General features: G+C 58.1%; 53 protein-coding genes (1 of these 53 only partly in view). 36 read left to right on the top strand and 17 right to left on the bottom strand.

Features of this window, described 5'->3' with window-relative positions:
* Window positions 1-955, top strand: the 3' portion of a protein-coding gene (locus ACESMK_RS15080) for a hypothetical protein (protein ID WP_373000476.1). It extends 398 nt beyond the left edge of the window; 955 of the gene's 1353 nt are visible here — the last part of the coding sequence; its start codon lies beyond the left edge, outside the window; the stop codon is at window positions 953-955.
* Window positions 956-977: 22 nt separating this feature from the next.
* Here ACESMK_RS15080 and ACESMK_RS15075 read toward each other — a convergent pair whose 3' ends face one another.
* Window positions 978-1433, bottom strand: coding sequence for an EVE domain-containing protein (locus ACESMK_RS15075; protein ID WP_373000473.1), 456 nt, complete (start codon window positions 1431-1433; stop codon window positions 978-980).
* A gap of 52 nt (window positions 1434-1485) precedes the next feature.
* Complete coding sequence (locus ACESMK_RS15070; protein ID WP_373000470.1) at window positions 1486-2838, bottom strand: MFS transporter; 1353 nt, start codon at window positions 2836-2838, stop codon at window positions 1486-1488.
* Between the two features lie 313 nt (window positions 2839-3151).
* Between ACESMK_RS15070 and ACESMK_RS15065 the strand changes: the two genes are divergently transcribed.
* The 3 genes from ACESMK_RS15065 (at window position 3152) to ACESMK_RS15055 (ending at window position 6012) form a co-directional block, all read left to right on the top strand.
* Entirely contained in the window at window positions 3152-3613 is a 462-nt protein-coding gene (locus ACESMK_RS15065; RefSeq protein ID WP_373000467.1) for a universal stress protein, read from the top strand.
* 47 nt (window positions 3614-3660) lie between these two features.
* Window positions 3661-5163 (top strand): MFS transporter, encoded by a 1503-nt coding sequence (locus tag ACESMK_RS15060; protein WP_373000465.1) that lies wholly within the window; start codon window positions 3661-3663, stop codon window positions 5161-5163.
* 144 nt (window positions 5164-5307) lie between these two features.
* On the top strand, window positions 5308-6012 hold the full coding sequence (locus ACESMK_RS15055) for a PEP-CTERM sorting domain-containing protein (RefSeq protein WP_373000462.1): 705 nt from the start codon (window positions 5308-5310) through the stop codon (window positions 6010-6012).
* A 52-nt stretch (window positions 6013-6064) separates the two neighbouring features.
* Here ACESMK_RS15055 and ACESMK_RS15050 read toward each other — a convergent pair whose 3' ends face one another.
* Window positions 6065-7657 (bottom strand): antiporter, encoded by a 1593-nt coding sequence (locus ACESMK_RS15050; protein WP_373000459.1) that lies wholly within the window; start codon window positions 7655-7657, stop codon window positions 6065-6067.
* 316 nt (window positions 7658-7973) lie between these two features.
* Window positions 7974-8657 (bottom strand): PAQR family membrane homeostasis protein TrhA, encoded by a 684-nt coding sequence (gene trhA, locus ACESMK_RS15045; RefSeq protein ID WP_373000517.1) that lies wholly within the window; start codon window positions 8655-8657, stop codon window positions 7974-7976.
* A gap of 166 nt (window positions 8658-8823) precedes the next feature.
* Here trhA and wrbA point away from each other — a divergent pair, with 166 nt between their 5' ends.
* Window positions 8824-9423: an NAD(P)H:quinone oxidoreductase gene (wrbA, locus tag ACESMK_RS15040; protein ID WP_373000456.1), complete on the top strand. Its 600-nt coding sequence runs from the start codon at window positions 8824-8826 to the stop codon at window positions 9421-9423.
* An 85-nt stretch (window positions 9424-9508) separates the two neighbouring features.
* On the opposite strand, the gene ACESMK_RS15035 is transcribed toward wrbA, so the two are convergent.
* The gene (locus ACESMK_RS15035; RefSeq protein ID WP_373000454.1) at window positions 9509-10216 is read right to left on the bottom strand and encodes a Crp/Fnr family transcriptional regulator; all 708 of its coding nucleotides are present in this window, start codon (window positions 10214-10216) and stop codon (window positions 9509-9511) included.
* Between the two features lie 172 nt (window positions 10217-10388).
* On the opposite strand from ACESMK_RS15035, the gene ACESMK_RS15030 reads away from it, so the two are divergent.
* Entirely contained in the window at window positions 10389-11306 is a 918-nt protein-coding gene (locus ACESMK_RS15030; protein WP_373000451.1) for an AEC family transporter, read from the top strand.
* Here ACESMK_RS15030 and ACESMK_RS15025 read toward each other — a convergent pair.
* From ACESMK_RS15025 to ACESMK_RS15010, 4 genes are all read right to left on the bottom strand, one after another.
* Window positions 11303-11956: a cation transporter gene (locus tag ACESMK_RS15025; RefSeq protein ID WP_372988445.1), complete on the bottom strand. Its 654-nt coding sequence runs from the start codon at window positions 11954-11956 to the stop codon at window positions 11303-11305. The two genes, ACESMK_RS15030 and ACESMK_RS15025, sit on opposite strands and share 4 nt — an antisense overlap.
* Before the next feature lie 86 nt (window positions 11957-12042).
* Complete coding sequence (gene cadR, locus ACESMK_RS15020) at window positions 12043-12501, bottom strand: Cd(II)/Pb(II)-responsive transcriptional regulator (RefSeq protein WP_373000448.1); 459 nt, start codon at window positions 12499-12501, stop codon at window positions 12043-12045.
* Entirely contained in the window at window positions 12498-13853 is a 1356-nt protein-coding gene (locus ACESMK_RS15015) for a sensor histidine kinase (RefSeq protein ID WP_373000445.1), read from the bottom strand. Before ACESMK_RS15015 ends, cadR begins: the two co-directional genes overlap by 4 nt.
* The gene (locus ACESMK_RS15010; protein ID WP_373000442.1) at window positions 13840-14505 is read right to left on the bottom strand and encodes a response regulator; all 666 of its coding nucleotides are present in this window, start codon (window positions 14503-14505) and stop codon (window positions 13840-13842) included. The genes ACESMK_RS15015 and ACESMK_RS15010 overlap by 14 nt, the downstream gene beginning before the upstream one ends.
* A 201-nt stretch (window positions 14506-14706) precedes the next feature.
* Between ACESMK_RS15010 and ACESMK_RS15005 the strand changes: the two genes are divergently transcribed.
* The 14 genes from ACESMK_RS15005 (at window position 14707) to ACESMK_RS14940 (ending at window position 25782) form a co-directional block, all read left to right on the top strand.
* Complete coding sequence (locus ACESMK_RS15005) at window positions 14707-15234, top strand: cupredoxin domain-containing protein (RefSeq protein ID WP_373000439.1); 528 nt, start codon at window positions 14707-14709, stop codon at window positions 15232-15234.
* Between the two features lie 13 nt (window positions 15235-15247).
* The gene (locus ACESMK_RS15000) at window positions 15248-16984 is read left to right on the top strand and encodes a copper resistance system multicopper oxidase (RefSeq protein WP_373000436.1); all 1737 of its coding nucleotides are present in this window, start codon (window positions 15248-15250) and stop codon (window positions 16982-16984) included.
* Entirely contained in the window at window positions 16981-17724 is a 744-nt protein-coding gene (locus tag ACESMK_RS14995) for a copper resistance protein B (RefSeq protein ID WP_373000433.1), read from the top strand. Before ACESMK_RS15000 ends, ACESMK_RS14995 begins: the two co-directional genes overlap by 4 nt.
* Window positions 17725-17805: 81 nt before the next feature.
* A complete protein-coding gene (locus tag ACESMK_RS14990; protein ID WP_373000430.1) occupies window positions 17806-18156 on the top strand; it encodes a DUF3147 family protein in 351 nt (116 codons plus the stop codon).
* A 151-nt stretch (window positions 18157-18307) separates the two neighbouring features.
* A complete protein-coding gene (locus ACESMK_RS14985) occupies window positions 18308-18844 on the top strand; it encodes a hypothetical protein (protein WP_373000427.1) in 537 nt (178 codons plus the stop codon).
* A gap of 135 nt (window positions 18845-18979) precedes the next feature.
* Window positions 18980-19480 carry a Na+/H+ antiporter subunit E gene (locus ACESMK_RS14980; protein ID WP_373000515.1) on the top strand — a complete coding sequence of 167 codons (501 nt, stop codon included), beginning with the start codon at window positions 18980-18982 and terminating at the stop codon, window positions 19478-19480.
* Window positions 19477-19785, top strand: a complete 309-nt coding sequence (locus ACESMK_RS14975; RefSeq protein ID WP_373000425.1) for a monovalent cation/H+ antiporter complex subunit F — start codon at window positions 19477-19479, stop codon at window positions 19783-19785. Before ACESMK_RS14980 ends, ACESMK_RS14975 begins: the two co-directional genes overlap by 4 nt.
* On the top strand, window positions 19778-20098 hold the full coding sequence (locus ACESMK_RS14970; RefSeq protein WP_373000422.1) for a cation:proton antiporter: 321 nt from the start codon (window positions 19778-19780) through the stop codon (window positions 20096-20098). The genes ACESMK_RS14975 and ACESMK_RS14970 overlap by 8 nt, the downstream gene beginning before the upstream one ends.
* A complete protein-coding gene (locus ACESMK_RS14965; RefSeq protein WP_373000419.1) occupies window positions 20091-20339 on the top strand; it encodes a Na(+)/H(+) antiporter subunit B in 249 nt (82 codons plus the stop codon). Before ACESMK_RS14970 ends, ACESMK_RS14965 begins: the two co-directional genes overlap by 8 nt.
* Window positions 20336-21037 (top strand): MnhB domain-containing protein, encoded by a 702-nt coding sequence (locus ACESMK_RS14960; RefSeq protein ID WP_373000416.1) that lies wholly within the window; start codon window positions 20336-20338, stop codon window positions 21035-21037. The genes ACESMK_RS14965 and ACESMK_RS14960 overlap by 4 nt, the downstream gene beginning before the upstream one ends.
* Window positions 21034-21348 carry an NADH-quinone oxidoreductase subunit K gene (locus tag ACESMK_RS14955; protein ID WP_373000412.1) on the top strand — a complete coding sequence of 105 codons (315 nt, stop codon included), beginning with the start codon at window positions 21034-21036 and terminating at the stop codon, window positions 21346-21348. The genes ACESMK_RS14960 and ACESMK_RS14955 overlap by 4 nt, the downstream gene beginning before the upstream one ends.
* The gene (locus ACESMK_RS14950; RefSeq protein ID WP_373000409.1) at window positions 21345-22814 is read left to right on the top strand and encodes a complex I subunit 5 family protein; all 1470 of its coding nucleotides are present in this window, start codon (window positions 21345-21347) and stop codon (window positions 22812-22814) included. The genes ACESMK_RS14955 and ACESMK_RS14950 overlap by 4 nt, the downstream gene beginning before the upstream one ends.
* Window positions 22811-24307, top strand: a complete 1497-nt coding sequence (locus ACESMK_RS14945; protein ID WP_373000406.1) for a complex I subunit 5 family protein — start codon at window positions 22811-22813, stop codon at window positions 24305-24307. Before ACESMK_RS14950 ends, ACESMK_RS14945 begins: the two co-directional genes overlap by 4 nt.
* Window positions 24304-25782: a complex I subunit 5 family protein gene (locus ACESMK_RS14940; RefSeq protein WP_373000403.1), complete on the top strand. Its 1479-nt coding sequence runs from the start codon at window positions 24304-24306 to the stop codon at window positions 25780-25782. Before ACESMK_RS14945 ends, ACESMK_RS14940 begins: the two co-directional genes overlap by 4 nt.
* On the opposite strand, the gene ACESMK_RS14935 is transcribed toward ACESMK_RS14940, so the two are convergent.
* Window positions 25765-27288, bottom strand: a complete 1524-nt coding sequence (locus ACESMK_RS14935; protein WP_373000400.1) for an FAD-binding domain-containing protein — start codon at window positions 27286-27288, stop codon at window positions 25765-25767. The two genes, ACESMK_RS14940 and ACESMK_RS14935, sit on opposite strands and share 18 nt — an antisense overlap.
* The gene (locus ACESMK_RS14930) at window positions 27285-27428 is read right to left on the bottom strand and encodes a DUF2256 domain-containing protein (protein WP_373000511.1); all 144 of its coding nucleotides are present in this window, start codon (window positions 27426-27428) and stop codon (window positions 27285-27287) included. Before ACESMK_RS14930 ends, ACESMK_RS14935 begins: the two co-directional genes overlap by 4 nt.
* A 64-nt stretch (window positions 27429-27492) precedes the next feature.
* Here ACESMK_RS14930 and ACESMK_RS14925 point away from each other — a divergent pair, with 64 nt between their 5' ends.
* Window positions 27493-29181, top strand: a complete 1689-nt coding sequence (locus tag ACESMK_RS14925) for an HAD family hydrolase (RefSeq protein WP_373000397.1) — start codon at window positions 27493-27495, stop codon at window positions 29179-29181.
* A gap of 2 nt (window positions 29182-29183) precedes the next feature.
* Here the strand turns inward: ACESMK_RS14925 and ACESMK_RS14920 are convergent, their stop codons facing one another.
* The gene (locus ACESMK_RS14920; RefSeq protein WP_373000394.1) at window positions 29184-30428 is read right to left on the bottom strand and encodes a substrate-binding periplasmic protein; all 1245 of its coding nucleotides are present in this window, start codon (window positions 30426-30428) and stop codon (window positions 29184-29186) included.
* Window positions 30429-30556: 128 nt separating this feature from the next.
* Window positions 30557-32089, bottom strand: a complete 1533-nt coding sequence (locus ACESMK_RS14915; RefSeq protein WP_373000391.1) for a cryptochrome/photolyase family protein — start codon at window positions 32087-32089, stop codon at window positions 30557-30559.
* A 234-nt stretch (window positions 32090-32323) separates the two neighbouring features.
* On the opposite strand from ACESMK_RS14915, the gene hemN reads away from it, so the two are divergent.
* The gene (gene hemN / locus ACESMK_RS14910) at window positions 32324-33742 is read left to right on the top strand and encodes an oxygen-independent coproporphyrinogen III oxidase (RefSeq protein ID WP_373000388.1); all 1419 of its coding nucleotides are present in this window, start codon (window positions 32324-32326) and stop codon (window positions 33740-33742) included.
* Window positions 33743-33796: 54 nt separating this feature from the next.
* On the opposite strand, the gene ACESMK_RS14905 is transcribed toward hemN, so the two are convergent.
* A complete protein-coding gene (locus ACESMK_RS14905; protein WP_373000385.1) occupies window positions 33797-35812 on the bottom strand; it encodes a methyl-accepting chemotaxis protein in 2016 nt (671 codons plus the stop codon).
* 313 nt (window positions 35813-36125) lie between these two features.
* On the opposite strand from ACESMK_RS14905, the gene ACESMK_RS14900 reads away from it, so the two are divergent.
* From ACESMK_RS14900 to ACESMK_RS14890, 3 genes are all read left to right on the top strand, one after another.
* Window positions 36126-36272, top strand: a complete 147-nt coding sequence (locus tag ACESMK_RS14900; RefSeq protein ID WP_373000382.1) for a lmo0937 family membrane protein — start codon at window positions 36126-36128, stop codon at window positions 36270-36272.
* 92 nt (window positions 36273-36364) lie between these two features.
* Window positions 36365-37360 carry a peptidase U32 family protein gene (locus tag ACESMK_RS14895; RefSeq protein WP_373000379.1) on the top strand — a complete coding sequence of 332 codons (996 nt, stop codon included), beginning with the start codon at window positions 36365-36367 and terminating at the stop codon, window positions 37358-37360.
* Window positions 37361-37372: 12 nt separating this feature from the next.
* Entirely contained in the window at window positions 37373-38275 is a 903-nt protein-coding gene (locus tag ACESMK_RS14890; RefSeq protein ID WP_373000376.1) for a U32 family peptidase, read from the top strand.
* Here the strand turns inward: ACESMK_RS14890 and ACESMK_RS14885 are convergent.
* The 3 genes from ACESMK_RS14885 to ACESMK_RS14875 all read right to left on the bottom strand — a co-directional run bounded on the left by ACESMK_RS14885 (window position 38259) and on the right by ACESMK_RS14875 (window position 41355).
* Window positions 38259-38750, bottom strand: coding sequence for an SCP2 domain-containing protein (locus ACESMK_RS14885; protein WP_373000373.1), 492 nt, complete (start codon window positions 38748-38750; stop codon window positions 38259-38261). The two genes, ACESMK_RS14890 and ACESMK_RS14885, sit on opposite strands and share 17 nt — an antisense overlap.
* A 68-nt stretch (window positions 38751-38818) precedes the next feature.
* A complete protein-coding gene (gene narL / locus ACESMK_RS14880; RefSeq protein WP_373000370.1) occupies window positions 38819-39478 on the bottom strand; it encodes a two-component system response regulator NarL in 660 nt (219 codons plus the stop codon).
* 17 nt (window positions 39479-39495) lie between these two features.
* Window positions 39496-41355: a histidine kinase gene (locus ACESMK_RS14875; protein ID WP_373000367.1), complete on the bottom strand. Its 1860-nt coding sequence runs from the start codon at window positions 41353-41355 to the stop codon at window positions 39496-39498.
* A 181-nt stretch (window positions 41356-41536) separates the two neighbouring features.
* Between ACESMK_RS14875 and ACESMK_RS14870 the strand changes: the two genes are divergently transcribed.
* From ACESMK_RS14870 to nosZ, 11 genes are all read left to right on the top strand, one after another.
* The gene (locus ACESMK_RS14870) at window positions 41537-42805 is read left to right on the top strand and encodes an MFS transporter (protein WP_373000364.1); all 1269 of its coding nucleotides are present in this window, start codon (window positions 41537-41539) and stop codon (window positions 42803-42805) included.
* 130 nt (window positions 42806-42935) lie between these two features.
* Window positions 42936-46679: a nitrate reductase subunit alpha gene (locus ACESMK_RS14865; protein WP_373000361.1), complete on the top strand. Its 3744-nt coding sequence runs from the start codon at window positions 42936-42938 to the stop codon at window positions 46677-46679.
* The gene (narH, locus tag ACESMK_RS14860) at window positions 46676-48250 is read left to right on the top strand and encodes a nitrate reductase subunit beta (RefSeq protein ID WP_373000358.1); all 1575 of its coding nucleotides are present in this window, start codon (window positions 46676-46678) and stop codon (window positions 48248-48250) included. The genes ACESMK_RS14865 and narH overlap by 4 nt, the downstream gene beginning before the upstream one ends.
* Before the next feature lie 10 nt (window positions 48251-48260).
* On the top strand, window positions 48261-49001 hold the full coding sequence (narJ, locus tag ACESMK_RS14855; protein ID WP_373000355.1) for a nitrate reductase molybdenum cofactor assembly chaperone: 741 nt from the start codon (window positions 48261-48263) through the stop codon (window positions 48999-49001).
* 23 nt (window positions 49002-49024) lie between these two features.
* Window positions 49025-49702 (top strand): respiratory nitrate reductase subunit gamma, encoded by a 678-nt coding sequence (gene narI / locus ACESMK_RS14850; protein ID WP_373000508.1) that lies wholly within the window; start codon window positions 49025-49027, stop codon window positions 49700-49702.
* Window positions 49703-49839: 137 nt separating this feature from the next.
* Entirely contained in the window at window positions 49840-50646 is an 807-nt protein-coding gene (locus ACESMK_RS14845) for a peptidylprolyl isomerase (RefSeq protein ID WP_373000352.1), read from the top strand.
* 331 nt (window positions 50647-50977) lie between these two features.
* Window positions 50978-51727: a Crp/Fnr family transcriptional regulator gene (locus ACESMK_RS14840; protein ID WP_373000349.1), complete on the top strand. Its 750-nt coding sequence runs from the start codon at window positions 50978-50980 to the stop codon at window positions 51725-51727.
* A 33-nt stretch (window positions 51728-51760) separates the two neighbouring features.
* Window positions 51761-52147, top strand: coding sequence for a putative zinc-binding protein (locus ACESMK_RS14835; RefSeq protein WP_373000346.1), 387 nt, complete (start codon window positions 51761-51763; stop codon window positions 52145-52147).
* A gap of 36 nt (window positions 52148-52183) precedes the next feature.
* The gene (locus ACESMK_RS14830) at window positions 52184-52585 is read left to right on the top strand and encodes a ribonucleotide reductase subunit alpha (RefSeq protein ID WP_373000343.1); all 402 of its coding nucleotides are present in this window, start codon (window positions 52184-52186) and stop codon (window positions 52583-52585) included.
* Window positions 52586-52743: 158 nt separating this feature from the next.
* Complete coding sequence (nosR, locus tag ACESMK_RS14825; RefSeq protein ID WP_373000505.1) at window positions 52744-54843, top strand: transcriptional regulator NosR; 2100 nt, start codon at window positions 52744-52746, stop codon at window positions 54841-54843.
* Window positions 54844-54904: 61 nt separating this feature from the next.
* A complete protein-coding gene (gene nosZ / locus ACESMK_RS14820) occupies window positions 54905-56800 on the top strand; it encodes a TAT-dependent nitrous-oxide reductase (RefSeq protein ID WP_373000340.1) in 1896 nt (631 codons plus the stop codon).
* The last annotated feature ends 106 nt before the right edge of the window (window positions 56801-56906 follow it).

Genomic DNA, 56906 nt, shown 5'->3' with positions numbered 1-56906 from the left:
CCGTTTCGTGATCTGGCTACCGGATACGCTCAAGGCAGGCATTATCCTCGGGGCTTCGATCGCCGCACTGAAGCGGGTGTTCGTGGACGATGCCGAGCGCTTCCTGCTAGAGCAGCCCATTGCAACCGGCCTTGCCTGCGCCATCTGCCTGATTTTTACCTTCTCGATTCCGATGCAAAAGCTGAAGGAACGCAACCGCTTCTTTTTCATGCTGGGCTCCTTGGGCCTTTTGCCGGGCTTCCTGGCTGCGGCTATTGTCGGGCCGCTGGTAGGCGAGGTGAACTTCGAGATCCAGTGGGGGTTCCTGATACCGCCCCTGGGCGAGGCATTGGCGAAGGTTTCCCCGCTGGCCATTGGCTGGCCGTCCCAGGAAATGATTATCCAGAGTATTCCCCTGGCGCTGATTGCCTACATTATCCTGTTCGGCGATCTGGTCACCGGTAACGAAGTGCTTCGGGAAGGATTGAAGGTGCGCAAAGACGAGCACGTGGATATCAACCTCAACCGCACCCATTTCTCCCTGTCAATCCGAAACGCAATCATGGGCATTGTGGCGCCATTCTTTCCGACCCAGGGCGCGGTCTGGACCGGCGTGCACGTCATCGTGGTGCAGCGCTGGAAGCAGGGGCCAAAGGCCATGAACAGCCTGCACAGCGGCCTGGCCTCTTACTACCTGATGGGCCTGCCGTTTATCTTCTTCCTCTTGCCACTGCTGACTGGACTCAAGCCGCTGCTGGGGGTTGCCCTCTCGCTGACGCTGGTGCTTACCGGCTTTGCCTGCGCCTACATTGCCATGTCGATCCCGAGGGATAACGCATCGAGGGGGACTGTCGTTCTGATTGGCGCGGCTCTTGCGTTCTTCGAACCCTGGATGGGGCTGTTGATCGGGGTAGTGGCTACTCTGGCTCTGGTGGGCTGGGATCGGAGCCCGGATCCGATTCCCCATGATGAATAAGTAAAGCCGTTACCCGAGGTTTCTAAACCTGGCTGAGGATGATCTGCCATTGTTCTTCGGTTACCGGCATAACGGAAAGCCGGTTGCCCTTCCTGACCAATGGCAGATCGCCGAGCCCCGTCGTGGATTTCAGCTCGTCCAGCGGAATCAGCCTCGGCAGTGTGCGGACATACTTCATGTCCACGGCTTGCCAGCGAGGCTTCTCCGCCATGCTCTTGGCGTCGTAATAAGGCGATTCGGGATCGAACTGGGTCGGGTCCGGGTAGGCGCTGCGAATGACCTTCACAATGCCGGCAATGCCGATGTGCCGGCAGCTTGAGTGGTAAAGAAAGACCTCGTCACCTTCGGCCATGCGGGCCAGGAAATTCCGGGCCTGATAATTACGCACGCCGTCCCACGGGATCACCCCATCCCGGGCTGCGGCAAAATCATCAATGCCACATTCGGAAGGTTCGGATTTTACCAGCCACTTTGCCATTGATTCCTCGCCATCTCGTCTAAAGGGCCGATTATACGCCAAGCCGTCAGATCTATCCCCGGGGCGGCTGGATCAGGGGTTCCTGCGGTTTTTTGCGATTCAGCGGGTAGAAGAGCTGTGGCGAGGCCAGTTCCGGCAAATCCGTTCTTTCCTCGTTGGCGGCCCACTCGACCCGCTCGGCCGACCGGATCGCATAGTGCATCCACGCCAGGGCCGCGGCGACAATCACGAACATCAACATAAAACAGCTCTGCCAGATGCCTGTGAGGTCGTTCAGCACGCCGAAGGTCAGCGGCAGGATGAATCCCCCCAGCCCGCCAATCATTCCGACCACGCCTCCCACAGCGCCGACGTGCATGGGGTAGTACACAGGAATGTGTTTGTAGACCGCCGCTTTACCCAGGGACATGAAGAAACCGAGGATGAAGATCAGTGCCACGAACATGGGCAGGCTCATCGACAGGGTAAACCGGATATCACCCTCTATCCCGTGCACCACGTAATCGGTGGGCGGATAGCTCAGCAGAAAGGTACAGATAACCGAGGCGCCAAAGGTCCAGTACATGACCCGGCGGGCCCCGAAGCGGTCGGACATCCAACCGCCGAGAATCCGGAACAGGGATGCGGGAATGGTGTAGAGCGCAGCAATGATGCCGGCGGTTTTGATATCCAGGCCGTAAACGCCGATCAGGAAGTGGGGCAGCCAGAGCGCCAGGGCGACAAACGCCCCGAACACAAAGAAGTAATACAGGGCAAACCGCCAGACTCTCAGCTCCCGGAGAGGCTCCATTTGCTCCAGGAAGGATTTGGCCTTGCCACCCGCCCGCTCCGCAGCCAGGGGATCTTCTTTTGCCAGCAGGATGAAGACCACACCCATGACTGCCAGTACCGTGGCGTAGATCTGGGCCGTTGTTTCCCACCCGAACGCGACCAGCAGGAACGGGGCGCCAAAGTTGGTCACTGCAGCGCCCACGTTACCTGCGCCGAAAATCCCCAGGGCGGTTCCCTGGCGTTCTGGCTCGAACCACGCTGCGGTATAGGCCACACCAACAATAAAGGCGCCACCGGCCAGGCCAACCCCCAGAGCGCCCACCAGAAGCATGATGTAGGTGGTTGCGAAGGTCAGCAGGTAAACACAGGCGGCGGTGGTAAGCATCAGAATGCCGAATACCCAGCGGCCGCCGTAGCGATCCGTCCAGATGCCCAGGAACAGCCGGCTGATTGAGCCCGTGAGAATGGGTGTGGCCATCAGAAGGCCGAGCTGGGTGTCTGACAGCCCGAGATCCTCGCTGATACGGATCCCGATGATGGAAAAAATGGTCCACACCGCAAAGCACAGGGTGAAGGCAAAGGTGGATAAGCCGAGGGCACGGTATTGCTCTGGTTTTGACGGGCTGTTGGCCATGCTCTTCCCCTCCCTTCGGACATCCATGAGATGCCCCCTGAAAACACCTCTTGAACCTTACCAAAAACCCGGTTTTTTGATGCGGGGCATTGGAGGTACCTCCTGCTGGGTGCAGTGGTGGTAGTCCATTGGAGGTTTTCAGGGCCTGGGGGATAGCCCCTTGATTTCTCTGGTGGGGTACGCCTTGCCAACGTTGATTTACGTCAATTATGGGCAGTACCGGAGTGTGGGCTAATGCTGACAGATATCAATGGATGTTCCATGAAAGTGCCCTTTGAAAGGGCACCGAAAACGCCTTCGGGAGAACCCCAGAATGAAAATCATGATTGCCTACGACGGCTCGCGAAATGCCAGGTTGGCACTGGCCCAGACCATCACCATGTTCCGCGATCTCAAACCCGTGATCAGCCTGGTTGCGGTGGCTGAAAATCCCCGGGATATCACCTCCGGAAACGAAGATCTGTTTCAGCAGGAGGTTGCCGACCTCAAAAAGCATCTCGCCGAGGCCCTGGAGGTCTGCGAACAGGAGCAGATCTCTGCCGAAACGATGCTGCTGGAAGGCGATGCCCGCAAGATGTTGTTGTTCGCGGCCGAGAAAAAAGTCCTCCCGGAGATGCTGGTTATCGCGCGCCACAGCCATGAGCCGGACGGTGGTTTCATTGCCCGCTCATTGACCTATTTCGTGGACGAACTGGACTACATGACCTTCGGTAGCGTGAGTTCCTTCCTCGCTCGCCGCATCCAGTGCCCACTTTTGATTCTGCCCAGTCGTTGAGTCTGGCCAATAACCGTTTCTGTATCTGAAAGCCCGGGGAGGCTGACATGAAAGTCGCAGACGTTTTCCACGTCAAGGATCCGGAGATCAGGGCCCTGCACCTGACCTGGATTGCATTCTTTATTACGTTCTATGTGTGGTTCAACATGGCGCCGCTGGCGTCGAGTATGCTCAAGAGCGTCGACTGGCTCACCGCCGATGACCTTCGTCTGTTCGCCATCTGTAACGTGGCGCTGACGATACCAGCCCGGATCATCGTGGGCATGGCTCTGGACCGTTTTGGTCCCCGTCGCGTGTTCTCGGTACTGATGGTGCTGATGTCCATCCCGGCGCTGGTGTTCGCTTTTGGTAACACCATGACGCAACTGCTGGTCAGCCGCCTGGTGCTCAGCTCCATCGGCGCCAGCTTTGTGGTGGGCATCCATATGACCGCCATGTGGTTCAAGCCAAAAGACATCGGCTTTGCCGAGGGTTTCTATGCCGGCTGGGGCAACTTCGGCTCTGCCGCGGCAGCCATTACCCTGCCAACAATTGCCTTGCACATGTATGGCGGTGACGACGGCTGGCGCTGGGCCATCGCCCAGAGCGCGATCGTAATGGCCGGCTATGGCGTTTATTACTGGTTCGCGATCACCGACGGCCCCGAGGGCACCGTTCATCGCAAGCCGCGCAAGGCGGTAGCGCTGGAAGTCAGCAGCTGGGGCGACATGATCAAGCTGATCCTCTGGACCATCCCCCTGGTGGGTGTACTGGCCATCCTGGTATGGCGGATCGAGAACATGGGTTACCTGAGTGCCACTGGAGCCGCCATCTGTTATGCGGTGATCGTCGCTATTGTGGTCTACCAGATTATCCAGATCCTGCGGGTGAACGTGCCCATCCTCAAAAAAGGTGTGCCCGAGGATGACAAGTATCCGTTCAACAGTGTGGCTGCCCTGAACAGCACCTATTTCGCGAACTTTGGTGCCGAGCTGGCGGTGGTGTCCATGCTGCCGATGTTCTTCGAGGAAACCTGGAGTCTCAGCGCTACCGCAGCGGGCCTGATAGCTGCCTCGTTTGCCTTCGTGAATCTGGTTGCACGCCCGATGGGGGGCCTGGTTTCAGACCGGATGGGTAACCGCCGGTTCGTGATGCTCAGCTACATGTTCGGCATCTCGGTTGGCTTCGCGCTCATGGGCTTGATGAACTCCAACTGGCCGCTGATCATTGCCGTGGGCATTACCGTATTCACCTCGTTTTTCGTGCAGGGTGCCGAGGGCGCAACCTTTGGCATTATCCCCTCTATCAAACGGCGTCTTACCGGGCAGATCTCCGGGATGGCCGGGGCGTACGGCAACGTGGGTGCGGTGGTTTACCTGACGATCTTCACCTTCGTAACCCCGACCCAGTTCTTCTACATCATTGCCGGTGGTGCGTTTATAAGCTGGTTGCTGTGCATGATGTGGCTGAAAGAGCCGGAAAGCGGATTCTCCGAGGAATACCACGTGTCTTCTGTGGATCTGCAGATTGAGGAAGAGGAACGTCGCCGGCAGACCGCCGCGTCCACCTGAGTTCAACCCAACCAAAAGCCCGCACGGAGTAATCCCTGCGGGCTTTTTTGGTATTTGGACATGGCAAGAAATAAGACATAGTTCCGTAACATTATGTAACCGATTGCTAGGATGAACAGGCGAACGAAATACAAGGAGGGAAATGTGATAACAACAATGTCCAAACTAATGTTGGTTGCAGGGTTGTCCTGTTTACCGCTCACAGCAGGAGCGACGGTTATTACCGGGAACTTTACTGGCTACGTGAGTGCGGGTGAGAACGAGGGGCAGAATGTTACTGGATCACTGACGTTAGACTTAGCCAATGCCCCGGCTGATTCTGAGGCGAATCCGGAACAAAGTAGGTTTGCCTCATCTCTTGAGTGGGTCTCACTATCCCTGAATGACTTCAATTTCGGGTTGCCGGATGACCTTAGCGGTTTTCTCGTAGAGGACGCTGTGATAATCAATAACGAGGGTCTGACAGATGTGTTAACGGTTCAGGACCGCATCCGTGAGAGTGACTCGATCAATGCAAGAACTTACCTTTTGCAGCAACTAAGGATTAGTTCCTCGCTGATAGACTTTCTGGTTAACGATTCTCTGGAACAGACCATTTCATGGAGTGACCCGAAACCTGGGGAAATTGATGGCAACTATGGGGTTTTCGATTATCAGTATCTCTGGCGTGATGATGACCTCGGAATTCGGCAGGCCGAGCAGGGCTCAGTGGTGCTGACCTCCTTTAATCTGGCGCAGGAGGTTCACAGAGTCCCGGAACCAGGTACTGGCCTGCTCCTGATGTCTGGGCTGTTGGGGTTGGGTGTTGCGAGGAAAAGGAGACGGGCGCAAAAGACGACTTCAAACTAAGGGCTGGAAAGCAAAAAGGCCTCCGGAAGGAGGCCTTTTCAACGTCTGAGCATCAGGGATTCTTGATATACGCATTCTTGCGCAGGTAGAACCACCAGTTAACCACCAGGCAAAGTGCATAGAACACCGCAAATCCGTACATGGCGACTTCCGGAGTGCCAGCCTGGATCTCCTGGCCCATCACGCGAGGTGCGATGAACGCGCCGTAGGCCGCAACCGCTGAGGTCCAGCCCAGTACCGGGCCCTTCTGCTGCTGGTTGAAGATGACGCCGATGCTGCGGAAGGTGGAGCCATTGCCGATACCGCTGGCGGCGAACATGATGATGAACAGAACCAGGAAGGGCGCGAAGTAAGCGTTCGGGTCGGTGGAGTTGTAGGCCAGCATCATCACATAGCCGGTTGCCACGGATGCCGCAACCATCACAACCGAGATGATCTGGGTAACGATGGATCCGCCCACCTTGTCGGAAATCCAACCGCCCACGGGGCGAATCAGCGCACCTACAAACGGTCCCATCCAGGCCCAGGTCAGTGCGCTCGGCGCATCAGGGTTAACTACCCGGATCACAGTGCCATCGGACGCCACTTCCATCATGTTACCGAAGATAACGCTAATGGACAGCGGCAGTGCGGCGGAGAAGCCGATGAATGATCCGAAGGTGAGAATGTAGAGCACGGTCATGGACCAGGTGTGCTTGTTGCTGAAGATCGCAAACTGGTTCTGGATGTTGGGCTTGATGTCGCCCGGAATCAACCGCAGCAGGATCAGAGTAAGCACGATAGTCAGGGGCAGGGCCAGCCACATATTCAGTACACTGAGGGCCCAGACGCCTGCGATAGAGGCCAGAATGCCGACACCATAAAGTCCGAGAATCTTGCCAAACGCCGAGAGCGGGTTACCTGGATTCGGAGTAACCACTTTCAGGTTGTTCATGCCAAACCAGCTGGCGAACGCCAGCGGAATCAGGAACACCAGCCAGATAAACCCGGCGTTCTGGATCCAGGTGTCAGTGCCCGCCTCAATGCGGCCAATCAGAGTGCCGCTCGGGCTCTGCAGCTGCATCGGGTCACCGGCCAGGGCGCCAAAGATGCCCACGGTCATCACCAACGGAATGACCACTTGCATGGTGGTTACGCCGAAGTTGCCCAGCCCGGCGTTCATGCCCAGGCCATAGCCCTGTTTGCTTTTCGGATAGAAGGTGCTGATGTTGCTCATGGAGCAGGCAAAGTTACCCCCACCGATACCGGAAAGCAGTGCCAGAGCCTGGAACACGATGAAGGGGGTGTCCGGGTTCATCAGGGCGATGCCTGTGCCGGCAGCCGGAATCATCAGCAGGGCGGTGGTCAGGAACACCGTGTTTCGTCCGCCGGCGATCTTGATCATGAACGAGGCGGGGATCCGCAGGGTGGCGCCAGACAGGCCTGCAATCGCAGACAGGGTAAACAGCTGATCAATCGTGAAAGGAAACCCCAGGTTCTTCATCTGGGTGGTGATCATTCCCCACATCAGCCAGACGGCAAAGCCCATCAGCAGGCTGGGGATGGAAATCCACAGGTTGCGGGAAGCAATGCGCTTGCCCTCCCGCTCCCAGAATTCTTCGCTCTCGACATCCCAGTGTTCGATGTCTGCGTTGGTTTTGGCCATGATTTTGACTCCCTCGGTTAACACGCCCCTGGCCGCGTATCTGTCGGCTTCCGGGCTTCTCGACACCATTGTGCTTAGCGAGGCGGGGAGGGATTCTTGATATTTCTCAAAGACAAAATGACGAGACAGTCGGTCGGTTTTTTGGTGAAAATCCAGGCCTGTTTTCGTTCATTAAAAGCCAATAAAATCAGTTGGATGCGATAGTGATATCCCGAAATGGGTAGGTGTTCGGGAGGCTGGCGCAGTGGAGGTAGCCAATCATTTCCGGCGGTTCAGAACCATGCAGGGCCTAAAATAACGCTGTTTGCCAGGCCCATCAGGCGACGTAGGGTAGAACGCCAAAATAGATGGCGCTGAAATGGCAGGCGCTGCCGCCAATAACGAACAGGTGCCAGATTGCGTGCATGTAAGGGATGCGGTCGGCCAGATAGAAGGCCACACCAGCGGTATACACAATGCCGCCGGCAATCGTCAGGTTGAGGGCTGTCTCACTCAGGTTGGCCACCAGATCGGAGGAGGCGAACGTGATCAGCCAGCCCATGGCGATATAGATACCAACCCTGGCAAGCTTGAAGCGGTTCTTGAAAATAACCTTAAGAATCACGCCGGTGATCGCCAGTGACCAGATCACTGCGAACAGTGTCCAGCCTACGGTCCCCCTCATGTTTACAAGCAGAAACGGCGTGTAGGTGCCGGCAATCAACAGAAAAATGGCGCAATGATCAAGGGTTTTGAATACCCGTTTCAGTTCAGGCCGTCGGGCACCGTGGTACAGGGCCGATGACAGGTACAGCAAGATCAGGGAAGCGCCGAAAATACTGAAACTGACTATCTTCCACGCATCGCCAAGCTGGCTGGCACCGGCGATCAATGCCACGGTACCGATGACGCTCAACAGGGCACCCAGACCGTGGGTGGCGCTGTTCAGCCATTCCTCGATATTGTGATGGATAGTATGAGCCGGGGCTGTTGTCATCGAAGAGTCTTCCGTATAAGTCATGGCAATAAAATACTTGAGCGTACACGTGTACGCAATGACCATCGATCAATCTCCTGTGATCCTGTTCAGAAAAACTGAATAACCTGTCGGAAAACTTCCGATTTCTCCAACGTCTGCCTCTGGTTAGGATGCGTATAACAGATCAACGACAGAGGAGGTTCTCCTGATGGCAAAAGTACTTGTGCTCTATTACTCCATGTATGGTCACATTGAAACGATGGCCAACACGATTGCCGAAGGCGCCAAAGGTGTTGGTGGTGCTGAAGTGACCGTCAAGCGTGTTCCCGAAACCATGGCCGACCAGGCATTTTTGGGCGCTGGCGGAAAGGCAGACCAGGAAGCGCCGGTGGCCGACCCGAAAGAGCTGGCAGAATACGATGCCGTGATTTTCGGCACGCCGACCCGGTTCGGCAACATGGCCGGCCAGATGCGTACTTTCCTGGACCAGACTGGTGGTTTGTGGGCTGAAGGCAAGCTTCATGGCAAGGTGGCCAGCGTGTTTACGTCCACAGGCACCGGGGGCGGCCAGGAGCACACCATCAGCTCATTCTGGACCACCCTGGCCCACCACGGCATGGTGATTGTACCCCTGGGCTACGGAATCCCGGAGTTCTTCGATATTTCGGAAGTGAATGGCGGTACGCCCTACGGAGCGTCAACCATAGCCGGCGGCGATGGTTCACGGCAACCCAGCGAGAAAGAGCTGGCCATTGCCCGGTTCCAGGGCAGACACGTCGCCGAACTGGCCGTGAAGCTGCACGGCTGAATCCGAAGCATTACCAAAGCGTTGAGCGTTTTTCAGGGCAGCAGGCGAAAGCTTGCTGCCCTTTTTTATGTTCAGTTGCGAGGCCTTACGGCGGGTTATTCGCTGCTCCGGTTTTCAGCCTTGAAAAGGTCGCCGGCACAACACCAAGCCACGACGCCAGTTGATTATCCGGCACCCGCCTGACCAGCTCCGGGTACTCCTCAAGTAATAACGCGTAGCGCTCCCGCGCTGGCATGGTGTGTTTGCGAAACTCTCTCATGCTGGTCAGCTCCGCAATTTCCTCGGTCAGAGCAAGGGCGAACTGCGGCCATAACCCCTCACCGTAGGACTGGACCGCGGACCGGAACGCGGAAAAGTCAGCCACCCAGGCGGTTACCGGCGTTACCGAGGTCAGGCAAAGGGTGTTTCGTACGGTGCGGCTGCGGCCGAAAACCGGCCAGACCATATCGCCCTCGGCAAAGAAATGGTGCACGGAAACCTTGCCGTTGGGTGCCTCCCGAAACAAACGCAGGATGCCGTACTGAATCAGGTAGACGTTTGCCCAGGGTGTGTCGTGTTTTTCCAGGGTGGTTTCCGGGTCAATCCGGCAAAGGTGAAACAGGCGGGTGAGGTCTGCCAGAAATCGTGAGTCCGGATCGCTTTCGTGACCTGCCAGGCGAATACCGAATATCCGGCTCAGGCCATTCAGCAGGGCTGTTGATCCTGGTGCAACATCTTGCTGGATGATATCCGGATGGCTTTCTCCCAGCATGCAGGGGGCTGATGAGGCGTCTGGCCTGAAGATGCTGTTCATGGCATTGACCCTGTTTGGAGTGGTCTCTTAATTATGGTATCAAAGAAGCATCTTTTGAAATGACTTTAATCATTAAGCTTTTCTCACTGGGTCGATATCGCGAACTGAATAAAGTTCAGTGCTAGACTCCGGCACTTGTTGCTCGAAGTTGCCCTTGCCTCGTGGAGTAGTAATGGCCGCCGCGTTTGCCCTGTTCTTCAAGTTGATTCCGCTTTATGTAACGGTTGCCCTGGGCTGGGTTGCCGGTCGCTATCTTGAGGCCAGCGGCCGCCATATTGCCGGCATCATGCTGTACATCGTGACGCCTTCGGTGGTGTTTTCCGGGGTAATGGCTGCGCCCCTCTCACCGGAAGTCATCCTGCTGCCCTTTCTGGTATTTGGAATCTCGTCCGTTCTGGGAATCTTGCAGTTAAAGCTGGCAAAAAGGTTTCTCACCGACGGCAGTGCCAACATCATTCCCTTGTGCGTAGGTTCCGGGAATACCGGTTACTTCGGGATACCGGTTGCTTTGTTGCTGTTCGGAGAAGAGGGGCTGGGGCTCTACATTGTGTGCATGCTGGGCACCACGTTGTTCGAGAATTCGGTAGGTTTTTATCTGGCTGCGAGAGGACGCTACAGCATCAAGGATGCGCTCTGGCGGGTGCTGAAGCTCCCCTCTATATATGCCTTCCTGGCGGCAGTCTCGCTGAATCTGGGGGGCGTGGGAATTCCGGATATCTTCGTGCCGTTGTTCGAAAACCTGCGCGGGGCGTACAGCATTCTGGGCATGATGATCATCGGCATGAGCATCACCAGTTTCCGTGGGCTGGCGGGCAATGTTCGTTTTACCGCACTGGCGTTTTTCGGAAAGTTCGTAGTCTGGCCGCTGGTGGCCATCGTGTTCTGGTGGGTTGATTCAGCGGTTCTGGGCATTTATGAACCGGCGGTGCACAAGGCCATGTTCCTGATCTCAATCACCCCGATCGCCGCCAACACCGTGGTCATCGCCACGCTGTTGGATACTTCGCCAAGGCAGGCAGCGGGTACGGTGTTGCTCACCACACTGTTTGCCCTGGCGTTTATCCCGGTGATGATTTCCCTGGCGTTTTAACGGTTCTGTGAAGCGGCCCCTGCCGGTTCGACGATGCAGGCCCTGGCTTCTGCAATGTCGCTGCGGGCATGACGCACCACGCTGATACCGGCGGTGATTGCCAGCGTACCCATGATCGCTGCAACGATCAGATCCGGCCAGGCCGTTCCAGTGCCGAACACACCCAGAGCGGCCACCATAACGGCGATGTTGCTTATGGCGTCGTTCCGGCTGCACAGCCAGACCGAACGCATGTCGGAATCGCCTTCCCGGAACTTGAACAGTAGGGCGGCAACGCTCACGTTAGCAGTAAGGGCCAGCAGGCCGACTGCGCCCATGGTCAGCGGCTCCGGTGTAATGCCCGCTTGTACCACCCAGGCTGCCCTGGCCCAGACCACCAGGCCGAACACCGTCATGGTGATGCCTTTGACCATGGCCGCGCGTCCGCGCCAGAGCATGCCCATCGAGAGAACGGTCAGGGACAGGACATAGTTGGCACTGTCGCCGAAGAAATCGATGGCATCGGCCATCAGCGACACCGAGCCGGATGACAGGCTGGCAATGCCTTCCACAACAAACATGGCCAGGTTTACCCACAAGGCAATCCATAACGCTTTGCGAAAGCCCGGGGCAGGGGATTTGGGTTCGGGGGCGGAGCAACTGCACGCCATAGAGACCTCCTTGGTTCAGGTGATCTTATTTAAAACCCTGTAGTAACTACAGGGTCAACAGTTGCAGCAGAAAATCTTTGGATTCGTCAGTGCGGGCCCGGTCCATGGGTTCGGGGAACGTGGTTATGGCGGTCCTCGGGCTCAGGTGTTTCAAGCTCCGAGCTGAGCCCGCCGAGAATGCCGCATTCGCGCACAGTGCGCCCATCGGAACAGGCTTCCTGAAGCTGCTCAAGAGTTTCTTCAAGGCTCGCCAGTTCTTTCAGCCGTTCTCGAACGTGAGTCAGATGGCGAGCCAACAGGGCGTCCACCTCGCTGCAGTCAGCCTCTGGTTGCTCGGCCAGCCGGATCAGCTCGCGGATTTCGTCCTGGGCCATGTCCAGGTTGCGGCAGCGTTTGATAAAGAGGAGGCGGTCCAGATGGGCATGGCGGTATGAGCGATAGCCACTGTTATCCCGGTCCGGTTCCGGCAGCAAGCCGATCTTCTCGTAGTAGCGGATGGTTTCAACGGGAATGGCGGTTGTTTTTGCGAGTTCACCGATTTTCACTGTCTGTTACCCCCGGAGGTTCCCGGAAAATAGGCCGTTGCTTTGAGCCCTCCGATTGAGCCCGAGCTGAAATTCAGGGTACCACCATAACGCTCTGTAATCTCCCGCACGATGGCCAGCCCCAGGCCGTGGCCCGGAGTCTGTTCGTCCAGGCGAAGACCGCGGGTGCCGAGGGTGTCCAGGGCATCCGGAGGCGCCCCGGGTCCATCGTCCTCAACGGTGATGGTAAACCCTCGTCCATTCTCTTTCAGGCCAAGTTCCACGAATCGTTCGGACCACTTGCCGGCGTTGTCCAGGAGGTTTCCCAACACTTCATTCAGGTCGTGCTCTTCGATGGGCCAGCGACGTTCTTCGGTCAGTACGGTGGACATTTCGAAGGATTTTGCCGGGTATAGCCGACCGAGCATCCAGAGAAGATCCCGGGCCTGTTTCAGAGGGTAGGCGCTTTTGCCGACCTGCGGGCCGGCGAAGCGGCTGCGGCGCATCTCTGCTTCGAGTTGCCTGTCGATATCGTCGAGTCTGCCGGCCATTTGTTGCCTGAGGTCGCTGGGGAGAGGGCGATCGGTATCTTCCAGTATCTGGCGAACGGCAGCGATGGGTGTTTTGACGCTGTGGGAGAGATTCGCCAGCGCATCCCGGGAACGCTCCAGCCTCTGGTCCAAAGAGTCGAGCAACTGGTTAAGTTGCAGTACCAGAGGTTGGAACTCCTCGGGGGCTTTGACATCAATCCGCGATATCTCGCCGTCCTGCAGCCGCTTTAATGCGGCCTTGAGGCTCACCACGGGGCGCATGGACAGGTTGATGCCCAGCCAGAGAACGCCAACCAGCAGGAGGATCAGCAGCAGGGACACAACAGCCGTCCAGGCATGAAGCTCAGCCTGGCTGCGGCTCAGGGCGCCAAGGTCCTCGGACACGATCACCACGATGGGCTTGCCGTCTACACGGAAGGACTTGCGGTAGGCAAGGATATCGGAAGGCGCCTCGGCGATTTCAGCATCACTGACCCGCAGCGTACCTTCCCGCCCGGATTCCACAAGTGGCATCAACAAAGGTACCCAGGTTTCCGGGGAGATGATGGTTCGGGAGTCGGAATGGATAGCGAACGCGTGATGGAAAACTTCCTGGAAATAATCCCCGGTCTGTAGTGTATCGAGCCGTCCATCAGAATCGCGAATCTGGTGTTCAAGAAAGGCGACTTCGTCTTTGAGTCGTGTTTCCACAAATTCCCGGGACATCCGGTCAAGAAGCAGCCCGTGCACCAGCCATGCGAGGGCCATCAGAAGAATGCCGGCCGGCAGTAGCAGTGCCAGCAGGGTTCCCTTGACCGATACCGGTCTCCTAAACAAGGTCATTGAAGAGGTATCCCTGGCCACGGCGTGTTGAGATGGTGTCCGTGCCTACCAGTTTCCGGAGTCTTCGAATGTAGGCCTCGATGACGTTTTCGCTGGGGTTGTCATTCAGGTTGTACAGCTGCTCCATGAGCTGTTCTTTCGAGAAAACATGCCCTGGCCGACTCATCAGGCAGCGCAGCAAGCGGAATTCGGTTCCGGTGAGGCTGTGTTCTGTGCCGTCGGCCAGTTTCAGGCTTTGACGATTTTCGTCCAGCTCGAATTGGCCGGCCTTTACCAGTGAGTGCCCCCGTCCCTCGCTCCTGCGAATGATGGCGTTCAGCCGCGCAATCAGCTCCTCGGTCTGGAACGGTTTGGCCAGGTAATCGTCGGCCCCGGCCTTCAGGCCGTTCACTTTGTCCTGCCAGTCACCGCGGGCGGTCAAAATCAGGACCGGAAAGCTGATGCCTCGCGTTCGCCATTTGCGAAGCACATCCAGACCATTTCCGTCCGGGAGCCCCAGATCCAGAACCACGGCGCGATACTCCTCCTGCTCTGCCAGCGCCGACGCCTCTCTGGCAGAGAAAGTGGTATCCACGCTGAACCCCGCTTTCTCCAGCTGGCTGGTTAGTCCATCTGCAAGCAGCCGGTCATCTTCGACGAGCAGTAAACGCATGTGTCTGTCCTTTCAGGGTGTCGTACAGGGCGCGCCAGTCTCCCAGTCGTAACTGAATCCAGCCTGAACGATAAATAATTCGTTTTTTTCAGAAAGGATTCAGGTTGGTGCGCGATGGTATTCATCGTTTCTGGATATTACTCAAGTTTCAACGGAATTAATCGGGCACGTCCGCCCCATTATTCCACAGGAGAAGACGAGATGAATGCATCAACGTTTCTGGTTCTCGCGGCCTCAATGTCGATGTCTGCGACCGCTTTTGCTGCCGGTGCTCACAGCGGCGGACATGGTGCTGGAAGTGGTGAACCCGGACAGGGTTCGGACGCCACCCGAACCATCAATGTGGACATGTACGACAACTACTATGAGCCGGAGTCTATTGCTGTAAAAGCTGGAGAAACCCTTCGGTTTGTGGTGGAGAACAAAGGCAACCTGGTTCACGAGTTCAATATTGGTACACCGTCCATGCATGAAGCCCATCAGAAGGAAATGCAGATGATGGTGGAGCACGGCGTGATCAAGGGCGACCACATTGATCGCGAAATGATGGAAATGGACATGGGCGATGGTCACTCCATGAAACATGACGATCCCAACAGCGTCCTGCTGGAGCCGGGTGAGAGCAAAGAGATCGTTTGGACCTTCACGGAAAAAGCTGACATCGAGTTTGCCTGTAACGTGCCGGGGCACTATCAGGCGGGGATGTACGGCGATATTGAGTTTGAATAAACAGGTGTACTCCATGAAAACACGAATGCTGGCCGCCATTTTCGGCGGTTTACTACCTATGGCGGTCACGGCCGCCGAGTATGATATTTCGGTTGACCGGGTGCAGATCGACACCGGCGATTTCGTGAAGGAAGGCATCGGTTATAACGGCGCCTCACCCGGACCGGTACTGCGGTTCAAGGAAGGGGAAGAGGTCACCATCAACGTGACCAACAACCTGGATGAGATGACGTCCATCCACTGGCACGGTCTGATTCTTCCGTTTGAGCAGGATGGCGTTCCCGGGATCAGCTTCCCCGGTATCAAACCCGGCGAAACCTTCACCTATCAGTTTCCAATTGTTCAGGCTGGCACCTACTGGTTTCACAGCCATTCCGGCTTCCAGGAACCCAATGGTGCCTACGGGGCCATCGTGATTGAGCCAGAGGGCCGAGAGCCATTCCGCTACGACCGGGAATACGTGGTGCAGCTGACCGACAAGCACCCCCATTCCGGCGACCGCATCATGCGTAACCTGAAGATGTCTGCCGACTACTACAACCGCCAGCAACAGACCGTGGGCGATTTCTTCGCCGAGTCTGGCGAGAAAGGTTTCCTGGCGACACTGCAGGACCGGATGATGTGGGGCGATATGCGCATGATGAAAGCGGATATCGAAGATGTACAGGGTTTCACCGGGCTGATCAACGGCAAGGGGCCGGAGCAGAACTGGACCGGGTTGTTCAAGCCGGGCGAGCGAATCCGCCTGCGCTTTATCAACTCATCCGCCATGACTTATTTCGACATCCGCATTCCCGGGCTGGAAATGACCGTGGTCCAGGCCGATGGCAACAACGTGCAGCCGGTCAATGTGGACGAATTCCGCATTGGCGTGGCGGAAACCTACGATGTGATCGTTCGCATCAAGGATGAAAAAGCCTACACCATCTTCGCCGAATCCATGGGCCGCTCCGGTTATGCCCGGGGAACGCTTGCGCCAAAAGAGGGGATGACGGCAGAAGTACCCGAGCTTCGAGAGGCGCCACTGCTGACCATGGCCGATATGGCCGGACACATGGATCACGGCGATATGGATCATGGCGATATGAGCGATGACGACATGGCCGGCATGGATCATGATGGCATGAATAGTGATGACATGAACGGTGATGAAATGGCCGGGATGGATCACAGTGCCATGGGCCATGGCAGTATGGGTGGTGGCGATGGAGCTTCCATGCCGGAAGATCCCTTCTATGCCAGGGGCAGCGGGCTGGTGCCCACCGCCAGTAATGGCGGCAAATTCCTGTCCTACGCCGATCTCAGGGCACAGAACCCGTTGTACGAAGACCGTGAGCCGACCCGCGAGATTGAACTGCGCCTGACCGGCAACATGGAACGTTACGAGTGGAGTATCAACGGCGTTAAATACGAGGACGCGGACCCCATTGTGCTGCAGTACGGCGAGCGGGTCCGCTTCAAGTTCGTCAACGAGACCATGATGACCCACCCTATGCACCTGCACGGTATGTGGTCAATCCTTGATGTGGGCGAGGGCAAGTGGAACCCCCTGAAGCACGTGATCAGCGTGGCGCCGGCCACCACTGTCTATATGGAAACGGAGGTGGATGCACCGGGTGAGTGGGCGTTCCATTGCCATCTTTCCTACCACGCCGCCTCCGGCATGTTCCGCAAGATCGTGGTGGAAGGTGGCCCGGACAGCACCGTTGCCGAGGGCAAGCCCAGTGGCACACAGGGAGGTGAATCATGAGTCGGTTGACAGCCTCAATATGCGGTCTGACCCTGGCCATGACTGCAATGTCCACACCAGCGATTGCCCAGGACGATCCGGCCAAAAAGACCCAGACCGCCAAGACCTTCTGGGGTGTGTCTGCGGAGAAGTTTGAGTACCGGTATAGCGATTCGGACGAGGAGCTGGCGGTTATTGAAGGCGATGCCTTTTACGGCACCGATGAACTGAAATTCCGCTGGTTGTTCGAGGGCGAGTGGGAAGAAGCCCACAATGCGTGGGAAACCCTGGAAAACCAGTTCGTAGCCCAGACGCCCGTGGATGATTTCTGGGATGCCAAGGCCGGTATTCGCATAGATACCCCGGAAGGTCCGGACAGGGTCTATGGCGTGCTGGGTCTCACCGGGCTGGCACCCTACTGGTTCGAGGTGGATACCAACCTTTATATCAGTGATGAAGGCGATGCCTCAGTGGACTTCGAGGCGGAATATGAATTACTCGTCACCAACTTCTGGATTTTGTCGGCGTCGTTCGAAAGCCTGGTGGCATTCTCGGAGGATCGGGAAATCGGTGTCGGCAAGGGGCTCAATTCCACAGAGTGGGGGCTCAGGCTGAGTTATGACCTGATTGACCGTGCCTTCTCGCCCTACGTAGGCGTGGTATACGAGCGCAAGTACGGCGATACCGCCGATCTGGCAGAAGCCGGGGGCGGAAGCACGGAGGACTGGTTTGCCGTGCTTGGCGCCCGAATCGCTTTCTAGCGACCTTATCCCTTATTTCATCAAGACTCGCAGACTCCAGGCAGTTGCATCCATACTGTGCTCTGTCTGGAGGAATACAAAATGACATGGCTTATTACCAAATACGCGATAACCGCCGCGCTGGTGGTCCTGATCTCTGAGGTCGCCAAACGCAGTGACAAACTGGGTGCATTGATTGCAGCCTTGCCCATGGTGACCGTGCTCGCGATGATCTGGCTTTACGTTGAGCAGCAACCAGCAGAAAAAATCAGTAATCACGCCTGGTATACCTTCTGGTATGTGTTACCCACCTTGCCGATGTTCCTGATGTTTCCCTTCCTCATGGCCAGATTCGGTTTCTGGCTTTCCCTTGCTATTGGAGCCATGGTCACTGTTACCAGCTTTGCCTCGTTGGCGGCAGTCACAAAAAGGTTTGGCATCTTTCTTCTATGATCCATGTCCGGACCTTTGCAGCGTTCCTGGATGACATAGGTCAACATCAGGGAACTTAATCGGATTCCGGTGCCCTTTTTCAGCCTCAGTTCAGTTTCGTGGTCTTTACTGATGGTGATGCACATTTGATGCAGAGAATAAGGAGGATCTTATGAACAGATTAAGCCGTTTTGTTGCGTGTTCTGTGTTCGTGGCGCTGCCAGCTTTTGCTTTAGCGCAAGGTAATTCCGGCCAGATGTCCGGTGGCGGGATGATGAATCAGGAACAGATGCAGCAGATGAATGAAAACATGGCCCGCATGCAGTCGATGAGGGAGGAAATGCGGAACGCAGACTCCCCCGCCGAGCGCCAGCAGCTGCGACAGAAGCACATGGAGTCCATGCAGGAGCACATGCAGATGATGCGTGGCGGCATGATGGGGCAGGGAATGATGGGTCAAGGCCAGGGAATGATGGGCGACGGTCAGGGCATGATGGGTAACCAACAGGGTCAGGGCATGATGAATAATCAGGGCCAGGGCCAGGGCCAGGGCAAGAAGCAGTCCGGCAACGCCCAGGGGAACCGTGCCGGTGGTTCGGGGATGGACAGCGAGCAGCGCATGGAGATGATGGAAAACCGCATGAATCAGATGCAGCTCATGATGGAGCAGATGCTGGAAAATCAGGCTCAGAGCCAGCGCGGACAATAAGCCGAACTTTCCAGGAGCAGGACGGGGATGCCGGGGTACTGGCATCCTGTGGTAGGCTTTCAGGAACTTATACAGGGGGTTAGCGAACAAAGGGCCGTTATGGTCCGGTAAGGAGAGCCGATATTGCCAGTGCCCATGTCACCTGTCCTCGTTTTTCTGATTCGCGCCATAACGCTGTTTTCGATCTGGTGGGTTCTGACCCTTGGTGATGTTGACGGCCTGGTTTTCGGCGCCATCGTCACAGCTCTGGCCGCCGGGTATTCCATTCGGCTGTTTCCGCCTTCGAGCTACCGACTCAGGCCGTTGGGCATCCTGGCCTTCGTTGGCTATTTCCTGTCCCGTTCCGTGGTCGCCGGGCTCGATGTGGCCCGTCGGCTGCTGTCGCCCGCTCTGCCAGTCAAGCCGGGTGAAATCCGTATAACCCTGCACTTGCCCGCGGGCAGCCCCCGCTGGCTCCTTGCCAATACCCTTTCTCTGATGCCCGGTACCCTCAGTGTTCTGCTGGAGGGAGACCAGCTGATACTTCACTGTCTCGATACTACGGCTCCCGTCGACGAGGATGTGCGGGCGACAGAGCGACAGGTGGCAAGGGTGTTCGGCCTTTCGTTGCCTCACGGTGATGGGGCGGGCCGATGACTCCAGTTCTCAATTCAGTCGCTGCATTCCTGTTACTGACTTTGCTCATTGCTCTGATCAGGATCTGGCGAGGCCCGAGCCCCGCCGACCGAATGCTGGCTTCGCAATTATTCGGTACCACGGGTGTGGGGCTTTTGCTGGTAATGGCCCACGCCCAATCGATGCCGGCACTGCTGGATGTAGCACTGACCCTGGCGTTGCTGTCGGTACTAGCCATTGTTGCCTTCGTGACCCGGGTTGTTCGGATCGATCAGCCCTCTTCGCAACCTTCTGCTTCTGAAAGGCAAGGGGGCGAGGATGGCTGAAACCCTCTTGTTCATTGTTCAGATAATCCTTTTGGTGACCGGCTGCCTGTTCTTCGCTGTCGGAACTCTCGGGCTGTTTCGGTTTACGGAAACCCTGACACGTATTCATGCGCTGACCAAGGTAGACAACCTGGGCCTCGGTTTTATTGTGATTGCCCTGCTGCCTCTGTCGCCATCGCTGGAAAGCGGTCTCAAGACGGTATTGATCTGGGCCGTGGCGCTGGCTGCGAGCGCGACTTCGGCACACCTTGTAGCCCGTGCCGTTCGTGTCGGTCCGGAGAACTCGGGATCAGGAGGCAGGGAACATGACTGAATGGCTGCTGGACGGGCTGTTGATATTTGCTCTGCTGGCTACGGCGGTAGCGACGCTGTGGTCCCGGGATCTGTTTCGTGCGGTGGTGATCTTCATTGCCTTTGGTTTGCTGATGGCCCTGGCCTGGGTGCGATTGCGGGCGCCGGATCTTGCTCTGGCAGAGGCCGCCATTGGCGCCGGGCTGACCGGGGTTTTGTTGCTGGATGCCGCCCGTCACCTCAAAAGCGGGCGGTCGGAATGAGGCGATCAGTCGGGACCTGCGCCGTGGCCGGAGTCTGCCTGGCCTTCGTTATTACGCTTGCGCTGGCGGTGCTGGATGTTGCTGAAACACCAGCGCAGGTCGATCTGCCGGGGCTGCTTTCGGAGAGTATGGGCAAAAGTGGCGTGGAGCACCCGGTCACGGCGGTGCTGCTGAATTTCCGGAGCTACGACACCTTGCTGGAGATCGGTGTGCTGGTCATTGCCGGCATCGCCGGAATTTCTGTATCCAGAACGACTTCCCTCGAGGACCCGGAACTGCGAACTACGGATACTCTGCTGTATGCCCTTCAACGCTGGTTCGTACCTCTGATGCTGGTGTTGGCAGGTTACCTCCTCTGGGCCGGGGCAGACCGGCCCGGCGGTGCATTTCAGGCCGGGGCCGTGCTTGCAGCCACGGGCGTGATGATGCGTCTTGGCGGCATCCCGATGGATTTTCTGCGCCCCGGAACCCTGCTGCGGCTCGGCCTGGCCCTGGGGTTCGCGGTCTTTCTTCTGATTGCCCTTGCCAGTGCGATAGGGGGCGGAGCTTTTCTCGCCTATCCTCCGGCCGTTGCCAAACAATTGATCGTCCTGATTGAAACGGTACTTACCCTGTCCATCGCCATGGTATTGCTGGCGCTGTTTGTCTCGGCGCCAGTCAACCGGGCCGAAGAGCCCGGGGAGGGCGAGTCGCCGTGAGTGCCTCGTTGCTGTATGCATTGGCGGGGGTTGTGCTGTGTGGAATTGGCCTGTTCGGTTTCATTACCCTCGCGCACCTGTTGCGTAAGCTGCTGGCTTTCAACCTGATAGGGTCCGGTGTATTTCTGGCCCTGGTGGGTCTGGCGCAGCGCCACGGTGAACCCGACCCGGTGCCCCAGGCGCTGGTTCTCACCGGAATCGTTGTGGCCATTGCTGCCACGGCACTGGCTGTGGTGTTGATTCGCCGCTATTTTCATCTCTCGGGGCTCACGACCCTGAAGCCGGAGATCCGGGAGGATAGGGCGGAATGATCCTGGGGCTGATGGCCGGCTTGCTGTTTACGCCCCTTGCCTGGGCCGTATTGACGCTGCTGTGCGGGTTCGAGCGCAGCCGACTGATCAGCTGGCTGGGCATCCTGGTTCAGTCGCTGGTGTCCTTCGCGCTCTGGGCGGCGGTGGCATCCGAGGGCGGCTTCTACTATCAACTGGGTGGCTGGCCGGCCCCTCTGGGCATTGAGCTACGGGTGGATGGTCTGGCGGTCACCTTTGTGATGCTGACTGCCGTGGTGGGCGGTGCCTGTGGCTGGCATGCGGGCATCTACCTTGATCCCACAAAAACCTCGCACCGGTATTTCTGGCCCCTGTTCTGGTTTCTGTGGGCTGGCCTGAACGGGGTCTGGCTGGGTGGGGATCTGTTCAATCTCTACGTCGCCCTTGAACTGATCAGCCTTTCGGCGGTGGGGCTGGTGGCCCTGGGCGGTCAGGCGGATGCGCTGCGAGCGGCCATTCGATATCTCATGGCGGCACTTCTGGGTTCGCTGGCCTATCTGCTGGGGGTTGCTCTGGTTTATGGTCAATTTGGCAGCCTTTCCCTGGCCGGTATCAGCGCGTTGCTCCCGGCAGACAGTGGCCAGGCTGGTCTGGTCTTTGCGCTGGTTCTGATGGTCGCGGGGCTGGCCCTGAAAACCGCGCTGTTTCCCTTGCATGGCTGGTTACCGCCTGCCCATGGTATTGCCAAATCCCCGGTCAGCGCGCTGCTGTCTGCTCTTGTGGTCAAGGCATCCTTCTACATTGCTGCCCGGCTCTGGTTGGAGTTCGGCGAGCACCTGGGCAGCTATGAGTTGGCTCAACTGGTCGGTGCGTTGGGCGGCATAGGTGTTCTGTGGGGCAGCTGGCTGGCCTTTCGGCAAAGCAGGCTCAAACAGGTGGTGGCCTATTCCTCGGTCGCCCAGATCGGCTACCTGTTCCTGCTCTTTCCCCTGTCCTGGGGCGTCTCGGAAGCGGTTGCCCTACAAGCGCAACAGGGCATGACACTGCAGGTGATCAGCCACGCCCTGGCAAAGGCAGCCATGTTCCTGGCCGCCGGCAACCTGATTATGTCGGTCGGCAGTAACCGGGTGGATGCTCTTGCCGGGGTAAGCCGCTTCCTGCCATTTTCCCTGTTCTCGTTTGGCCTGTCTGGCGTGTCGTTGATGGGGCTGCCGCCCACCGGCGGGTTTGCCGCCAAATGGTTGTTGCTTCAGGCCAGTCTGGGGAGCGGCCAGTGGTGGTGGCTGATAGTCCTGCTGGGCGGGGGGCTGCTCTCGGCCGCGTATGTCTTTCGGGTGTACCGGGCGTCGTTTATCGAGAATTCCGACACCGACCAGTTTTTTCATCCTGCACGCAGTCTGGAAGTTATCCCGATGATCCTGGCCCTGCTCTCTCTCGGTCTCGGGTTGGTGGCTGAGCCTGTGCTGTCTGTCATGGTGCTGCCATTTGCAAAAGGGGGTGGCGGGTGACGGTCAATACCCTGATACCCCTGTTCGCGCTGTTAACGTCCTTGTTGGCGTCGGTGATTATTTTTGCGTTGCCTGAGAAGGGGCATCGTCTCAGGACATCCGTGAACCTGGCCGCAGCGGGAGTAAAGCTGATACTGGTCGGAATCATGGTCTGGGGCATATTCCAGGGCCAGTCCTTCGAGTTTGCCTTCACCATGTTGCCGGGTGTCCAGTTTGTTTTGCGGGCCGACGCGCTTTCGATGCTGTTCGCTGGTCTATCGGCAGTGCTTTGGCTGCTGACGACCATTTACGCCGTAGGCTATCTCGAGGATTCGCCCAACCGTAGCCGGTTCTTTGGCTTTTTCAGCCTATGCGTCGCCAGCACCATGGGGATCGCCCTGGCTGGCAACCTGTTCACTTTCTTTCTGTTCTACGAAATGCTCACCCTCTCCACGTACCCCCTGGTGGTGCATCGTGGAACCCGACAGGCGTTGAGGGCGGGTCGGAATTACATCATCTACACCCTGACAGGCGGGGCAGTGCTGCTATTGGCGATCGCCTGGTTGCACGGGCTGGTGGGTGACCTGCCGTTCCGGCCCGGTGGGCACTTTTCCGGATTGGAGCCGGATTTACAGGGCCCTTTGACGCTGGTCTTTGTGCTTCTGATCGCCGGCCTTGGTGTGAAGGCTGCCCTGGTACCGTTACACGGCTGGCTGCCCCAGGCGATGGTCGCCCCGGCCCCGGTCAGTGCGCTGCTGCATGCGGTTGCGGTGGTGAAAGCCGGGGCCTTCGGTATTGTCCGGGTTGTGTGTGAGATCTACGGGCTGGAGGCCGCGAACCAGATGGGGCTGTTGACCGGCCTGGCTGTGGTTGCGGCCATTACCATCATCTATGGATCGACCCGCGCATTGTATCAGGTGGATCTGAAACGCCGCCTGGCATTTTCAACCATCAGCCAGGTCTCCTACATCGTTCTCGGGGTGAGTTTGTTCGGGCCAGTCGGGGTGGCGGGTGGGCTGGTGCACCTGGTGCATCAGGGCATCATGAAAATCACGCTGTTTTTCTGTGCCGGTAACTATGCCGAAACCCTGGGGGTTCATCGCATTGACGAACTGGATGGAGCCGGTCGCCGCATGCCTGGCACGTCCGTGGCGTTTACCCTGGGTGCCTTTGGCATGATTGGCGCGCCGCCGCTGGCCGGTTTCGTCACCAAGTGGACCATGGGCACCGGCGCCCTGGCCGTGGGCATGGATTGGGTGGTTGCGGTGCTTGTGGTCAGCAGTGTGTTGAATGCGGCGTACTTCCTGCCCATTCTGCACCGGATATGGTTTGCCGGCCAGCAACAGGCCTGGCCCCATGAACGCCGGTGGGGCCGCCTGGAAACCAGCGCCTGGTTGCTCTGGCCGCCGCTGATTACGGCAGCGGCACTGATCGTGATCGGGCTGCTCGCGTCCATGCCCTTCAGTCCGCTGAGCTGGGTCAATCTGATCGTGGAGCAGGAGGTGATGCAATGATGCAGTCCTCTGCTCTGCTGTTACTGGCGGTTCTGCTGCCATTCGCCGTCTTGCTCCTGGCGCTCAATCCCCGGTGGCAGAAGATCTACCGGTACTGCCTGCCGGTTCTTCCCCTGCCTGCCCTGGTACTGGCCTTGCTGACCGACCCTGGCTGGTGGCTTGAAATGCCCTGGCTGCTGAATGGTGGTTTGTGGGGGCTGGATGAGCTCCGGCGGTCTTTTCTGATACTGACGGCACTTCTCTGGTCGGTAGCCGGTGTGTTCGCGGCCGGGTACCTGTCGGACCGGAAACTGCGCGGGTTCTGCGTGTTCTGGACGCTGACCCTGGCCGGTAACCTGGGGCTGTGCGTTGCCGCAGACATTGCCAGTTTCTACAGCTTCTTCGCCCTGATGACCTTTGCCGGTTACGGATTGGTGGTCCATGAGGGAACCGAGGAGGCCAACCGGGCCGGTCGGGTCTACCTGGCCATGGCCGTGGTCGGTGAAATGGCCATCCTGACCGGTTTGCTGATGGCGGCCCAACTGTCAGGCAGTGCAGTGCTGGCGCATATCCCGGCCGCCCTTGTTGACGCAGAACAGCGCTGGCTGATCATGCTGCTTCTGATCGCCGGGTTCGGGGTCAAGGCCGGCTTACCCTTGCTTCACTTCTGGTTGCCTCTTGCTCATCCGGTGGCGCCCACACCGGCCAGCGCGGTGCTCAGCGGTGCCATGATCAAGGCAGGCTTGCTGGGCTGGCTGGTGACCCTGCCCTTCGGGGAAGTATCGCTCCCGATCTGGGGCAACATTCTGGTGGTGCTCGGAGCGATCGGTTCGCTAGGTGCCGCGGCTCTGGGCGTGCGACAGGTACGCCCGAAAACCGTCCTGGCCTATTCCAGCATCAGCCAGATGGGGCTGATGGTCCTGATGGTGGGCGCTGCATTGGCCCATGCGGAGGCAGCCGGCGCCATGTTTGCGGTGCTGGCGCTTTACGCGCTGCACCACGGCCTGGCCAAGGGTAGCCTGTTTCTGTCCACGGCTATGGCTATACCTGCCGGCAGAGTCGGCCGATGGGGCTTATGGGTGCTGATTGCACTTCCGGGGCTGTCACTGGCGGGCTTACCGTTTACTAGCGGGGCAGCTGCGAAGCTGGCCATGAAAGAGGTGCTCAAGCCCGAACGTTTCGGTTTTTTCATGGCGGATTATCTGCCTGCCCTTATGACCGCAGGGGCCATTGCCACCCTGCTGCTGATCTGGCGCTTCCTCTGGGCCCAGGGCCAGGTTGCCAGGACGGGTGCCAATCCGGCCTGCATGTGGCTAGGTTGGGGGTTGGCCACCGCTGCCAGCCTGATCCTGTTCTGGTGGTTGCCCTGGCACCCGTCGTTACCCGGTATTACCTGGGCTGCCTCGATGGTCGAGAGTGCCTGGAGCCTTGCCTGGCCGATGATCCTCGGCACGGTGCTCGCGGCGATGGCCTGGAAGTCAGTCAAACAGGGATAGCTGGTTGGCTTTATCGTCCCGGTTTTCCGGAAGTTTTGGTCTCGCCTGGCGCGGTCCTTTTCGGCTGCCATGGCGTTCCAGAACCCGCCGGGTCTCGTCCTGGCTGACCTGCTGCTTGCGAAAGTCGCCAACCGCCTTACGGGCAACCCGGGCCGCCTGTTCATGATCGCACACCGGCGAGATGTACGTGTTGCCGCCGTAACGCTCTTTCTGGGTCGGCGTCATTAACCAGGGAGTGTGGATCATTTCACTGGGCACGCCAGCCAGCTCTGGTGTCCAGCGCCGGATGAACTCGCCATCGGGGTCCAGTTTCCGGCTTTGCAAGACCGGGTTGTAGATTCGCAGGGCGTTGATGCCGGTCAGGCCGGACTGCATCTGGGTCTGGGAGTAGTGAATGCCCGGCTCGAAATCGGTAAACAGCCTGGCCAGGTGAAGGGCGGGATCGCGCCAGTGCAGCCACAGCTGGTAGCTGGCGATCGCCATCAGCATGGCGCGCATCCGGAAGTTGATCCACCCGGTGTGGTTGAGGGCGCGCATGCTGGCGTCCACCAGGGGCCAGCCGGTCTGGCCTTCCTGCCAGCGCTGCAGGCGTTCGGTATCATTGGGCCCGGTTTTTAGCGCCTCCATTGCCCGGTGCATCGCCCGGAATTCCAGCTCCGGTTCGTCCTCCAGTTTCTGGATAAAATGGCAGTGCCAGTGCAATCGGGATCGGAAACTGGTCAGGCTTTTCTTTTTCCGGGGCAGGGTATTCCGGTGATTGCCGGTGGCCTTGGCCTGCTGGTAGATCTCCCTCAGGCTGACGGTGCCATAGGCGATATGCGGGCTCAGGCGCGAGCAGGCCCTGACCGCGGTGTTCGGGCTGGAAATGTTGTACTGGTAGCCGACGCAGCGGCGGTCGAGGAAAGAAGCGAGCAGTTTTTCGCCTCTCGCGCTGCCGCCAACCTGGCGGTCCGGGCAGCTATCCGGCAGTGTGAAGTCCTGGCTGTCGTAGCCACTAACACCGCCCTCGATGGCTTTCATTGCCGGTATTCTTGCCGGAGCTTCCAGCAACGGCTGACGCATCAGCTCGGTCCAGGCCTTGTCCCAGACATCCCGGTCTGCCAGGCGTCGCACCACACCGAACTGGTTCCATTCCCTGAATTCCACCAGATTCTCCGAGCACCAGCCAATGACCGCCTTATCACGCTCAAATGTCCAGTGCCCGCCGGTTTCCTGGTGACAGAATACGCGTTTGAAGTTTTGCCGGGCCTGTAGCTGCTTCAAAGCCCCCATCACAGACCCTCTCATTACCAGAAGCTGGCTGCCAGCCTTTCGCAACTGCCGGTCCAGATCGTCCAGAGAGTCCCTGATAAACGCCCACTGCCGACCGCTGGTGTCCGGAAGTTGCCAGTAATCATCTTCGATGACATAAAGCGGTATGACCGGTTCACCCAGACTGGCAGCCGCCATCAGAGGGGCGTGATCCCGGGTACGCAGATCCCGCTTGAACCATACAACCGTTGTCATGGCTGGGTACTCCGCGCACGGCGGCAACGTTCGCTGCAGTAGCGGACGTTGTCCCAGTCTTTCGCCCACTTCTTCCTCCAGGTAAAAGGACGATGGCAGACCGGACAGGTTTTCTCAGGCAGGTGGGGTTTTTTGTGCATTAGCATAAAATGGTTTTTACTGAAGATGTACCTTGTACGTTGCTGAAACAGCGAAGGATTGTCCATGGCCCGATTCTGTGATTCCCTTTCAGCGCCGTCAGTGCTCATCTTCGACTGGCACGGCACCCTGGTCGATACCCACGATGCCATGTTCAGTGCCATGGAAGATATGCTGCCGCAACTGGAAGAACTGGGGCTGGTGGGCAGACTGCTGCCTGAGGATAAATGCCGCACGGCGGAGGACGCCCGACTGGTGCGTTATATCCGGATTTTCCGGCGCCTCCATCCGCGCATTCTGGCTGAGCGCCGGGTGTCCAGGACGGATATTTTCAATGCCATTTTCGGCGATGATAAAGACGCCAAACTGATTGCCCACAAGGCCTACAATGAGGCCTATCGCCGTTATTTCGGCCAGGTGAAGCCCTTTCAGCCCGGCGCCTATGAGTATCTCTCTGCCCTTAAAGCCATGGGTATCCGGCTGGCCGTATCCACCAACCGGAACCGGGAGTTTCTGGACCGGGAATTACGCACGGTGGACGAGGGCCGGTGGCAGCACCTGTTTGATGCCACCGTGTGTGCCGATGACGTAACCGAGTACAAACCCGATCCGGAGGTAATCCTCAAGGCCCTTGATAAGCTCGATTTGCCGCCCGATGAGCGAGCCTGGTACGTGGGAGACAGCTACGTCGACATGCTCACCGCCAACAGGGCTGGCGTGTCCGGTGTGTTCTACAACGGGGCCTGTTGGGAATCCGGCCGGATTGACAGCTGGTTCTCTCACCGGGATGCGCCAGCGGCGATTCTGGACAGCTTTGAAGACCTGATGGATCTTCTGGCCCTGCTTGAGCGGAACCAGCCTGACGCCTTTGAGCAGGTGCCCGCCGAGGTTCGCCCGCGACCCTTCCCGCCGCCACAACGCCCGGAACCCCGCATTGAGCCGGACTGGCACCCCGCGGTGGTCAGGCTGATCCGGCCCGCGGTCATCCTCTTCGATTGGCATGCCACACTGGTGGATACCCTGGACGCCATGTACCACGCAGTGGATGAAATGCTGCCTGACTTCCACAAGCTGAAGCTCATGGACCGGATGGTGGCACCGGAGGACAGCAAAACACCGGAGGACGTCAAACTGGTCGCCTATGTGCGCGAATTCGCCAGGCTGCATCCAAAGGTGAAGGCAGACCGGAAGATTTCCCGAACCGACATTTTTGAAGTGCTGTTCGGTGACGACCAGGAGGCCAAGCAGATTGCCCATCAGGCATTCAACCACCATTATCGCAAGCACTACGGCACGGTGAAGGCTTTTGAACCGAAGGTGCGCGAGGTTCTCGAGGGATTGAGGCGCCTGGGCATTCAGGTAGGGGTGATTACCAACCGGGACCGTGAGTTCTTCGAACATGAACTGGCGGCTGTCGAGGACACTGGCTGGACTCACCTGTTTGATGTGGATGTCTGTGGTGACGACACCCCCCTGCGCAAACCCCACCCGGACCAGCTGTTACTGGCGGTGCAGAAGCTGGATTATCCGCCGGACCCGAGCGTCTGGTATGTGGGCGACAGTACGACAGATGTTATTGCCGCCAAGCGTGCGGGCCTGACCTCGGTGTTTTTCAACGGGGCCCAGTGGGACCTGCCGTGGCTGAACAAGATCTTTCCGGGCACCCACAAACACCCGGACAAGCCGGATGTGGTGGTGAATGACTTCTCGGAGTTTTGGGCTCTGGTGTTGGCCTGCGAGGTTGGTCCGCCCTGAAATCAGGGGTTATCAAGTGCTCTCAGCGCTTCTTCGGCATCAAGGCCCAGCGTAACGACTCCGAAGGGTGCGCCATCTTTGATGGGGCTCACCGGGGCACTCACCGTCACCTGGAAGCGGGAGGTAGAGGCATCATAGCGGATGGGTGAAATATAGAGCGCGTCCATTCCCCCGAGCCCTCTTCGGGTGTTATCCAGGACGTTCTGAAACTTGGGCTCGTCTCCCTGCCAGTAGTCCGAGGTCAATTGGCTCATCGCCACCAGGGTGCCCATGTTGTTCATGATCATGGCCTCGGTCACCAGCCCGTTATGCGTCACTTTCCAGCCATGTAAAGCATGGGATCCGGGCAGGTCGAGTATGCTTTCTGCCAGGGGGGTCGGAGAAATCGGAGCCATTCCCTGCCACATGCTGTCCTGAGTCATTACATCGGTAAAGCTCTCCTGTCGGGGCCCCGCAGTAATGATCTGACGGATGTGGAGCATGCTGTTCAATCCCGTGATCAGTTGGTCTGCCAAGTCCCCAATGCGCTGTTTTTCTGTTTCGGACAAGGCAAGATGACCTGCCATGCAGTCCGTCAGCACGCGGTTGAAAGTCGGGAGGAACTGCGGATGGCCGGAAGCAAAAGATTCGTTCAGATAGAGATAAAGCGGAGCGTAGCGAACGAAGTGAGCATTGATTTCCATGTTGGATGACTGGTTCTCGTTGCGCAGACCGTTCATCACGCGCTCATCCATCAGTGCGGTATCTATCCGGCCCCTTTCAAGGAGCGCAAGCAGCTGGGACGGTGAGGCTACGCTCAGGAAAATCGAATAGCCATTGGCTTCCAGCCAGGCCTCTTCATTGCTGCCATCAACCACCCCGATCCGCAGGTTATCGGTAAACTGCCGATCGCCTCTGGTAAAAAAGTACCACTTCTCCAGAGCCACCGGATCGCTGCGTTCTGCTATGGTGTCCAGCTCTGTTGAGGGATCAATGGCAAAATAGCCGTCGACCATGTTGCGCGTCAGTGAGTGTATGGCACGATTCTGGGGCGTAACCCGAACGCGGGTGGACCAGCCAGCACGATTTGCGGCACAAACCACGGTCTCTGTGGTTTCGCCGAAAATCTGGCTGACGCCATCCTGTTTCGGGCCGACCACCTGATAGGGTGGGCTCTCAAAGGTGTAGAGGTTCAGTGTAGGAGGCTGAGCCTGGCAAACGGCAGACGCCAGCATTGCTGCCAGGCCCACTGCCAGTCGGAAGTTCATAGTGAAGGCCGCATCCTTGTTGTTGACAATCCTGATCTCAGGCTAGCACCAACGGACGACTTTTGCCGCACAACTTTAGGACATAATCTGGCAACTACCTATTTCGGGAATTACCGTCGAGGATTTGCCTAGAGCTGCTCCAGGTTCGCCAGCAGATGTTCGGCGCGCTTGAGCAGCGCATCCCGCCGTTCCGGCTTCTGCTTGTCCCAGTTCCGGTACATCATGCCCATGCGGGGATTGTTGGCGAAGTCGTCCCGGTGCCGGTCGATAAAATGCCAGTACAGGGCGTTGAACGGGCAGGCGTCGGATTCGGTGGCTTTATTCACCTTGTAATGGCAGTTGGCGCAGTGGTCGGACATGCGTTGGATGTACTTGCCGCTGGCGGCATAGGGCTTTGAACCCAGATAGCCACCATCGGCATGCATCACCATACCCAGCACGTTAGGCAGTTCCACCCAGTCATAGGCATCGGCGTACACCGCCAGGTACCAGTCGCAGATCTCCTCAGGTTTGATGCCCGCCAGCAGCGCGAAGTTGCCGGTAACCATCAGCCTCTGGATATGGTGGGCGTAAGCGTTGCGGCGGGTGGCATCAATGGCCTTGTGCATGCACCGCATTTTCGTGGCCCCGGTCCAGTAGAACCAGGGCAGGGTGCGGGTGTTGCCCAGACGGTTTTCTTTGGCATATCCCGGCATGTTCATCCAGTAAATGCCCCGCACGAATTCGCGCCATCCAAGGATCTGCCGTACAAAGCCCTCCACCGCGTTGATCGGCGCCCGCCCTGAATACCACGCCTGGGCCGCCGCCTCGCAAACCGTTACCGGATCCAGAAGCCCGGAATTGATATAGGGCGACAGGATGGAATGAAACAGCCAGTCTTCGTTGTCCGAGATCGCGTCCTGATAATCCCCGAAACAGGGCAGGGCGAAATCGATAAAGTGCTCGAGCGCCGCCTGCGCGTCCTCGGCCGTTACCGCAAAATGAAAGTCGTTGGTGGTGCCGAAATGATCGCCGAAATGCTCGTCCACCAGGCCGATCACATCCCGGGTAATGGGATCCGGCTCTATCCGGAACGGCGCCGGGGCCGGCGGCTTGCCGGTCCATTTCTTCCGATTGTCCGCATCAAAATTCCACTGTCCGCCCTCCGGTTCGCCCTCGGGGGTCATCAACAAACCGGTCTTGCGCCGCATCTCCCGGTAAAAGAATTCCATCCGCAACTGCTTGCGGCCCGCGGCCCAGTCGGCAAACTCCTGCTTGGTGGCGATAAACCGTGTATCCGGCCGGATCTCCACCGGCACCCCAAGGCGTTCGTGCCAGCCACTGATCTGCTCATGCAGTCGCCATTCGCCACACTCGGTGGTGATTACTTTCTCTGCACCGATCCGCTTTACCTGTTCGCCAACCACTGCTTCAAGGCTCTGGTGTTGGTTGTCCGGATGATAGGCCTGGTAGTGAACCTGCCAGCCATCGCTCTCCAGTTGCCGGGCAAAGTGACGCATGGCGCTGAACAACAGCACGATTTTCTTCTTGTGGTGGTTGGTATAGCTGGCCTCTTCATGTACCTCCGCCATCACCACCAGATCCCGGTCCCTGTCGGCGTCTTTGAGGGCACTGATGTCTCCCGTTAATTGGTCGCCGAGGATCAGAATCAGATTGGCCATGGTGAGGAATTCTCCATTCAGTAAGCTGTGGGCTATGCCCACAAAGGGGTAAACCAAGTACGCCAAGAGCCCAAGGGTGGTTCAGTAACCGGACTGGTAAACTGAAACCATCGGTCACCTGACCCGAATCAAAAAGGGACGCAAAGGATTGCCCTAAAATGCGCGAGCTTCCTTGAACATGGGGTCAGATGAAGTTTTCATCTGACCCCGATTTCATCTGACCCCGAGTTTGCTATGACCTCCACACCCGCACTCAAAGCCCAAGACTCAACGCTGCCAGAGTTCATCTGGGATGACGCCCTGATCCGCCGCTACGACCTCAGCGGCCCCAGGTATACCTCCTACCCCACGGCCATTGAATTCAATCAGAACTATCCGATCGAGGATATGGTCAAAGCCGCGGCCCGCAGCAAGGCCAGTGGCCGGCCGCTGTCGTTGTACACACACCTGCCGTTCTGCGCGCACCTGTGCTACTACTGCGCCTGCAACAAGGTCATCACCAAAAAGCGTGACAAGGCGATGCCTTACGTGGAGCGTCTGCTCAGGGAAGCGGCCATCCAGTCAAAACTGTTCGGGGCCGACCGGCCGGTAACACAGTTGCATTGGGGCGGGGGCACGCCCACGTTCCTACCAAAGGATGTGATGGAACACCTGATGGCGGGATACGGGGAGCTGTTCAACCTGCAAACCGGTGATGAGCGGGATTACAGTGTGGAAATTGACCCGCGGGAAGTGGATCAGGATACCCTGCCAACCCTGTGGAACCTGGGCTTCAACCGGATCAGTCTGGGGGTACAGGATGTAAACCCGGAGGTTCAGAAAGCAGTGAACCGTATCCAGCCCCGGGCCATGACCGAAGCCGTGCTCAACGAAGCACGTCGCATCGGCTTCCGATCCATCAACCTGGACCTGATCTACGGCCTGCCGTCCCAGACCCCAGAGAGCTTTGCCGAGACACTGGAAGCGGTGATCGAGATGTCTCCAGACCGGCTTTCAGTGTTCAGCTACGCCCATCTTCCGGACCGTTTCTATCCGCAGACCCGGATTCAGGGCGACACCTTGCCCAGTCCACAGCAGAAGCTGACCATCCTGCACAACACCATCAACCGCCTGCTGGACGCCGGGTACGAATACATTGGCATGGACCACTTCGCCAAGCCGGATGACAGCCTGGCCGTGGCGCAACGGGAAGGCCGTCTGCACCGCAATTTCCAGGGCTACACCACCCACTCCGAATGCGATCTGGTCTCCCTTGGCGTTTCCGCGATCGGTCAGACGGATGATGCCTATTTCCAGAACAATCACGACCTGCCTTCCTGGGAGGCGGCCATTGATGCTGGTCAGTTGGCCATCACCAAGGGCGTGAACCTGACCCGGGACGACCGGATCCGTCGTTGGGTGATCGGCCAGCTGATTTGCCAGTTCCGGCTGGACCGTCAGCTGTTTGCAGATGTCTGGCAGGAAGATCTGAACCGCTATTTTGCCGATGAGCTCAGCCGTTTGAAGCCCATGATTCAGGATGAGTTGATTGCTGATGATGGCAACGCCCTTCAGGTTCAGCCCGCCGGCCGCCTGCTGATCCGGGCCATCTGCCAGATCTTTGACCTGTATCGCAAAGAAGGCGCCAGCCAGCGGTTCTCCCGGATTATCTGACAGCAGCGGCGAAGTCGGGGTCAGAAGAACGCTTTCTTCTGACCCCTCTTTCATTCAACTATACGCCGGCACCTTGAACTCATTGGCCAGGTCCTGAAGAACCCTTGCCAGCCGTGCCTGCTCGCCGGTTACCTGGGTGATTTCCTGGGAGCCGGTGAGGGTCAGGATCGCCGCTTCACTGACTGATTCCATGCTGCCCGCCAGCTCCCGGGTAACCGCCACCTGTTCTTCGGAGGCGGTGGCAATCTGGCTGGCCATATCGGCGATGCTGTTCACATCGGTCAGGATATCGGCGAAGGTCTGCTCCAGTTCTGACGCCTGCTCACTGGTGGCATTCGCCAGTTTGTGGCTTTCCACAATCGAGCGGCTGGCACTGTCGGTAATGCTCTGGAACCCGTTGATAATGTCCTCGATCTGGGTAGTGGACTCATGAGTCTGCTGCGCCAGGGTGCGGACTTCATCGGCAACCACAGCAAACCCCCGGCCGTGCTCGCCGGCGCGGGCGGCCTCAATCGCCGCGTTCAGCGCCAGCAGGTTGGTCTGATCGGCAACCTTCCGGATGACGTCCACCACGTCGGCGATGGTTGAGCTGCGGCTCTCCAGCTCCTCAATGACCTTGTTAACCTTCTGAACCGAGTCAGCCAGGGTGCGGATACTGCTCACACTATGGTGAAGTACCTGCTCACCGGTGCGGCTTTTTTCCATGGCACTTTTTGCGGCATCGGCTACCTGCTGGGTATTTCGGGAAATTTCCTCGGAGGTGGCTGACATTTCTTCGGTGGCCGCGGCCACCTGCTCAATTTGTTGTTGCTGGTTTTTCACCTGGCTGGCGTTCTGGCCGGCGGTAGAGCTGGTCTCTTCCGTGGCAGTGGCCAGCTGGACGCTGGATTTGTCGATGTGTAGCAGGGCATTGCCAAAGCGTCCGAACAGCTCGTTAATGGCCTTGCCAATGGTGCCCACCTCATCACGGCTGGAGATTTCAATCTCGCGGGTCAGGTCCTTGTTGTCCATGGCAAACCGAACGCCATCAAGCAGGCGCCCGACCTGGAGATTGATGGCACGGATGATCACAAGCATCAGAACCAGTACAGCCAGAACGGCACCGGCGGATATGCCGGAGGCCAGTATCAGGTCGTTCCGGGCATCGGCAACGCCGTCGGATGCCAGGCTCATCACGTCGGATAACATATCCTGTCTCGCCTGATTGAGGCCGCCGATTCGCTGGGTGGTGGTTGTGAACCAGTCAGAAGCGTCCAGTGCATACATGCCTGATGGGCTGCTGAACAGTGTTTCACGACGCTGTGCCAGCGCCTGGCTTGCGACGCTGACGCTCTCATTTTCCAGGGTTGCCCGGATCTCATTGTCAGCCGCCAGCATTGTTATGGCTTCGTTGAGAAAGGCTTCCTGCTGCCCGCCGAGCCCCGCAATTCGGGCCACGGTGGGTAGATCGAAGTCACCGCTGCGAATCATGGAGGCGCCCGCGGCTCTTTCGCGGCCGGCCATCTCGGCAACCTTGGCGAGGGCATAGTAACCGTTAACCTCGCGGGTCAACTCCGGATCGGTCGAGCGCCGGACAATAAGGCCAATGCGCTCTATCAACCCCGTAATCAGCGTCGTGTAGCCCTTGCTGGCGTCGCTCCGGTTGTCAACCGAGCGGCGCAGGGCGTCTATGTTGTCGAGTCCCTGGCGAACGGTCTGAATGCTCGTTTCAACCGTCCTGTCAAACGATGCATCTGTCATCAGGGCATTGATGCGGCGCTGATAGTCTGAAATCCGCGTGTCGGTTTGTCGCCGCTGTTCCGCAAGATCTCTTTCGGCCTGCCGGGCGGCATCGGTTCCGGGCCCGCTGGCGAGAAACACAGCGGATCGTCCACGTTCCCTCTGCAAGGCTTCGGTCAGGGGGTCGCCGGCTTCAGCCAATTCGACCTTCGAGAGGAGTTGTCGCATGTTGCTGAGCTCGCCGTAGTTAAGAGCAATGCTTTCAACAGCAAAAAAGAGAATAACCAGTAGGGCCGGTATCACCAAAGTGATCAGCTTGCCCCGCATGGAGAGATTGTTTATGAGGTTCATCGCCTTGCCTCGTTTGGTTGGACGCTGTGCCCATTATCCCGGGGTGTCCGGGGCGGGTTCCATAATCGTGACGGGGTAGCCGATGGGGTAGTTTCAGAGCTGTAAGTTGCTGTAATCCTGTGTTAATCGACTGATATAGATCAAGAAAAAACGCAGGTAAGTAGTAGTGCGCAGAGTACCACCCTGGGGGTAGTTTCTACCGTTGGTGTGCCAGCGAACAGAGCGACCTGGTTCGATGCGTTAGATTCGTTATCCCGGACCACGAGAAAAGCTGTCCGTGGTCGGACTCCGGGCTTAACAGGGAGAAATCGTCATGCTGGAAACAATTGCCGTTATTCTTATCATCCTTTGGGCTCTGGGTCTGGTGACCTCTTATTCCATGGGCGGTTTTATCCATATCCTGCTGGTGATTGCGATTGTGGTCATCCTGCTCCGGGTAATCCGGGGTCGCAGCCTCTGACAACCCGCCATCGGGCCCAGTGCTGACAAAGGTCAAGGCAGTTACCGGGCGAGAGACGGTAAGGTACCGGCATTCTTGCAGTGGAGAATGCCATGGAACTTGTCTGCCCCGCTGGCAGCCTGCCGGCACTGAAAACCGCGGTGGATAACGGCGCCAACGCCGTGTATTTCGGTTTCAGAGACAGCACCAACGCCCGCCAGTTTGCCGGCCTGAACTTCAACGATAAACGCGCCGCTGAAGGGGTTGAGTACGCTCACCTGCGGGGTGCGAGAGTCTTCTGTGCCATCAACACCTACCCGCAACCGGATGGCTGGGCGCAATGGAAAAGCGCGGTGGACCGCGCAGCAAACCTTGGTGTAGACGCCATTATCCTGGCTGATATGGGGCTTCTGGACTATGCCGCCAACAAATACCCGGATACGCCCCGACATCTCTCGGTGCAGGGTTCTGCAACAAGCTACGAAGCGCTTTCCTTCTACAAGGACAACTTCGACATCCGTCGGGCCGTTCTGCCCCGAGTGCTCTCGGTGGACCAGGTCCGGGGCGTGGCAAAGCACAGCCCGGTTGAGCTTGAAGTTTTTGCTTTCGGTAGCCTCTGCATCATGGCTGAGGGCCGCTGTTACCTCTCTTCCTACCTGACCGATGAGTCCCCCAATACACGCGGTGCCTGCTCTCCCGCCAAGGCTGTGCGCTGGCAGGAAACGCCCCGGGGGCTCGAATCCCGGCTTAATAATGTGCTGATTGACCGGTATGGCCAGGGTGAATCCGCCGGCTACCCGACGTTGTGCAAGGGCCGCTTTGAGGTGGCGGGCAACGTTTACCACGCCATTGAGGAGCCTGTCAGCCTGAACACCCTGGATCTTCTGCCTGAGCTCAGGGATCTGGGAATCTGTGCGGTGAAAATCGAGGGGCGTCAGCGCAGCCCCGCTTATATCGCAGATGTGGCACGCACATGGCGGCACGCCCTCGACAATCTCGAATCCGACGCCAGTGCGTTCACCGTTGAACCTCAATGGCAGAACACACTGGCAGGTCTTTCCGAAGGAGGCCTCACCACACTGGGTGCCTACCATCGTAAGTGGAAATAAGGTTCTGCGATCATGATGAAGTTATCTCTGGGCCCCATCCTGTGGTTCTGGTCCAAACAAAGCGTCTTTGATTTCTATGCCAAAGCGGCCGAATGGCCGGTAGATACCATTTACCTGGGCGAAGTGGTGTGCTCACGCCGGCGGGAACTGAAGCCGGATGACTGGCTGGACCTGGCCCGGGACCTGAAAGCCTGCGGCAAGAACGTGGTGCTCTCCACGCTCACGCTGGTTGAATCGGAAGCCGATCTGCGCCGCCTGCGCAGGTTCTGCGAGCAGGATGAATTTCTGGTGGAGGCCAACGATCAGAGTGCCCTTCAGGTGGCTACCCGTAACAGGATTCCGTTTATCACCGGCCCGTCCATGAACATCTACAACACCGCCACCCTGAAGATTCTGGCCAGACAGGGCCTGCAGGGCTGGAACCTGCCGGTGGAGCTGGGTAAGCAAACGCTGGAACTGCTTATTGAAGAACTGAATCAGGAAGGACTGGATCTGCCGGCGGAAGTATTCTCCTGGAGCTTCCTGCCGCTGGCCTGGTCGTCGCGCTGCTTTACTGCCCGCCATTACAACCTGCCCAAAGACAACTGCGAGTTCCGCTGCCTGGAGTATCCGGATGGCATGGAGTTGCGTTCCCGGGAAAGCCAGGAGCTGTTCCGCATCAACGGGATTTCTACCTTGTCTGGCTCCCGTTACGACCTGATGCGGGAGTTGCCGGATATGGAGCGTATGGGGGTAAGCACCGTGCGCCTGAGTCCGGAACATCTGGGCATGGAGGAGGTAGTCAAACGCTTTGATCAGGTACGCCGGGGTGAAGTGCCCGTCTCCGACCCGCTGCAACTGGTGGAAGCGCCGCCCTGCAATGGCTATTGGTATGGCAAGCCAGGGATGGATCTGGTTGTCAGCCAGGGCGTTTAAAAAGGGTTACAAGGTGCCAGTCCAGACTATCCAGGAGGTTTTTCAGGCCGAGCCCCAGCTCTGTATCCCCCTCAATGACCAGTCTCCGCTGGAAAAACAGTTGGTCTGGATCCTGCCGACGCTCCGCAAGGGTTTTGAAGGCAGCCAGTGAACCACGGATGGTCGCCTCTCCCGGGCCGTCGATTACGCGGAGCCGGCCCGCCCAGAAACCAAGGGTAATGCCGGGCTGTCCTCCGTTAACCTCCAGCCGAATACGTCTGCCCTCGAAATCATCGAATTCTCCGTCATCAATTGCCTGGGCAAAAATGCGATTAAGCGGCGCTTCTGCAGCCAGCTGCTTCAGAGGCATCGGAATTCGGTGATCAATAGCGCCTAGCATGGGCGCGGGGGAGGGCAGGTACTCCTGAAGGACGGAAAGTGTTTGCCCAATGAGGGGAGAGTTCAGGGAGGCGATGGAAGCTAGTGGAAAAGCCATGCTTTACTCCGGGCGGTCAGTAACCGGCACAGAGTAAAGCAAAGTGCTCTGGAACGATTTGATATAACTCAGCCTTTGTGCAGGCCTTCTTCCACGGCCCAAACGGCCACTTCGACTCGTGAGCGCAGGTTCAGTTTCTTCAGCAGGTGCTTCACGTGAACCTTCACCGTCCCGTCACTGATGTCGAGTTTGCGACCAATCATCTTGTTGGACAGACCCTCGGCGATCAGACGCAGAATGTCTTTTTCCCGGGGAGTCAGGCTGTCGAAATCCGGGCGTGCTGCTTGCTGGGGCTTGTTGGAGCGCAGCGCCTCGGCCAGCAGTGTGGTCAGTCGGTCACTGATCACCATTTTGCCCACGGCCGCCTGATGTAGCTGGGTGATCATGTCTTCCGGTTCCATGTCTTTCAGCAGGTAGCCGTCTGCCCCGGCCCGAAGTGCCGCCACTACGTCGTCTTCCTGGTCTGACACGGTGAACATGACGATGCGGGAGCTGATGTTCTGTTCGCGCAGCTTCCTGAGGGCCTCAATGCCGTCCATTTCGGGCATGTTCAGGTCCATCAGAATCAGATCCGGCTCCAGTTCGGTGGCCAGACGAATGCCGTCGGCAGCATTGCTGGCCTCCCCGGCAACGACCATATCGTCTTCCATATCGATCAGCTGTTTGATGCCCTGGCGAAGGAGCGGGTGGTCGTCAATCAGCAGAATACTTGCGGGTGACTCAGACATCGGGATCTCTCTTGTTTTCAGGCGTTTGATGCTTCTGTGGGAATAAGATTGCGGCTTTTCGGAACAAAGAGCAACGTGACCTCCACACCCCCTTCATCCCGGTTGCTCACGTCTACCTTGCCGCCCAGGGTTCGGGCGCGGTCCTGCATGATGATCAGGCCGTAGTGGTTGATGGGCTGATCACTGCCGGGCAGTCCCTTGCCATTATCCCGGATGTGAACCCGGACCTGGGGAGATTCGAACAGGACATCCACGGTGATGTCCGTGGCATCGGCATGTTTGACCGCATTGGCGAGACCTTCCCGCACAATTTGCAGGGTATGGATTTCTTCATTGGGTGACAGAGTCTGGGGCGGCAGATTGTAATTCAGCTCAACCGGCTTACCCAGCCGCGCGGAAAATTCTTCAATGGTCTTTTGCAGGGCGGTAGACAAATCCGGCGTGTCCAGCTTCAGCCGGAAGGTAGCCAGCAATTCGCGGAGCTGCCGGTAGGCGCTGTTCAGGCCGTTACTGAGTTCATCAAGAATGGCCTCATGAATCTGTTGCTGCTCACCTTCAATGTTGAGGCGCCGCAAACGGGCAACCTGCATTTTCAGGTAGGAAAGCGACTGGGCCAGTGAGTCGTGGAGTTCGCGGGCAATAACTGTGCGCTCTTCGGCAAGTGTTTGCTGCTGTTCCTCGGTGATTTGCCGCTCCAGGAAAATGGCGGTGGCCAACTGGTCACTCAGGGTTTCCAGCAGTCGGCGGGCAGTTTTTGACAGTCCTTCCTTAGCGGGGTACCAGACTTCCAGTGTGCCGAGTAGCTGTCCAGGCGTCCGGATTGGTAGCAGTAGCCGCCGACCATCATTGGTTTCCACGGGCAGCTCGTCATATGCCTCGGGCGTTACCAGGCAGGCGTTGCAGTGGTGGTCACGGCAGTAAAACGGCCGTTCGCGGGTGGCTGTGGTGATTGCCTCCACCGGCTCTGCGGATTGTTTGTCGTGGAGGTAAAGGCGAATGGGACCGATGCCCAGTAACTGCTCAAGCTCCTGAAGCATGGGGATCGCCCCATGGCACAGATCGTGTTTTGCAAACAGATCTCGACTTGCCGAGTGCAACAGCTGAAGGGCGGCGTGGCTCTTTTCAAGCTCCTCCGTTTTAAGGCGAGCCCTCTCTTCCAGTTCGTAATAGGTCAGAGCCAGCTCGCTGGTCATCTGGTCAAAAGCCTGGCCTAGCTGTGCCAGCTCGTCGGAGCCGGTCAGGTTGGCCTTACGGGAAAAGTCCTGATCGCCCACCGCGATGGCGATACTGACCAGCTTGCGCAGTGGCTGCAGAATGCGGTTTTTCAGATCAATAAACAGCGCGACGATGATCAGGATGGAAAAGGCCAGACTGATAATCTGGATCAGGTGGAGCAGGTCGATGCGGGCCTCGGTTCGCTGTTCCAGCATGTTCACCAGTTGGTCCACTTCATCGACGTAACTCTGGGTTGAGGTCAGCATGGCTTCGGAAACGGGGGTGCCCTGGTCGTGCTCCTGCAGGGCAGGCCGAAGCATGGTCACCCAGGACGCCAGAATGGTCTGGTACTGGGCGGCCAGCGGATGGTCCCGGCTCTCGGGGATCGCCTTGGTGATGCCAGAGTCACTCAGTTTGGCCTCGTAACGGTCCAGCGTCTGCCCGATTGACGTTCCCCCGGACTCTGGAACGGCAGGGCCCGCGGTCCGGGCAAGAAGCTGGAAGGCGCCCATGCGCAGGGCCCCGGCCAGATTGATCGCGGTGGCATTGCCCTCGATACTTTTGGATACCGCAAGGGTGGTCGCCATGCTGACAAGGGCTGTCAGCACCACTGCGCCAACGACGATCGCGATTCTGTTTACGAGCGGGCTTCTGGGCGTCATTTGATCTCTTGCGCGTCAATGCGTTTGGTGGGGCAGGCTGGATTATGCCTCTCACGAAGATTCCGTAATACCTCCTTGAGGATAGTCAATTACCCCAATAGTCGTTAACCCATCATAATCTTTGACCCCTTCACGATCAAAAGATGAAACTGAAAAGCAGGTTTTTACAAGAGCGATAGTAATGAAGTCCGAATCGGATCGTGCAGATGACCGGCTGGCGTCATTGGCAGTGGTTTTGCCGTTGGCGGTGGCGGGCTTTGTCGTCGCGGCTGGCTGCTGGACCCTGTTTGCAGTGGCCGGCGTGCACCTTCGATCGGAACTCAATCTCGGCAACTTTCAGTTTGGATTCCTGTTGGCCATGCCGATGGCGGTAGGAGCGGCGCTGGCAGTTCCAGCCGGTCTGGCGGCGCAAAAATTCGGCGCCCGCCGGATCATGCTGATCTGTCTGGCAGGTCTTGCTGCCTGTATGGTGATACTGCTGACTACTGATACCTTCCTGGGGTATCTGATTGCTGCTGGCGGCCTCGGGCTCGCCGGCGGTTTCTACACGGCCGGTTTGCAGTTCGTGACGAGCCATTGTGAATCCTCACGATTGGGTCTGGTACTTGGCGTGTTTGGTGCCGGTGTCACTGGCGCCGGTTTCAATTACTACCTGGTGCCGCTGTTCCACGAGGCGTTTTCCTGGCACGGAGTTCCCCTGGCCTATCTCATCGTGCTTGTGCTGGTCCTGGCGTTATTGATTATGCTGACCGATCCGGAAGACGCAGCGGCGGATCCGAGCGCTGAAACTTCTGTCAGGGTGTTGCTGCGCAGGATGCGCGCAAAGCGGGCCGGGCAGCTGTGTGGTTATTTTGGCGTTGTGGCCGGGAGTTTTTTTGCACTTGCCTTATGGTTGCCGGATTACCTCTCTGCCCAGTTCGGGTTGCCAGTGGACTCCGGCGCGCGCTTGGCGCAATGGTTTGTTATTCCGGGTGCTCTGGCCCAGATCGTGGGAGGAGGGCTGTCGGATCGCTTCGGTAGCGCAAAGGTAGTCAGCCGAGCGCTGTTGGTCTGCCTGATCGCATTGTTCGTTTTGTCCTATCCTCCCATGACACTGTTCATTCAGGGCGTTGACGCCACAATCCGAGTGGAATTTGCTTTGCCCATGCGGGTTGAGGGTGTGTTTGTGGTTACCCTCGGATTAGCCATGGGCTGCACTATGGGGAGCCTGCAGAGGCTGGTTATATTCGAGAACCGACCAGTCGCGGCCCTTATAGCCGGGCTGCTACTGGTAAGCGCCTGTTCTGTTGCCTTTGTTCTGCCGGTGGTTTTCAGCAGCGTTAATCACTGGCTTGGCGTTCGCAGTGCGGTCTTCATGATTCTTTTCCTGCTCCTGGTCAGCTGCCTGTTCCTGTTCGCCCGGGAAAGCCGCCGGCACGAGCGCGAGCACCTTCTCCACCCGGGGATATAAGCCGCCTACCCCCAGGGTGGTAGAAGCGGGTTATGAGGTAGTAACCACGCAGATTTCGCGGTTTTTCTCGCACACAATGGTCTCAAATCGGAACAACGATCCAGCAGACGGGTTGATGGAGAAAGAGACCATGAGTCATTTGATCGATAAACTGAGCTACTTCAAAAAGAAGCGCGAGCCGTTCGCGAACGGCCACGGCGAAACCCACGACGTGAGCCGCGAGTGGGAAGACAGCTACCGCCAGCGCTGGCAGCACGACAAGATCGTGCGCTCCACCCACGGCGTAAACTGCACCGGCTCCTGCAGCTGGAAAATCTACGTGAAGAACGGCCTGGTCACCTGGGAAACCCAGCAGACCGACTACCCCCGTACCCGTCCGGATCTGCCCAACCACGAGCCTCGCGGCTGCCCCCGCGGCGCCAGTTACTCCTGGTACATGTACAGCGCCAACCGCCTGAAGTACCCGCTGATGCGCAAGCACCTGATGAAGCTCTGGCGTGCGGCAAAAGTGGAGTACAAGGATCCGGTGGATGCCTGGGCCTCGATTGTCGAAGATCCCAGGAAAACGGCGGAATACAAGCCTCGCCGCGGTATGGGCGGGTTCGTGCGCTCCAGCTGGGAGGAAGTCAACGAGCTGATCGCCGCCTCCAACGTCTACACCGCCAAGAAGTATGGCCCGGACCGCATCATCGGCTTCTCGCCGATTCCCGCCATGTCCATGGTCTCCTACGCTGCCGGCAGCCGCTACCTGTCCATGATCGGCGGCGTGTGCATGAGCTTCTACGACTGGTACTGCGACCTGCCGCCGGCCTCTCCCCAAACCTGGGGTGAGCAGACCGACGTGCCCGAGTCCGCCGACTGGTACAACTCCGGCTACATCATTGCCTGGGGCTCCAACGTACCCCAGACCCGTACCCCGGATGCCCACTTCTTCACGGAAGTGCGCTACAAGGGCACCAAGACCGTCGCCATTACCCCGGATTACGCCGAAGTCTCCAAGCTTTCTGATGAGTGGATGAATCCCAAACAGGGCACCGATGCCGCTCTTGGCATGGCCATGGGCCACGTGATCCTGAAGGAATTCCACGTTGACAAACCCAGCGAGTACTTCACCGACTACGTGCGTCGATACACCGACATGCCGTACCTGGTCATGCTGGACGAAAAAGACGACGGCAGCTTCGTGCCGGGCCGCTTCCTGCGAGCCAGCGATCTGGTGGACGGTCTGGGCGAAGAGAACAACCCCGAGTGGAAAACCATCGCGATCGATGAGGCTTCCGGTGAGCTGACGGCTCCCAACGGTTCCATTGGCTACCGCTGGGGCGAAAAGGGCAAGTGGAACCTGAAGCAAACCGCCAAGGGCTCCGATGTGAACCTGCAGCTGTCCATGGTCGAGAAGCACGATGACGTTGTGGACGTTGCCTTCCCGTACTTTGGTGGTATCGAGCACGACCACTTCAAGCACGTGGAAATCAAGGATGTCCTCAAGCACAAGCTGGGTACCCGCAAGGTGCAGCTTGCCGACGGCTCCGAAGGTCGCGTAGTCACTGTTTATGACCTGATGGTGGCCAACTATGGCATCAGCCGCGGCCTGGGCGAGGATGACGGCGCCACGTCCTATGACGAAGTGAAGCCCTACACCCCGGCCTGGCAGGAAAAGATCACCGGAGTACCCGCCGAGAAAGTGATCCGCATTGCCCGTGAGTTTGCCGACAACGCCGACAAGACCAAGGGCCGTTCCATGGTCATCGTGGGTGCCGGTATGAACCACTGGTACCACATGGACATGAACTACCGCGGCCTGATCAACATGCTGATCATGTGTGGCTGTATCGGCCAGAGCGGTGGCGGCTGGGCCCACTATGTTGGCCAGGAAAAGCTGCGCCCGCAGACCGGCTGGCAGCCGCTGGCGTTTGGCCTGGACTGGCAGCGTCCGCCCCGGCACATGAACTCCACCTCCTTCTTTTATGCCCACTCCGGCCAGTGGCGCTACGAGAAACTGGGTGTGGACGAAATCTTGTCGCCGCTGGCGGACAAGTCCAAATTCGGTGGCAGCCTGATTGACTACAACGTTCGTGCCGAGCGCATGGGCTGGTTGCCCTCTGCCCCGCAGCTGAATCGCAACCCCCTGGGTATCGCCGCCGAAGCCGAGAAAGCCGGCATGGAAGTGGCTGACTATGTGGCGCAATCCATGAAAGACGGTTCCCTGGCGTTTGCCAGCGAAGATCCGGAAGCGCCGCAGAACTGTCCGCGCAACCTGTTCATCTGGCGTTCCAACCTGCTGGGCTCCTCCGGCAAGGGCCATGAGTACATGCTCAAGTACCTGCTGGGCACCAAGAGCGGCCTGCAGGGCAAGGACCTTGGCCATGAAGGCGGCGCCAAGCCCCAGGAAGTGAAATGGCGTGACGAGGCGCCGGAAGGCAAGCTGGATCTGCTGGTGACTCTGGATTTCCGCATGTCCACCACCTGTCTGTACTCAGACATCGTTCTGCCGACGGCCACCTGGTACGAAAAGAACGACCTTAATACGTCTGACATGCACCCGTTCATCCACCCGCTGACAGCTGCTACCGATCCGGCCTGGGAAGCCCGCAGTGACTGGGAGATCTACAAGGGCATTGCCAAGGCATTCTCCAAGGCGACCGAGGGTCACCTGGGTGTCGAGAAAGATGTAGTGACCCTGCCTCTGCTGCATGACGCGCCGGCCGAGCTGGGCCAGCCCTTTGATGTGAAGGACTGGAAGCGCGGTGAGTGCGACCTGATCCCGGGCAAGACCGCGCCTAACTTCATTACCGTTGAGCGGGACTACCCGAACACCTACGCACGGTTCACCTCGCTTGGGCCTCTGATGGACAAGCTGGGCAATGGTGGTAAGGGCATCAGCTGGAACACCGAGAAGGAAGTGAACTTCCTGAAAGAGCTGAACTATACCCATATCGAAGGCGCCAATGCCGGCCGGCCGAAGATTGAAAGTGCCATTGATGCGGCAGAAGTGATTCTGACCCTGGCACCGGAGACCAATGGCCAGGTGGCAGTGAAGGCGTGGGCTGCCCTGTCTGAAATGACCGGCCTGGACCACACCCACCTGGCGAAAAACAAGGAAGAGGAAAAGATCCGCTTCCGGGACATCGTGGCGCAGCCACGCAAGATCATCTCCAGCCCCACCTGGTCTGGTCTGGAAGACGAGCACGTGTCCTACAACGCCGGCTACACCAACGTCCACGAGCTGATTCCCTGGCGCACCCTGACCGGGCGTCAGCAGTTCTACCAGGACCACGAGTGGATGCGCGCCTTCGGTGAGAGCCTGCTGGTGTATCGCCCGCCCATTAACACCAAGGCGGTGGGCAGCATGATTAACCAGCGCAGCAATGGTAATCCCGAAAAACCGCTGAACTGGATCACGCCACACCAGAAGTGGGGGATTCATAGCACCTACAGCGACAACCTGTTGATGCTGACATTGTCCCGCGGTGGCCCGATTGTGTGGCTGAGTGAGGACGATGCCAAAGAGTTGGGTATTGAGGACAACGACTGGATCGAGCTGTTCAACGCCAACGGCGCCATCGCGGCCCGGGCCGTGGTGAGCCAGCGCGTGATGCCGGGCATGGTGATGATGTACCACGCCCAGGAGCGGATCGTGAACATTCCGGGCTCGGAAATCACCGGAACCCGGGGCGGTATCCACAACTCGGTTACCCGGGTTTGTCCGAAGCCGACCCACATGATCGGCGGCTACGCCCAGTATTCCTACGGCTTCAACTACTACGGCACCGTAGGCTCCAACCGCGACGAGTTTGTGGTGGTTCGCAAGATGCACAACGTCGACTGGCTCGACGGTGAAGGCAAAGACACTGTTCAGGAGGCTGTAAAATGAAAATCCGTTCCCAAGTCGGCATGGTGCTGAACCTGGACAAGTGCATTGGTTGCCACACCTGTTCAGTGACCTGCAAAAACGTATGGACCAGCCGCGAAGGCATGGAATACGCGTGGTTCAACAACGTCGAGACCAAGCCCGGTATCGGCTACCCGAAAGAGTGGGAGAACCAGGACAAGTGGAAGGGCGGCTGGATGCGCGACAGCTCCGGCAAGATCCGCCCGAAAATCGGCGGCCGATTCCGGGTGTTGGCGAACATCTTCGCCAACCCGGACCTGCCGGAAATTGACGACTACTACGAGCCGTTCGATTTCGATTATCAGCATTTGCACACCGCAGGTGATAGCAAGCACCAGCCGGTCGCCCGGCCGCGCTCGCTGATCTCCGGCCAGCGCATGCAGAAAATCGAATGGGGTCCGAACTGGGAAGAAATCCTCGGTACCGAGTTCGCCAAGCGCCGAAAGGACAAGAACTTTGACCAGGTGCAGGCGGACATTTACGGCCAGTTCGAAAACACCTTCATGATGTACCTGCCGCGCCTGTGCGAGCACTGCCTGAACCCGGCGTGTGTTGCCAGCTGTCCGAGCGGTGCGATCTACAAGCGTGAGGAAGACGGCATCGTCCTGATCGACCAGGACAAGTGTCGCGGCTGGCGGATGTGTGTCTCCGGCTGTCCGTACAAGAAGATCTACTTCAACTGGAAGACCGGCAAATCCGAGAAGTGCATCTTCTGCTACCCGCGCATCGAAGCCGGCATGCCCACCGTGTGCTCTGAGACCTGTGTGGGCCGTATCCGCTACCTCGGTGTGCTGCTGTACGACGCAGATCGCATCGAAGAAGTGGCCAGCGCGCCCGGCGAGCATGAGCTGTACGAGAAGCAGCTGGAAATCTTCCTGGACCCGTTCGATCCGAAAGTGATCGAGCAGGCGAAGAAAGACGGCATTCCGATGAACGTGATCGAAGCCGCTCAGCAGAGCCCGGTGTACAAGATGGCAGTGGACTGGAGACTGGCCCTGCCGCTGCATCCGGAATACCGCACCCTGCCCATGGTCTGGTACGTGCCACCCCTGAGCCCGATCCAGTCTGCGGCGGAAGCCGGCAAGGTGGAGTTCGACGGGGTATTGCCCAAGATCGAAAGCCTGCGGATCCCGGTGAAATACCTGGCGAACCTGCTCACCGCCGGTGACGAGAAGCCGATTGTGCTGGCTCTCAAGCGGATCATGGCCATGCGCCTGTACAAGCGCGCCGAAACCGTGGAAGGCAAGGAAGACCTGCGTGCCCTTGAGGAAGCCGGTCTGACCAAGGCCCAGGCGGACGAGATGTACCGCTACCTGGCCATCGCCAACTACGAGGATCGCTTCGTGATTCCCACCAGCCACCGCGAGCTGGCGAAGGAAGCCTTCCCGGATGCTACTGCCCATGGCGAGCGCAACGGCTGCGGCTTCAGCTTCGGTGAAGGCTGCAACGGCGACAGTAAGTTCAACATGTTTGGTGGCCGCAAGCAGACCACCAGCATGGTCCAGAAGTTGTCGACCGTGAAGCAGGTTGACCCCAAGCAGCTGCAGGAATAAGGAGGCCGAGATGCAACTTTTGAAAGTACTGGCACGGGTACTTGAGTACCCGACCGAAGAACTCCAGGCCTCCAAAGACGCCCTGATAGCCGCTGTCCTCGAGGACAGCCGGCTGCCAAGGCAGAACAAGGAGCAACTGCTGCGCTGCGTCGAAATGCTGTGCGATGGCGACCTGCTGGACATGCAGGAAAACTACGTCGGCATGTTCGACAAAGGCCGGGCCACGTCGCTGCTGCTGTTCGAACACGTGCACGGGGAATCCCGCGACCGTGGTCAGGCCATGGTGGACCTGATGGAGGAATACCGCAGCAACGGTCTGGAAATCGATGCCAGGGAACTGCCGGATTACCTGCCGCTGTTCCTGGAATACCTTTCCACCCGTCCCTGGGACGAGATCCAGAACTGGCTGGAGGACATCCACCATATCCTGGGCTTGCTGGGTGAGCGTCTGTACCAGCGGGAAAGCTTCTATCACGTGGTGATGGATTCGCTGCTGACTCTCTCCGGGCGCGCGGCGAACCGTCAGGAGCTGGCCAAGATCGTCGCTTCAGAGGAGCGCGACGATACCCCGGAGGCGCTGGATAAGGTCTGGGAAGAGGAAATGGTGAAGTTTGTTGATGATCAGGGCAGCTCCTGCAGTACCGGCAACGTTGTAGGCCAACGCCGCCGGGAACTGGAACAGACCCAGACCATTCACCTGAGTGATCAGCTGATGACGGACGCAACCCCCCGTCAGGCAGGGCGCGCCTGAGGGCGCAGGAGGAAACGGAAATGATGTCCTATCTCAATACACTACTGTTCGGGGTTTATCCCTACATTGCTATCGCGATCCTCGTGATTGGCACCTGGGCTCGCTATGACCAGGGCCAGTTCACCTGGAAAGCCCATTCCAGCCAGATGCTGCGCAAGAAAAACATGGTGATGGCCAGCGTGCTGTTCCATGTCGGCGTACTGGTGATCTTCTTCGGCCACCTGGTGGGCCTGCTGACACCGCACGCGCTCTACGAGCCGTTCATGACCCCCGGCACCAAGCAGATCCTGGCGATCGTGGTCGGTGGTATTGCCGGCATCATGGCCATCATTGGCGGCGGCATGCTCGCCTGGCGCCGGCTGACGGATCCGCGCGTGAAGGCCAGCAGTACCTTTGCCGACAACATGATCATTATCATCCTGGTTGTTCAGCTGATCCTGGGCATGCTCACCATTCTGCCCACCATGGGCCACCTGGATGGTAGCACCATGCTCAAGTTCTCCGCCTGGGCCCAGGGCATCGTCACCCTCCAGGGCGGCGTGGCCGGCTACATTGCCGACGTGCACTGGATCTACAAGACCCACATCTTCCTGGGCCTGACCATCTTCGTACTCTTCCCGTTCACCCGCCTGGTGCACATGCTCAGCGTGCCGGTGGAGTATTTCGGGCGGAAGTACCAGGTGGTGCGCAAGCGGGCGTAATGGTGTGAATTGAGGTGACGGTGTCGGATTACGCGTGGCGGGGCCACGCTAATCCGACCTACCCGAGCCCGAAACCCCAACCGTAGGTCGGATTAGGCGAAGCCGTAATCCGACAACCAGATCAAAAGGTAACCATCATGCAACTGATCCCCGTTGGCGACGCTGAAAAGCCCAGAAACCAGTTCCCGCCGGTCACCGTGGGTGAAACCCTCATCGACGAAGACGACATCGCCCGGGAAATGCAGCACCACCCGGCGGAAGAAGTCGCCGAAGCCTGGCATGAAGCCGCCAGAAGCCTCGCTATCCGTGAACTCCTTCTGCAACAGGCCAGCCGCTTGAGCCTGGACGATATCGCCGATGAAGAAGACCGCATCGCCCGCGTATTGGAACTGGAACTCAACGTTCCCGATCCCACCGAGCAGGACTGCGAACGCTTCTACACCGCTAATCCAGCCCGCTTCCGAAGCCCCACACTGATGGCCGTCAGCCACATCCTCCTCGCCGCCGCCCCGGACGACGTCCAGGAACGCATCCGCCAGGAAGAAGCCGGTCACCAGCTGCTGTCATCCCTCATTGACGGCCGCTCCCAGTTCGCCGAACTGGCCAAACAATACTCTGCCTGCGAATCCCGTCACCAGGGCGGCAGCCTCGGCCAGATCAGCAAAGGCCAGACGGTGGAAGAATTCGAGCGCCCGGTCCTGTCCCTCCAGGAAGGCCTCAACCCGGAACTGATCGAAACCCGCTACGGCTGGCACATCGTCCGCGTCGATCAACGAATCGACGGCCAGCAGCTCCCGTATGAGCACGTCAAACCCCAGATCCGGCAGTACCTGAGTGAGAGCGTAACCCGACGGGCATTCCGTCAATATCTGCAGGTTCTGGCAGCGGAAACGGGTGTGGAAGGAGTAGATCTCGAACTGCCCGACTCGCCCCTTATGCAGTGAACAGGATGATCTGAAGGTTAACTCCCTGGTTTGGAGGATGGTGGGCCGGTTAGCTTTCCAAAACTGTGCGGAGCCATGGATGGCGGAGCCCAAGCACCACATGGATGTGCCGCAAGGAGCGTGTTTTGGAAAGCTAACCGGCCCACCATCCTGTGCTCCCATGTCAAAGTTTTAGTTCCCCGAGTAGTTAGCAATAAAACACTTTGAGTTAGATCAATTACTCCCGAATAACCCCCCAACTACCCCCATGGGGGGAGCGATTTTTAACCACTATCCCTCTACTATTTTAAACATGATTTTGGATGCATGAATATGCAGAGAGGATACACCAATGGCACTCACACAAACGGCCGAAACCCGCTACACCAAACCCGTCCTGGTCGCAGTGAACAAACCGTTTGACGACGAAGACGGCCTCCAGGCCCTGCGCAGCCATCCCTTGTTCTCGGAACTCAATGGCAAAGACCTGCAGCACCTGATCCAGCAATCCCGAAGAATCCGCCTTGGTCATCACCAGTTGCTTTACCGCCAGGACATGCCGGCGCACCATTTCTTCTTCGTGATCTCCGGTCGCCTGCGTCTGTACCGCCTCGACTCCTCCGGCATCGACCGGACCCTCGACAGCATCGCCCCGGGCGACTGCTTTGCCGAAGTCATGATCTACGCCGATCCGCCCCGGTATGCCTGCTACGCCGAGGCCCTGAAATCCAGCGAAGTGCTGATGATTCCGGTCAAGGCCTATCAGGACATGCTTGAGAGCAACCCGCAGTATGCGCAGGCTGCGCTGCGTCATTATGCCAAGCGGGCAGTTTCCCGATTTCACGATCTGGAAATCATGACCGTGCAGAACGCCCGGGACCGGTTGATCCGTTACCTGATCGACCTGTTGCCCAATGGTGTGGAAGAGGGTGGAGAAGTGGAACTGCCACTACCCAAGTGCCTGGTGGCGTCCAGGCTGGCCATGCAGCCGGAAACGTTCTCCCGGATTCTGGCGGATCTCAAGTCCAACGGACTGGTAAGGGTTAACCGTAGCCGGCTGTTCATTTCAGATCCCCAGAGGCTTATCGAGATCAGCCAGTAACCAGGCCTCGAGGCTCTGAAAGAAGGAGGAAAAATGTCCGCCAGAAAGCAGCGCCCGCTGATTTACTCATGTTCCGGCTGCTCCGATGTGGCGCAGCTGGCCAATAACGCGGCGGTTCGGCTGGACCATGCCGGCGAATTCGAAATGTCCTGCATTTCCGGGGTCGGCGGCAAGGTGCCCACACTGGTAAAGACCGCCCGATCCGGTCGCCCGATCACCGTCATTGATGGCTGCCCTCTGCATTGCGCCCGGGCCTGTCTTGAAAACATCGGAGTCGAGCCCGACGAGCACGTCCGGCTCTACGAGTTCGGTTTCAAAAAACACTATGGACAGAGCTACGGTGATGAAGCTGTAGAGGAAGTGTGTGAAGAGGTTCGCAGGCTCACCTTGTCCGGCCAGTTAATTGCCCGCCAGGCGTAGATCGCGGCGGCCCGATACCAGCAAGGATTCATCAACATGATCAGCAGTTATAGCGACCTGATTCAGGCCTCTCGCAGCCAGCAGGAAGCCCAGCGCCTGTTATTCGTATTTTGCCGGGCGGAACTGCCCGATGATGCCTCCGCCGACGAAAGAGCAGCTTTTGAGCGGGGTGAGGGCGGCGCCCTGACACCAGTGATCTGCGTGGACAAGACGCCGGATGAAGCGCCGGATTTTGACGCCCTTGCTGAAGAATCCCGAACCACAGGGCAGGCATGGGATGTGGTGTTCATCGCCGCCATGTCCGGCCGTGGTGGCATGGCGCCTTCAACCGACGAAGCGCAGCAGCCGCTGACCATGATGGTGGAGTCTATCCGCCTTGGACATATCAGTAATTACCTTCCTCTCGATTCACAGGGAAACGCTGTCAGTCTCGGCTGACAGCGTGTACCGGGCCGGCTTTTCGCTCAGGCGTATCCAATAAGAGGTATTTGATTTTCCTCTAATAAGCTTAGGCTTGATTCAGTGCGGTGTTACTTTTCAGGGAGCCTTCAGTGACTGCTTTTTTCCGCTTGGTATTCTTCTTGTTCACGTCGATTATGGCTGTGGCCCTGGAAGCGGCACCGCTGGCTCAATATGAGCCTGTGGCCGGCCGGCAGGTGATCCAGAAAGCCTTTCCGGAAGTCAGCTCGGTGGTTCCCCGTGAAGGCAACCGTGCCATTCAGGAACTCTACGCCGGTGAAGAGCTGAAGGGCTACGCTTACCAGTCCCTGGATTTTGTCCAGACCCCCGCCTACTCAGGTAAGCCTGTGAATGCCATGGTCGTGCTGGATGCCGAAGGCACGATCAAGGCTGCCAAGGTTATACACCATGATGAGCCGATTCTTCTGGTGGGCATCCCCGAAAGCAAAATGCACGACTTTACCGACCAGTACACCGGCCTCAGGGCGGATCAAAAGGTCACGGTTGGTGGCACATCAAACGAGCGCAAGATTGCCGTAGACGGCCTTTCCGGCGCCACGGTAACCGTGATGGTTATCAATGAAGTTATCATGCGTACCGCCCATCGGGTGGGTGTAGAGCTGGGCATGGTTGATGGCGAGGATGGAACCCGTCCCCCACAGGCCACGATAGACAAGCAGGCCTACGAAGAGAAAACCTGGCAGTCACTGACCGGTGACGGTTCTGTGCGCCGGCTATTGCTCACCAAAGGCCAGGTGGATGATTCCTTCAAGGGCACGGACGCCGAGGGTGTTGATACCGCGGGCCCGGAAGAAAGAAATGAGCCGCTGATCGATCTGTATGCCGCCTACCTGGATGCGCCGACGATCGGCCGGAATTTGCTGGGTGAGAACCAGTACCAGTGGCTTACGACCGAGCTGAAAGACGGCGAGCATGCCATTGCCGTGATGGCCAACGGTGACTACTCCTTCAAGGGATCGGGCTATGTTCGTGGCGGCATTTTCGACCGGATTCAGATTCGTCAGTTCGGCGACACCTTCAACTTCCGCGATCTGGATTTTTACCGGCTCAGTGACGTCTACGCCGAGGGCATGCCCGAGTTTTCTGAAATGGCGATTTTCATTATTCGCCAGCAGTACAACTTTGATCCTGGTACACCCTGGACCCTTGAACTGACCGTCAAGCGTCAGACCGGCCCCCTGGACAGCGAATTCCAGGTGTTTCCGCTGGAGTATCAACTGCCAGAGCAATATTACACCCGTCCCGAGCCGGTCGTTTCCGAGGAAGAATGGCTGGAGAGCCAGCCCATGTGGGTGCAGGTATGGTACCAGCGGGAGTTCCAGATTGTGGTGCTCGGTATCGGTATCGGCGTGCTGATGTTCATCCTGTTCTTCCAGGACTGGCTGGTGAAAAAGCCGAAGATGATGCGCTGGATCCGCCACGCCTTCCTGACCTACACATTGTTCTTCATCGGCTGGTATGCCATGGGGCAGCTGTCCATCGTCAACGTACTGACGTTTGTGAACAGCCTGATCAGTGGCTTCAGTTGGGAAACCTTCCTTATCGACCCGGTGATTTTCATTCTCTGGGCTGTCGTGGCGGGCATCATCTTACTCTGGGGGCGAGCGGTTTATTGCGGTTGGCTGTGCCCCTTCGGCGCACTGCAGGAGCTACTGAATGAGATCGCCCGCAAGTTAAAGGTGCCCCAGTACACCGTGCCTTTTGCTGTGCACGAACGGCTATGGGCCATCAAGTACATCATTCTGCTGGTGCTGTTCGGGGTGTCGCTGGATTCCATGGCGACCGCCGAACGGCTTGCCGAAGTGGAGCCCTTCAAGACCGCGATCACGCTCAAGTTTGATCGTAGCTGGCCTTTCGTGACCTACGCCGTCCTGCTGCTGGTGGTCAACCTGTTCACCCGCAAAGTGTTCTGCCGCTACATGTGCCCCCTGGGCGCCGCACTGGCGTTGCCAACCAAGCTGCGGGTGTTCGACTGGCTCAAGCGGCGCAAGGAATGTGGCAATCCGTGTCGGTTGTGTGATCACGAGTGCGAAGTCCAGGCCATTCATCCGGACGGGCACATCAACTACATGGAATGCCATTACTGCCTGGATTGCCAGATGACCTATTTCGATGACCACAAGTGTCCGCCGCTGATTGTGAAGCGTCGCGGCAAGCGCCGAGGTCATAACGCACCTGGCCACCCGGAGGCAATTCCCGTGGTTCAGGTGACCTGAGTAGTCCCAAAAAAAAGCATGAGAAGCAAAACCGCCATTACCAATAACGGAGTTGGATAGTATGAAAAAACGAGATGATCTGACCAAGGGTACGCCGGAACTCCCGGAAAGCGGCCAGAGCCGCCGTCGGTTTATGGGCGCTGCAGCGCTTGCAGGTGTTGCCGGGGCAACCGGCCTGGGGGCTTCCGTTATGTCGCGGGAAGCCTTCGCGGCTGCTGCCAAGGAAGCCCGCAACAAGATCCACGTCGCACCTGGCGAGCTGGATGAATACTACGGCTTCTGGAGCGGCGGTCACCAGGGGGAGGTGCGCGTGTTGGGCGTTCCGTCCATGCGTGAACTGATGCGGATTCCGGTGTTTAACGTGGACTCGGCAACCGGCTGGGGCATTACCAATGAAAGCAAGCAGGTTCTTGGTGGCGACCGCCAGTATCTGAACGGTGATTGTCACCATCCCCACGTATCGATGGAAGATGGCCGATACGATGGTAAATACCTGTTTATCAACGATAAGGCCAATACCCGCGTCGCGCGGATCCGCCTGGATATCATGAAGACAGACAGGATTACGCACATCCCGAACGTCCAGGCCATCCACGGTCTTCGTCTGCAAAAGGTGCCCAGGACCAACTACGTGTTCTGCAATGCCGAGTTCGTGATTCCACAGCCCAACGATGGCAGCGAATACAGCCTGGAAAACAGCTACACCATGTTCAACGCGATTGATGCCGAGACCATGGAAGTGGCCTGGCAGGTGATTGTTAACGGTAACCTGGATAACACCGATGCCGACTACACCGGCAAGTATGCTGCCTCTACCTGCTACAACTCCGAAAAAGCGGTGGATCTGGCTGGAACCATGCGCAACGACCGGGACTGGGTTGTTGTGTTCAATATCGAGCGCATCGCCGCTGCGGTGAAGGCAGGTAACTACAAGACCATTGGCGATTCCAAGGTGCCGGTCATTGACGGTCGGGGCGAATCCGAGTTCACCCGCTACATTCCGGTGCCCAAGAACCCGCACGGTCTGAACACCTCTCCCGACGGCAAGTACTTCATCGCCAACGGCAAGCTGTCGCCGACCGCTTCTGTGATTGCCATCGACAGACTGGATGACCTGTTCGATAACAAGATTGAACTGCGTGACACCATCGTGGCTGAGCCGGAGTTGGGTCTTGGGCCTCTGCACACTACCTTCGACGGTCGTGGCAACGCCTACACCACGCTGTTTATCGACAGCCAGGTGTGCAAGTGGAACATTGCCGATGCCATCAGGCATTACAACGGCGAGGATGTGAACTATATCCGCCAGAAGCTGGATGTTCACTACCAGCCGGGCCATAACCACGCCTCCCTGACCGAGTCCCGGGATGCCGATGGCAAGTGGCTGGTGGTTCTGTCCAAGTTCTCCAAGGACCGGTTCCTGCCGGTAGGGCCTCTGCACGCGGAGAACGATCAGTTAATTGATATTTCCGGTGAGGAAATGAAGCTGGTTCACGATGGTCCTGCATTCGCAGAACCTCATGACTGCATTCTGGTACGCCGTGACCAGATCAAGACGAGGAAGATTTACGATCGTGACGATCCGATTTTTGCCTCCGCGGTTGAGCAGGCGAAGAAGGATGGTGTGACTCTGGAGGCCGACAACACGGTAATTCGGGACGGCAATAAGGTGCGGGTCTACATGACGTCGATTGCGCCTCAGTTCGGCATGACCGAGTTCAAGGTGAAAGAAGGCGACGAGGTGTCCGTGTACATCACGAACCTGGACACCATTGAGGATGTGACTCACGGTTTTTGCATGGTGAACCATGGTGTGAGCATGGAGATCAGTCCTCAGCAGACGGCTTCGGTGACCTTCACGGCCGGCAAGCCGGGCGTGTACTGGTATTACTGCAACTGGTTCTGTCATGCGCTGCATATGGAGATGGGTGGTCGCATGCTTGTTGAGAAGGCCTGATAGGCTTCCCTTTCGCCAGGGCTCCTTTTGGGGGCCTGGTGATTTCCCGGCTTTCGAGAAGCAAACCAAGAGGAGAACCCTGTCCAAAACACGCTCCTTGCGGCAC

It is taken from the genome of Marinobacter sp. (assembly GCF_041687235.1).
GTDB lineage: Bacteria > Pseudomonadota > Gammaproteobacteria > Pseudomonadales > Oleiphilaceae > Marinobacter.
Note: the sequence above shows the minus strand (reverse complement) of the source record. Positions and strands in the feature narration are given on the sequence as shown.

Bases quoted from the DNA above. Each gene is read 5' to 3' on its own strand.
- nosZ (WP_373000340.1), top strand. From the start codon at position 54,905: ATGAAAAAACGAGATGATCTGACCAAGGGTACGCCGGAACTCCCGGAA.
- ACESMK_RS15075 (WP_373000473.1), bottom strand. From the start codon at position 1,433: ATGGCAAAGTGGCTGGTAAAATCCGAACCTTCCGAATGTGGCATTGAT.
- ACESMK_RS14865 (WP_373000361.1), top strand. From the start codon at position 42,936: ATGAGTCATTTGATCGATAAACTGAGCTACTTCAAAAAGAAGCGCGAG.
- narH (WP_373000358.1), top strand. From the start codon at position 46,676: ATGAAAATCCGTTCCCAAGTCGGCATGGTGCTGAACCTGGACAAGTGC.
- narL (WP_373000370.1), bottom strand. From the start codon at position 39,478: ATGTCTGAGTCACCCGCAAGTATTCTGCTGATTGACGACCACCCGCTC.
- trhA (WP_373000517.1), bottom strand. From the start codon at position 8,657: ATGACTTATACGGAAGACTCTTCGATGACAACAGCCCCGGCTCATACT.
- ACESMK_RS15050 (WP_373000459.1), bottom strand. From the start codon at position 7,657: ATGGCCAAAACCAACGCAGACATCGAACACTGGGATGTCGAGAGCGAA.
- ACESMK_RS14845 (WP_373000352.1), top strand. From the start codon at position 49,840: ATGCAACTGATCCCCGTTGGCGACGCTGAAAAGCCCAGAAACCAGTTC.
- wrbA (WP_373000456.1), top strand. From the start codon at position 8,824: ATGGCAAAAGTACTTGTGCTCTATTACTCCATGTATGGTCACATTGAA.
- nosR (WP_373000505.1), top strand. From the start codon at position 52,744: ATGGCTGTGGCCCTGGAAGCGGCACCGCTGGCTCAATATGAGCCTGTG.
- ACESMK_RS14830 (WP_373000343.1), top strand. From the start codon at position 52,184: ATGATCAGCAGTTATAGCGACCTGATTCAGGCCTCTCGCAGCCAGCAG.
- ACESMK_RS15070 (WP_373000470.1), bottom strand. From the start codon at position 2,838: ATGGCCAACAGCCCGTCAAAACCAGAGCAATACCGTGCCCTCGGCTTA.
- ACESMK_RS14840 (WP_373000349.1), top strand. From the start codon at position 50,978: ATGGCACTCACACAAACGGCCGAAACCCGCTACACCAAACCCGTCCTG.
- ACESMK_RS14965 (WP_373000419.1), top strand. From the start codon at position 20,091: ATGACTGAATGGCTGCTGGACGGGCTGTTGATATTTGCTCTGCTGGCT.
- ACESMK_RS15000 (WP_373000436.1), top strand. From the start codon at position 15,248: ATGAAAACACGAATGCTGGCCGCCATTTTCGGCGGTTTACTACCTATG.
- ACESMK_RS14985 (WP_373000427.1), top strand. From the start codon at position 18,308: ATGAACAGATTAAGCCGTTTTGTTGCGTGTTCTGTGTTCGTGGCGCTG.
- ACESMK_RS14940 (WP_373000403.1), top strand. From the start codon at position 24,304: ATGATGCAGTCCTCTGCTCTGCTGTTACTGGCGGTTCTGCTGCCATTC.
- narI (WP_373000508.1), top strand. From the start codon at position 49,025: ATGTCCTATCTCAATACACTACTGTTCGGGGTTTATCCCTACATTGCT.
- ACESMK_RS15035 (WP_373000454.1), bottom strand. From the start codon at position 10,216: ATGAACAGCATCTTCAGGCCAGACGCCTCATCAGCCCCCTGCATGCTG.
- hemN (WP_373000388.1), top strand. From the start codon at position 32,324: ATGACCTCCACACCCGCACTCAAAGCCCAAGACTCAACGCTGCCAGAG.
- ACESMK_RS14890 (WP_373000376.1), top strand. From the start codon at position 37,373: ATGATGAAGTTATCTCTGGGCCCCATCCTGTGGTTCTGGTCCAAACAA.
- ACESMK_RS14975 (WP_373000425.1), top strand. From the start codon at position 19,477: ATGACTCCAGTTCTCAATTCAGTCGCTGCATTCCTGTTACTGACTTTG.
- ACESMK_RS15015 (WP_373000445.1), bottom strand. From the start codon at position 13,853: ATGACCTTGTTTAGGAGACCGGTATCGGTCAAGGGAACCCTGCTGGCA.
- narJ (WP_373000355.1), top strand. From the start codon at position 48,261: ATGCAACTTTTGAAAGTACTGGCACGGGTACTTGAGTACCCGACCGAA.
- ACESMK_RS14835 (WP_373000346.1), top strand. From the start codon at position 51,761: ATGTCCGCCAGAAAGCAGCGCCCGCTGATTTACTCATGTTCCGGCTGC.
- ACESMK_RS14875 (WP_373000367.1), bottom strand. From the start codon at position 41,355: ATGACGCCCAGAAGCCCGCTCGTAAACAGAATCGCGATCGTCGTTGGC.
- ACESMK_RS15010 (WP_373000442.1), bottom strand. From the start codon at position 14,505: ATGCGTTTACTGCTCGTCGAAGATGACCGGCTGCTTGCAGATGGACTA.
- ACESMK_RS14970 (WP_373000422.1), top strand. From the start codon at position 19,778: ATGGCTGAAACCCTCTTGTTCATTGTTCAGATAATCCTTTTGGTGACC.
- ACESMK_RS14920 (WP_373000394.1), bottom strand. From the start codon at position 30,428: ATGAACTTCCGACTGGCAGTGGGCCTGGCAGCAATGCTGGCGTCTGCC.
- ACESMK_RS14930 (WP_373000511.1), bottom strand. From the start codon at position 27,428: ATGCACAAAAAACCCCACCTGCCTGAGAAAACCTGTCCGGTCTGCCAT.
- ACESMK_RS15030 (WP_373000451.1), top strand. From the start codon at position 10,389: ATGGCCGCCGCGTTTGCCCTGTTCTTCAAGTTGATTCCGCTTTATGTA.
- ACESMK_RS14900 (WP_373000382.1), top strand. From the start codon at position 36,126: ATGCTGGAAACAATTGCCGTTATTCTTATCATCCTTTGGGCTCTGGGT.
- ACESMK_RS14895 (WP_373000379.1), top strand. From the start codon at position 36,365: ATGGAACTTGTCTGCCCCGCTGGCAGCCTGCCGGCACTGAAAACCGCG.
- ACESMK_RS14960 (WP_373000416.1), top strand. From the start codon at position 20,336: ATGAGGCGATCAGTCGGGACCTGCGCCGTGGCCGGAGTCTGCCTGGCC.
- ACESMK_RS14915 (WP_373000391.1), bottom strand. From the start codon at position 32,089: ATGGCCAATCTGATTCTGATCCTCGGCGACCAATTAACGGGAGACATC.
- ACESMK_RS14990 (WP_373000430.1), top strand. From the start codon at position 17,806: ATGACATGGCTTATTACCAAATACGCGATAACCGCCGCGCTGGTGGTC.
- ACESMK_RS15060 (WP_373000465.1), top strand. From the start codon at position 3,661: ATGAAAGTCGCAGACGTTTTCCACGTCAAGGATCCGGAGATCAGGGCC.
- ACESMK_RS14925 (WP_373000397.1), top strand. From the start codon at position 27,493: ATGGCCCGATTCTGTGATTCCCTTTCAGCGCCGTCAGTGCTCATCTTC.
- ACESMK_RS14935 (WP_373000400.1), bottom strand. From the start codon at position 27,288: ATGACAACGGTTGTATGGTTCAAGCGGGATCTGCGTACCCGGGATCAC.
- ACESMK_RS14885 (WP_373000373.1), bottom strand. From the start codon at position 38,750: ATGGCTTTTCCACTAGCTTCCATCGCCTCCCTGAACTCTCCCCTCATT.
- ACESMK_RS14870 (WP_373000364.1), top strand. From the start codon at position 41,537: ATGAAGTCCGAATCGGATCGTGCAGATGACCGGCTGGCGTCATTGGCA.
- ACESMK_RS14995 (WP_373000433.1), top strand. From the start codon at position 16,981: ATGAGTCGGTTGACAGCCTCAATATGCGGTCTGACCCTGGCCATGACT.
- ACESMK_RS14950 (WP_373000409.1), top strand. From the start codon at position 21,345: ATGATCCTGGGGCTGATGGCCGGCTTGCTGTTTACGCCCCTTGCCTGG.
- ACESMK_RS15025 (WP_372988445.1), bottom strand. From the start codon at position 11,956: ATGGCGTGCAGTTGCTCCGCCCCCGAACCCAAATCCCCTGCCCCGGGC.
- ACESMK_RS14905 (WP_373000385.1), bottom strand. From the start codon at position 35,812: ATGAACCTCATAAACAATCTCTCCATGCGGGGCAAGCTGATCACTTTG.
- ACESMK_RS15065 (WP_373000467.1), top strand. From the start codon at position 3,152: ATGAAAATCATGATTGCCTACGACGGCTCGCGAAATGCCAGGTTGGCA.
- ACESMK_RS15005 (WP_373000439.1), top strand. From the start codon at position 14,707: ATGAATGCATCAACGTTTCTGGTTCTCGCGGCCTCAATGTCGATGTCT.
- ACESMK_RS14980 (WP_373000515.1), top strand. From the start codon at position 18,980: ATGTCACCTGTCCTCGTTTTTCTGATTCGCGCCATAACGCTGTTTTCG.